Annotated in this window: 44 protein-coding genes and 1 tRNA gene (2 of these 45 cut by a window edge); 20 read left to right on the top strand and 25 right to left on the bottom strand. The window is 59.0% G+C overall.

Annotated elements, in window-relative coordinates; all coding sequences use genetic code 11:
- The 4 genes from KGA98_RS11030 to KGA98_RS11015 form a co-directional block, all read right to left on the bottom strand.
- On the bottom strand, positions 1-468 hold the 5' portion of the coding sequence (locus KGA98_RS11030) for a biotin/lipoate A/B protein ligase family protein (protein WP_223502336.1). 234 nt of this gene lie to the left of the window's left edge; 468 of the gene's 702 nt are visible here — the first part of the coding sequence; its start codon is at positions 466-468; the stop codon falls past the left edge of the window.
- Positions 469-614: 146 nt separating this feature from the next.
- On the bottom strand, positions 615-1,451 hold the full coding sequence (trpC, locus tag KGA98_RS11025) for an indole-3-glycerol phosphate synthase TrpC (RefSeq protein ID WP_223502335.1): 837 nt from the start codon (positions 1,449-1,451) through the stop codon (positions 615-617).
- Positions 1,448-2,497, bottom strand: coding sequence for an anthranilate phosphoribosyltransferase (gene trpD / locus KGA98_RS11020; RefSeq protein ID WP_090451730.1), 1,050 nt, complete (start codon positions 2,495-2,497; stop codon positions 1,448-1,450). Before trpD ends, trpC begins: the two co-directional genes overlap by 4 nt.
- Before the next feature lie 9 nt (positions 2,498-2,506).
- Complete coding sequence (locus KGA98_RS11015; RefSeq protein WP_007906885.1) at positions 2,507-3,100, bottom strand: aminodeoxychorismate/anthranilate synthase component II; 594 nt, start codon at positions 3,098-3,100, stop codon at positions 2,507-2,509.
- A gap of 408 nt (positions 3,101-3,508) precedes the next feature.
- Here KGA98_RS11015 and estP point away from each other — a divergent pair, with 408 nt between their 5' ends.
- A complete protein-coding gene (gene estP / locus KGA98_RS11010) occupies positions 3,509-5,419 on the top strand; it encodes an esterase EstP (RefSeq protein ID WP_223502334.1) in 1,911 nt (636 codons plus the stop codon).
- A 165-nt stretch (positions 5,420-5,584) separates the two neighbouring features.
- Here the strand turns inward: estP and trpE are convergent, their stop codons facing one another.
- The 10 genes from trpE to KGA98_RS10955 all read right to left on the bottom strand — a co-directional run bounded on the left by trpE (position 5,585) and on the right by KGA98_RS10955 (position 17,995).
- The gene (trpE, locus tag KGA98_RS11005) at positions 5,585-7,066 is read right to left on the bottom strand and encodes an anthranilate synthase component I (protein WP_223502333.1); all 1,482 of its coding nucleotides are present in this window, start codon (positions 7,064-7,066) and stop codon (positions 5,585-5,587) included.
- Between the two features lie 69 nt (positions 7,067-7,135).
- Entirely contained in the window at positions 7,136-7,954 is an 819-nt protein-coding gene (locus KGA98_RS11000; RefSeq protein ID WP_057713082.1) for a phosphoglycolate phosphatase, read from the bottom strand.
- On the bottom strand, positions 7,951-8,625 hold the full coding sequence (gene rpe / locus KGA98_RS10995) for a ribulose-phosphate 3-epimerase (protein ID WP_007980198.1): 675 nt from the start codon (positions 8,623-8,625) through the stop codon (positions 7,951-7,953). Before rpe ends, KGA98_RS11000 begins: the two co-directional genes overlap by 4 nt.
- Before the next feature lie 115 nt (positions 8,626-8,740).
- Positions 8,741-9,889 (bottom strand): iron-containing alcohol dehydrogenase, encoded by a 1,149-nt coding sequence (locus tag KGA98_RS10990; protein WP_223502332.1) that lies wholly within the window; start codon positions 9,887-9,889, stop codon positions 8,741-8,743.
- Positions 9,890-10,126: 237 nt separating this feature from the next.
- On the bottom strand, positions 10,127-10,951 hold the full coding sequence (locus KGA98_RS10980) for an ABC transporter permease (RefSeq protein WP_007980200.1): 825 nt from the start codon (positions 10,949-10,951) through the stop codon (positions 10,127-10,129).
- Between the two features lie 12 nt (positions 10,952-10,963).
- A complete protein-coding gene (locus tag KGA98_RS10975; RefSeq protein ID WP_007980201.1) occupies positions 10,964-12,211 on the bottom strand; it encodes an ABC transporter permease in 1,248 nt (415 codons plus the stop codon).
- A 180-nt stretch (positions 12,212-12,391) separates the two neighbouring features.
- Complete coding sequence (locus KGA98_RS10970) at positions 12,392-13,435, bottom strand: ABC transporter substrate-binding protein (protein ID WP_057713080.1); 1,044 nt, start codon at positions 13,433-13,435, stop codon at positions 12,392-12,394.
- A 48-nt stretch (positions 13,436-13,483) separates the two neighbouring features.
- On the bottom strand, positions 13,484-14,608 hold the full coding sequence (locus tag KGA98_RS10965; RefSeq protein ID WP_046039490.1) for an ABC transporter ATP-binding protein: 1,125 nt from the start codon (positions 14,606-14,608) through the stop codon (positions 13,484-13,486).
- Between the two features lie 253 nt (positions 14,609-14,861).
- A complete protein-coding gene (locus KGA98_RS10960) occupies positions 14,862-15,515 on the bottom strand; it encodes a response regulator transcription factor (protein WP_007993216.1) in 654 nt (217 codons plus the stop codon).
- Between the two features lie 83 nt (positions 15,516-15,598).
- The gene (locus KGA98_RS10955; RefSeq protein ID WP_223502331.1) at positions 15,599-17,995 is read right to left on the bottom strand and encodes a PAS domain S-box protein; all 2,397 of its coding nucleotides are present in this window, start codon (positions 17,993-17,995) and stop codon (positions 15,599-15,601) included.
- 73 nt (positions 17,996-18,068) lie between these two features.
- On the opposite strand from KGA98_RS10955, the gene KGA98_RS10950 reads away from it, so the two are divergent.
- On the top strand, positions 18,069-19,058 hold the full coding sequence (locus KGA98_RS10950) for an alpha/beta hydrolase family protein (RefSeq protein ID WP_223502330.1): 990 nt from the start codon (positions 18,069-18,071) through the stop codon (positions 19,056-19,058).
- Positions 19,059-19,187: 129 nt separating this feature from the next.
- Here the strand turns inward: KGA98_RS10950 and KGA98_RS10945 are convergent, their stop codons facing one another.
- Genes KGA98_RS10945 through KGA98_RS10935 form a run of 3 tightly spaced genes read right to left on the bottom strand, consistent with a single transcriptional unit; the run spans position 19,188 to position 21,644 of the window.
- Positions 19,188-19,955, bottom strand: coding sequence for a TerB family tellurite resistance protein (locus KGA98_RS10945; RefSeq protein WP_223502329.1), 768 nt, complete (start codon positions 19,953-19,955; stop codon positions 19,188-19,190).
- Between the two features lies 1 nt (position 19,956).
- On the bottom strand, positions 19,957-20,628 hold the full coding sequence (murU, locus tag KGA98_RS10940) for an N-acetylmuramate alpha-1-phosphate uridylyltransferase MurU (RefSeq protein ID WP_223502328.1): 672 nt from the start codon (positions 20,626-20,628) through the stop codon (positions 19,957-19,959).
- Positions 20,625-21,644, bottom strand: a complete 1,020-nt coding sequence (locus tag KGA98_RS10935; RefSeq protein ID WP_090451739.1) for an aminoglycoside phosphotransferase family protein — start codon at positions 21,642-21,644, stop codon at positions 20,625-20,627. Before KGA98_RS10935 ends, murU begins: the two co-directional genes overlap by 4 nt.
- 130 nt (positions 21,645-21,774) lie before the next feature.
- Here KGA98_RS10935 and KGA98_RS10930 point away from each other — a divergent pair, with 130 nt between their 5' ends.
- The 11 genes from KGA98_RS10930 (at position 21,775) to KGA98_RS10880 (ending at position 35,962) form a co-directional block, all read left to right on the top strand.
- A complete protein-coding gene (locus tag KGA98_RS10930; protein WP_223502327.1) occupies positions 21,775-24,585 on the top strand; it encodes an LPS-assembly protein LptD in 2,811 nt (936 codons plus the stop codon).
- The gene (gene surA, locus KGA98_RS10925; RefSeq protein WP_150813994.1) at positions 24,566-25,882 is read left to right on the top strand and encodes a peptidylprolyl isomerase SurA; all 1,317 of its coding nucleotides are present in this window, start codon (positions 24,566-24,568) and stop codon (positions 25,880-25,882) included. The genes KGA98_RS10930 and surA overlap by 20 nt, the downstream gene beginning before the upstream one ends.
- Positions 25,879-26,868, top strand: coding sequence for a 4-hydroxythreonine-4-phosphate dehydrogenase PdxA (gene pdxA / locus KGA98_RS10920; RefSeq protein ID WP_218494776.1), 990 nt, complete (start codon positions 25,879-25,881; stop codon positions 26,866-26,868). The genes surA and pdxA overlap by 4 nt, the downstream gene beginning before the upstream one ends.
- The gene (gene rsmA, locus KGA98_RS10915) at positions 26,865-27,674 is read left to right on the top strand and encodes a 16S rRNA (adenine(1518)-N(6)/adenine(1519)-N(6))-dimethyltransferase RsmA (RefSeq protein ID WP_223502326.1); all 810 of its coding nucleotides are present in this window, start codon (positions 26,865-26,867) and stop codon (positions 27,672-27,674) included. Before pdxA ends, rsmA begins: the two co-directional genes overlap by 4 nt.
- 115 nt (positions 27,675-27,789) lie before the next feature.
- Positions 27,790-28,170 (top strand): Co2+/Mg2+ efflux protein ApaG, encoded by a 381-nt coding sequence (gene apaG / locus KGA98_RS10910; protein ID WP_150813996.1) that lies wholly within the window; start codon positions 27,790-27,792, stop codon positions 28,168-28,170.
- On the top strand, positions 28,170-29,051 hold the full coding sequence (locus KGA98_RS10905) for a symmetrical bis(5'-nucleosyl)-tetraphosphatase (RefSeq protein WP_218494773.1): 882 nt from the start codon (positions 28,170-28,172) through the stop codon (positions 29,049-29,051). The genes apaG and KGA98_RS10905 overlap by 1 nt, the downstream gene beginning before the upstream one ends.
- A 33-nt stretch (positions 29,052-29,084) precedes the next feature.
- Positions 29,085-29,414: a thiosulfate sulfurtransferase GlpE gene (glpE, locus tag KGA98_RS10900; RefSeq protein ID WP_057713070.1), complete on the top strand. Its 330-nt coding sequence runs from the start codon at positions 29,085-29,087 to the stop codon at positions 29,412-29,414.
- Positions 29,415-29,711: 297 nt separating this feature from the next.
- Positions 29,712-31,634 (top strand): PrkA family serine protein kinase, encoded by a 1,923-nt coding sequence (locus tag KGA98_RS10895; RefSeq protein WP_057713069.1) that lies wholly within the window; start codon positions 29,712-29,714, stop codon positions 31,632-31,634.
- Positions 31,635-31,838: 204 nt separating this feature from the next.
- On the top strand, positions 31,839-33,110 hold the full coding sequence (locus KGA98_RS10890) for a YeaH/YhbH family protein (RefSeq protein ID WP_057713068.1): 1,272 nt from the start codon (positions 31,839-31,841) through the stop codon (positions 33,108-33,110).
- Positions 33,107-34,669 carry a SpoVR family protein gene (locus KGA98_RS10885; RefSeq protein ID WP_057713067.1) on the top strand — a complete coding sequence of 521 codons (1,563 nt, stop codon included), beginning with the start codon at positions 33,107-33,109 and terminating at the stop codon, positions 34,667-34,669. The genes KGA98_RS10890 and KGA98_RS10885 overlap by 4 nt, the downstream gene beginning before the upstream one ends.
- Positions 34,670-34,732: 63 nt before the next feature.
- The gene (locus KGA98_RS10880; RefSeq protein ID WP_223502325.1) at positions 34,733-35,962 is read left to right on the top strand and encodes a multifunctional CCA addition/repair protein; all 1,230 of its coding nucleotides are present in this window, start codon (positions 34,733-34,735) and stop codon (positions 35,960-35,962) included.
- 82 nt (positions 35,963-36,044) lie between these two features.
- On the opposite strand, the gene folK is transcribed toward KGA98_RS10880, so the two are convergent.
- Together folK and folB are read right to left on the bottom strand one after the other, a co-directional pair.
- Positions 36,045-36,563, bottom strand: coding sequence for a 2-amino-4-hydroxy-6-hydroxymethyldihydropteridine diphosphokinase (folK, locus tag KGA98_RS10875; protein ID WP_150813999.1), 519 nt, complete (start codon positions 36,561-36,563; stop codon positions 36,045-36,047).
- Positions 36,554-36,910, bottom strand: coding sequence for a dihydroneopterin aldolase (folB, locus tag KGA98_RS10870; protein WP_008051601.1), 357 nt, complete (start codon positions 36,908-36,910; stop codon positions 36,554-36,556). Before folB ends, folK begins: the two co-directional genes overlap by 10 nt.
- Positions 36,911-36,984: 74 nt before the next feature.
- Here folB and plsY point away from each other — a divergent pair, with 74 nt between their 5' ends.
- On the top strand, positions 36,985-37,554 hold the full coding sequence (plsY, locus tag KGA98_RS10865; RefSeq protein ID WP_057713064.1) for a glycerol-3-phosphate 1-O-acyltransferase PlsY: 570 nt from the start codon (positions 36,985-36,987) through the stop codon (positions 37,552-37,554).
- 23 nt (positions 37,555-37,577) lie between these two features.
- Here plsY and tsaD read toward each other — a convergent pair whose 3' ends face one another.
- Positions 37,578-38,603, bottom strand: coding sequence for a tRNA (adenosine(37)-N6)-threonylcarbamoyltransferase complex transferase subunit TsaD (gene tsaD / locus KGA98_RS10860; RefSeq protein ID WP_057713063.1), 1,026 nt, complete (start codon positions 38,601-38,603; stop codon positions 37,578-37,580).
- 199 nt (positions 38,604-38,802) lie between these two features.
- On the opposite strand from tsaD, the gene rpsU reads away from it, so the two are divergent.
- From rpsU to KGA98_RS10830, 6 genes are all read left to right on the top strand, one after another.
- Positions 38,803-39,018 (top strand): 30S ribosomal protein S21, encoded by a 216-nt coding sequence (gene rpsU, locus KGA98_RS10855; RefSeq protein ID WP_002551877.1) that lies wholly within the window; start codon positions 38,803-38,805, stop codon positions 39,016-39,018.
- Positions 39,019-39,499: 481 nt separating this feature from the next.
- A complete protein-coding gene (gene dnaG, locus KGA98_RS10850) occupies positions 39,500-41,467 on the top strand; it encodes a DNA primase (protein WP_008051597.1) in 1,968 nt (655 codons plus the stop codon).
- 67 nt (positions 41,468-41,534) lie between these two features.
- Positions 41,535-43,382: an RNA polymerase sigma factor RpoD gene (gene rpoD / locus KGA98_RS10845; protein WP_057713062.1), complete on the top strand. Its 1,848-nt coding sequence runs from the start codon at positions 41,535-41,537 to the stop codon at positions 43,380-43,382.
- A 122-nt stretch (positions 43,383-43,504) separates the two neighbouring features.
- Positions 43,505-47,251, top strand: a complete 3,747-nt coding sequence (locus tag KGA98_RS10840; protein ID WP_223502324.1) for a bifunctional diguanylate cyclase/phosphodiesterase — start codon at positions 43,505-43,507, stop codon at positions 47,249-47,251.
- Between the two features lie 15 nt (positions 47,252-47,266).
- A tRNA-Ile gene (locus KGA98_RS10835) sits at positions 47,267-47,343 on the top strand.
- Positions 47,344-47,949: 606 nt separating this feature from the next.
- Positions 47,950-49,437, top strand: a complete 1,488-nt coding sequence (locus KGA98_RS10830) for an ATP-dependent nuclease (protein ID WP_223502323.1) — start codon at positions 47,950-47,952, stop codon at positions 49,435-49,437.
- Between the two features lie 464 nt (positions 49,438-49,901).
- On the opposite strand, the gene KGA98_RS10825 is transcribed toward KGA98_RS10830, so the two are convergent.
- The 5 genes from KGA98_RS10825 to KGA98_RS10805 form a co-directional block, all read right to left on the bottom strand.
- The gene (locus KGA98_RS10825) at positions 49,902-53,099 is read right to left on the bottom strand and encodes a type I restriction endonuclease subunit R (protein ID WP_223502322.1); all 3,198 of its coding nucleotides are present in this window, start codon (positions 53,097-53,099) and stop codon (positions 49,902-49,904) included.
- On the bottom strand, positions 53,099-54,448 hold the full coding sequence (locus tag KGA98_RS10820; protein ID WP_223502321.1) for a hypothetical protein: 1,350 nt from the start codon (positions 54,446-54,448) through the stop codon (positions 53,099-53,101). Before KGA98_RS10820 ends, KGA98_RS10825 begins: the two co-directional genes overlap by 1 nt.
- Positions 54,445-56,421, bottom strand: a complete 1,977-nt coding sequence (locus KGA98_RS10815) for an N-6 DNA methylase (RefSeq protein WP_223502320.1) — start codon at positions 56,419-56,421, stop codon at positions 54,445-54,447. Before KGA98_RS10815 ends, KGA98_RS10820 begins: the two co-directional genes overlap by 4 nt.
- Before the next feature lie 216 nt (positions 56,422-56,637).
- A complete protein-coding gene (locus KGA98_RS10810) occupies positions 56,638-57,516 on the bottom strand; it encodes an HNH endonuclease (RefSeq protein WP_223502319.1) in 879 nt (292 codons plus the stop codon).
- Positions 57,513-57,671, bottom strand: partial view of an AAA family ATPase gene (locus tag KGA98_RS10805; protein WP_223502318.1) — the 3' portion only. 1,383 nt of this gene lie beyond the right edge of the window; only the last 159 of its 1,542 coding nucleotides appear in the window; its start codon lies off the right edge, out of view — the gene reads right to left on this strand; its stop codon occupies positions 57,513-57,515. The genes KGA98_RS10810 and KGA98_RS10805 overlap by 4 nt, the downstream gene beginning before the upstream one ends.

Genomic DNA, 57,671 nt, shown 5'->3' with positions numbered 1-57,671 from the left:
GCGCCAGCGCTGGGCGGTTCCGACCATTTTGCGCCCATCGAGGTTGACGTTGAAGCGACCGTCACAGAAAGCGCCTTCGATTTCACCCAGGGACGAAGTACCACCCAACTCATCCAGCAACTGACAAATCGGATCGCACAAACGGTGGTAACCGGTTTCGATGCGATTCAGATCCCCTTCGCTGCGCGGCGGCGCGTAAACCAGTGCGATGTTGATGGTCGAGGCCGATTGCGGCACCGGCTCGCCACCGGTTTCACGCAACAACACCGGCCAACCTGCCGCCGCCGACACTTCACATGCAGCCTCGAAACCGGGCAGGCGGTTCAAACGGCGCGGCATGACCAGCGCCCGATCGCTCGGCTGCCAGAACAGCACGCCGAACTCCGCGTCGCCAGCGCATACCGATGCCAGCAAGTCCTGTTCGGCTTGCAAGCCGGCTTCGATGGTCAGGGGGATAGGTGAGGTCATAAGCTATTCCGTAGGACATGAAGTCTGTGGTGCATCTTATGCCGCCTTCGCGAGCAAGCCCGCTCCCACTGTGGATTTCTGGTATTAGCAAATTCCTGTGTGGGAGCGGGCTTGCTCGCGAAGAGGTCAACTCGATCTGCGGGTCATCAGTCGAGGGTCGAACCGCTGACAGGCACACCGCGTTCAGGGAAGAACAAGCGCTGCAACTCGGTACCCGGGCTTTCGGCGCGCATGAACGCTTCGCCGACCAGGAACGCGTAGACGTCACTGATTTCCATCAGTTCGACATCGGCGCGGTTGAGAATGCCGCTCTCGGTGATGACCAGACGATCGCGCGGAATACGCGGCAACAGGTCGAGAGTGGTTTCCAAGCTGACATCGAAGGTGTGCAGGTTACGGTTGTTCACGCCAACCAGCGGAGTATCGAGGGTTTTCAAGGCCCGCTCCAATTCGTCGCCGTCGTGGACTTCCACCAGCACATCGAGGTTGACGCTTTTGGCCACGGCTGCCAGCTCGGCCATTTTCACGTCATCCAGCGCGGAAACGATCAAGAGCACGCAATCGGCCCCCAGGGCCCGGGCTTCGACGATCTGGTACGGATCGATCATGAAGTCCTTGCGGATCACCGGCAGGTTGCACGCGGCACGTGCCTGTTGCAGGTACGCATCGGCGCCCTGGAAATAATCGATGTCGGTCAGCACGGAAAGACAGGTCGCCCCGCCCTTCTCGTAACTCTTGGCAATGTCAGCGGGAACGAAGTTCTCGCGGATCACGCCTTTGCTCGGCGAGGCTTTCTTGATTTCTGCAATGACTGCCGGTTGCTTCAACTTGGCCTGGGCCAGCAACGCCTTGGCAAAACCGCGGGGTGCATCGGCCGCCTTGGCCAGGTTTTCCAGCTCGGCGAGGCTGACGCGAGCGCTACGCTCGGCGACTTCCTCAACCTTGCGCGCCAGAATCTTTTCCAGAACCGTCGGTACACTCATCCCTCATTCTCCACTTTGAATACCGCGGTAAATGCACCCAGCTCCTCAAGCTTTTCTCGAGCGAGGCCGGTGTGCAGCGCATCGTGCGCCAAGGCAACGCCTTCTTTCAGGCTGCTGGCAAGGTCGGCCGCGTACAGTGCGGCACCGGCATTGAGCACGATCATCTCGGCCGCTTTCTGACCGTTCTCGGTCTTGCGCTTGCCCAGGGCATCGCGAATCAGTTCCAGGGAAGCCGCCGGGCTTTCCACGGCCAGGCCATGCAGGCTCTGGCTCTTCATGCCCAGGTCTTCCGGTTCGACCCAATACTCGGTGACCTGGCCGTCCTTCAGTTCAGCGACAAAGGTCGGCGCGGCCAGGCTGAATTCGTCCAGGCCATCCTTCGAATGCACCACCAGCACATGCTTGCTGCCCAGACGCTGCAACACTTCCGCCAGCGGCCGGCACAAGGCCTGGGTAAATACGCCGACCACCTGATGCTTCACACCGGCCGGATTCGTAAGCGGGCCAAGCATGTTGAACAGCGTGCGCAGGCCAAGATCGCGGCGCGGACCGGCGGCGTACTTCATGGCCTTGTGGTGGGTCTGGGCAAACATGAAACCGATGCCAACGTTGTCGATGCAGCGCGCCACTTGCACCGGGGTCAGGTTCAGATAGATACCGGCGGCTTCCAGCAGATCGGCACTGCCGCTCTTGCCCGATACCGCACGGTTGCCGTGCTTGGCCACGGTGCAACCGGCCGCCGCGACGACAAAGGAAGAAGCCGTGGACACGTTGAAGATGTTCGCACCGTCACCGCCGGTGCCCACCACATCGACCACACCGTCGAGGGTCTTGAGTTCGACCTTGTCCGCCAGTTCGCGCATCACCGACACGGCACCGACGATTTCGTCGATGCTTTCGCTCTTCATGCGCATGGCCATCATGAACGCGCCAATTTGCGCATCCGAGCATTGCCCGGTCATGATCTCGCGCATGACATCGCGCATTTCATCGGTGCTGAGGTCGAGGTGATCGACGATACGGCTCAGGGCTGTCTTGATGTTCATGAAAAGTCCTTAGCGCGTGCCGCCGGTTTGTTTGAGGAAGTTGGCGAACAGTTCGTGGCCCTGCTCGGTGAGGATCGATTCCGGGTGAAACTGCACGCCCTCGATGTTCAGGGTCTTGTGACGCAGGCCCATGATCTCGTCGACCGAGCCGTCTTCGAGCTGGGTCCAGGCCGTCAGCTCCAGGCAATCGGGCAGGGTTTCGCGCTTGACGATCAACGAATGATAGCGGGTCACCGTCAGCGGACGATTCAGGCCTTCGAATACACCCTTGTCCTCGTGAAATACCGGGCTAGTCTTACCATGCATCACTTGGCGGGCGCGCACCACATCACCGCCAAAAGCCTGGCCGATGGATTGGTGGCCGAGGCAGACGCCAAGAATCGGTAGCTTGCCGGCGAAATGCTTGATCGCTTCGATCGAGATGCCGGCTTCGGTCGGGGTGCAAGGACCGGGGGACACAACGATGCGTTCAGGGTTGAGGGCTTCGATTTCAGCGATGGTCAGTTCATCGTTGCGCACGACTTTAACCTGGGAGCCGAGCTCGCCCAGGTACTGCACAACGTTGTAGGTAAAGGAGTCGTAGTTATCGATCATCAGCAACATGGCGTTAAGAACCTCTTGAATTCACTGACTTTAAAGATGGCCTTCGAATGATTTACCCGCAGAGCGCTGCACTTTGTCAGGTGCCGGTGTAGCGCCAGCAAAGCGGCATTTCAAACAGGTAAAGAAGGCAAAGCGGTACAGGTCCGGCGAAGCCGGCAAAAGAATTCAGGCGCGCCAACGCCAGCGGGCGTGTGCCTTGATGACTTGATCCAGGAGTTTACTGATGATCAACACGGGGAAGGTCTCGTTCGTACGTCCCGGCACAGTAACTTAGCTGGGCAGAGCGCGCAATATCGCCGGGGGTGCTGCCCGCGAAACTATCAAAGGCTTCGCGACAGATGGCAAAAGGCCGGAAGTTTTTGGTACTGTCGTTTCGTTCACTAAAACAATAAATAAACGGACTTGCTCATGATCAAACAGACGTTGTTTGTACCGCTCGCAGGATGCTTGCTCGCGATCGCATGCGCTCAGGCGAACGCTGCACCTAATCCTTATACAAATTTCGTTGTCTTCGGGGACAGCCTCAACGATGCAGGGACCTTTGCCGACACGGGCGGGCCTGCCGGGGCGACGCAGCGCTTCACCAACCGGACGGGGCCGGTGTACCTGGATGGCAGCGGCGAAGTCCGCTCGCTCAACTCCACACAGATTCTGGGCGGAAAACTGGGGTTCTCGGCGGACCAGACCGCGTCATCATCTTCGGCGGTACGCGCCAGCAACGGCCAGCCCGATGGTAACAACTGGGCTGTAGGCGGCTACCGTACCGACCAGATTCTTGATTCGATTACCAGCACCTCCGCCACCGGCGAACGCACCCGGGCCGGCTATCTTCCATCCAATAACTTCCGTGCCGACCCGAACGCACTGTATTACCTGTCAGGTGGCGGTAACGACTTCCTGCAAGGACGCGTCACCAGCCTGCCACAGGCCAGTGCCGCCGCCGACCGCCTGGCCGACAGCGTGCAGACGCTGCAAACCGCCGGCGCCAGATACGTCATGGTCTGGTTGCTACCCGATATCGGCTTTACCCCCGCATTCAACGGCACCCCGCTGCAAGCGTTCACGTCCCAGCTCAGCGCCCAGTTCAACACTGAACTGGTAAGCCGACTGCAAAACATCAATGCCGAAGTCATCCCGCTGAACATTCCGGTATTGCTCAAAGAGACGTTCGCCAACCCGGCACAGTTTGGCCTGGCCACCGACCAGAACCTCATCACCACCTGCTTCAGCGGCAACGGTTGCACCGAGAACGCCCGCTACGGCATCAACAGCGCCACGCCGGACCCGACCAAGCTGATCTACAACGACTCGGTGCACCCCACCGAAGCCGGGCAGCGCCTGATCGCCGATTACGCGTACTCCCTGCTGGCGGCGCCGTGGGAGCTGACCCTGTTGCCGGAAATGGCCCAGGGCACCGTGCGCGCGCATCAGGATGAATTGCGCAACCAGTGGCTGGCCGATTGGGAAAACTGGCAGGGTGTCGGCCAATGGCGAGCCATTGTTTCCGGCGGTGGACAGCATCAGGACTTTGACGGTCAGGACAGCGTGGCAAGCGCCGACGGCAACGGCGCCAACCTGAACATCGGTGGCAGCTATCGTCTCGACGATGCCTGGCGTGTTGGTCTGGTCGCCGGTTTCTATAACCAGGAACTCGAAGCCGGCAACAACGACTCCGACTACAAGCTCAACACTTACCTGGGCACGGCATTCGCCCAGTACCAGCAAAACCGTGTGTGGGCTGATGCGGCGTTGACGGCCGGGCATCTGGATTACGACAGCCTCAAGCGTAAATTCCAGCTGGGCGTCAACGAACGCGGCGAAAAAGGCGATACCAGCGGCTACGTCGAAGCCTTCAGCGCACGCGTGGGTTACGACATTGCGCAACAAGCCAGCAGCCCCTGGCACCTGTCGCCGTTTGTCAGCGCCGACTTCTCCAAGGTACAAGTCGATGGTTACTCGGAGGACGGCAACAATTCCACGGCGCTGACCTTTGCCGATCAGGAGCGTATTTCCCGGCGCCTGGGCGCTGGCCTGCAGGGCAAATACCAGATCACCCCGCAAACCCAGGTGTTCGGCGAAGCGGCAATCGAGCGTGAGTACAACGACGATACCCAGGACGTGGATATCAACCTCAACAGCCTGCCGAACAACCAGTTCACGCTGGAAGGCTACACCCCGCAAAGTCACTTGCAACGTGTGAACCTGGGGGTGAGCCACAACCTCACCAAGGACCTGGCACTGCGCGCCAGCTATAACATTCGCAAGGACGACGACTTCACCCAACAAGGCATCAACGTAGGTGTTGCGCTGGACTTCTGATGTGCAGGCAATAAAAAACGCGGCGCCCTCACAGGCGCCGCGTTTTTTTGGTGTCCGCAAATCCCCTGTAGGAGCTAGCTTGCTAGCGAAGGTGTGTCAGTCGACACTGTGTTGCTGACACTCCTTCGCTAGCAAGCTAGCTCCTACAGTAGGTTTTGCGTGGAGTCAGGTATTCGGGGTCTGTTCGGCCAGGGCAACGGCACGGAACATCGCGCGGCGCTTGTTCAGGGTCTCTTCCCATTCCAGCGCCGGCACCGAGTCGGCGACGATGCCGCCACCGGCCTGTACATGCAGCTCGCCGTTCTTGATCACCGCCGTGCGGATCGCAATGGCGGTGTCCATGTTGCCGTTCCAGGCAAAGTAACCGACCGCACCGCCGTAGACGCCACGCTTGACCGGCTCCAGTTCGTCGATGATTTCCATCGCGCGAATCTTCGGCGCACCGGACAAGGTGCCTGCCGGCAGAATCGCCCGCAGTGCATCCATCGCCGTCAGCCCGGACTTCAATTGCCCGGTGACGTTGGACACAATGTGCATCACGTTGGAATAACGCTCGATGACCATCTTCTCGGTGAGCTTCACCGAGCCGATTTCCGATACGCGACCGGTGTCGTTACGACCGAGGTCGATCAGCATCAAGTGTTCGGCGATTTCCTTGTCGTCCGACAGCAGGTCTTCTTCCAGCGCCAGGTCTGCCTCTTCATTGGCTCCCCGCGGACGGGTGCCGGCAATCGGGCGCACGGTGATCAGGTTGTCTTCGACCCGCACCAGTACTTCCGGCGAACTGCCGACGACGTGGAAGTCGCCGAAGTTGAAGAAGTACATGTAAGGCGTCGGGTTGAAGCAGCGTAGCGCGCGATACAGATCGATCGGCGCCGCCTTGAAATCGATCGACATGCGCTGGGACGGCACGACCTGCATGCAGTCACCGGCCAGGATGTATTCCTTGATGGTGTCGACGGCTTTTTCGTAATCGTCCTGGGTGAAACTGGAGCGGAACACCGGGTCAGCCGATTGTTGCTTGCTGAAGTCCAGGCCACGGCGTGGGGTGATTGGTTGACGGAGTCTTTCCAGCAACTCTTCCAGGCGTGCCTGACCTTGCTCGAAGGCGTCATCCTGGGACGGGTCGGCCAGGACGATGGCGTGCATCTTGCCGGCCAGGTTGTCGAACACCACCACGGCGTCGGACACCATCAGCAGAATATCCGGTACGCCCAGCGGGTCCGGGTTCGGGCACTTGCCCAAGCGCTTTTCCACATAACGCACGCAGTCATAGCCGAAGTAACCCACCAGGCCGCCGTTGAAACGCGGCAGGCCGGCAATGGTCGGCACGTTGTAACGAGCCTTGAAGGCTTCGACGAAGGCCAGCGGGTCTTCCACATCATGGCTTTCGGTCTCGACGCCATCGACGGTCACGCTGACGTGATGATCGTGAACCCGCAGCACGGTACGGCACGGCAGGCCGATGATCGAGTAACGGCCCCACTTCTCGCCGCCCTGTACGGACTCCAGCAAGTAGGAATTGGGCTCGTCGGCCAGCTTCAGGTAGATCGACAGCGGCGTGTCGAAGTCGGCCAGGGTTTCGCAGGCAAGCGGGATGCGGTTGTAGCCGGCAGCGGCCAAACGCAGGAATTCTTCGCGGATCATGAGGTGCCTCGTGGCTTGAGGATCGAACAGTCAGGTATGCAAACGCGCCGGAAACCGGCCAGGATCAAGTCAGGCGCGCCAACGCCAGCGGGCCAGGGCCTTGATGACTTTCATCCAGAGTTTGCGAGTGACCACCACGATGGCGTTTCCAGAAGGGGGTTTGACAGCGTCGGCCAACGTTATCTCAGCGGCCGGATCCAGGCAACCGGGAATTAGTTTGCGCAGGTCGTCGATCACCAGCGCCGGCGATTCTTCCGCGATCGGTCGGCCGTGGTTATAGCCGTAGCTCAGGGCTACGCACTTGACTCCCGCCGCTTTCGCCGCCAGCACGTCGCTACGCGAATCGCCGACGAACAACGATTGCGAAGCCGGAATATTGGCCATTTTCATCACGAAGAACAGCGCGGCCGGATCGGGTTTTTTCTGTGGCAGGGTGTCACCGCCGATGATCCAGCGGAAATAACGACCGATTTTCATCTGATCCAGCAGCGGCGCGACGAAACGCTCCGGCTTGTTGGTGATCAGCGCCATCTCGACGCCCTGCTTCTGCAGCCATTTGAGGGTGTCGCGAACGCCGGGGTAAACCACGGTCAACTCATGGCTCTCGCCATAAGCCTGCATGAAATACTCCAGCGCCCGTTCGGCCTCGTCGTTATCGACCGCAGCATGATCAAGACCGCCAGCCAGCGCCCGACGCACCAGCACCGGCGCGCCATTGCCGACCCATTCGCGCACCGCTTCCAGACCGGCGGATTGGCGACCGAGTTTGAGCAGCATCTTGTCCACAGCCACTGCCAGGTCCGGGACCGAGTCGATCAACGTACCGTCCAGATCGAACATCACCAGCCGCGGCAGTTGCCCCGGGAACAGCTGCTCAAAACCACTCATGGGCGAGCCAGCGCCAGTTCGGAGCGCATCTTGTCGATGACTTCCTGATAGTTCGGCGCATTGAAGATGGCCGAGCCGGCGACGAAGGTGTCAGCGCCAGCCGCAGCGATTTCGCGAATGTTGTTCACGTTCACGCCACCGTCGATTTCCAGGCGAATGTCACGGCCCGAAGCATCGATCAGCGCCCGCGCTTCGCGTAATTTGTCGAGGGTGCCAGGGATGAACTTCTGCCCGCCGAAGCCCGGGTTGACGCTCATCAGCAGGATCATGTCGACCTTGTCCATCACGTACTTGAGCACGTCCAGCGGGGTTGCCGGGTTGAACACCAGGCCCGACTTGCAGCCGCCTTCGCGGATCAGTTGCAGGGAACGGTCGACGTGTTGGGTGGCTTCCGGGTGGAAGGTGATGTAGGTCGCGCCGGCTTCGATGAAGTCGCCCACGATGCGGTCCACCGGGCTCACCATCAGGTGCGCGTCGATCGGCGCGGTCACGCCGTACTTGCGCAGTGCCGAGCAAACCATCGGGCCGATGGTCAGGTTCGGTACGTAGTGATTGTCCATGACATCGAAGTGCACGAAGTCGGCGCCGGCGGCCAGGACGTTGTCCACTTCTTCACCCAGGCGGGCGAAGTCGGCGGAGAGAATCGACGGAGCAATTACGAAGGGCTGCATGACGCACCTTTTCTGAGCAGAATCACGATGGCGCGCATTGTATACCTCATGCTTTGACGCGCGCACCGTGAGCGCGATGATTGGACCTTGCCATCATCCATCAACGGCAATGGCTCTAGTACGCCGCGCGATAGATCTTTTCGATATCGACGGCACTCAATTTGCGCGGATTGTTGCGCATCAAGCGCTCGATCCCCGCTGCTTCCACGGCCATGGACGGGATGGCGTCCTCGGGCACACCGAAACTGCGCAGGCCCTGGGGAATTTCCACGGCGGCACACAGTTCGGTCATGGCTTGCACGGCTTTGTCGGCCGCTTCGTTGAGACTCAAATGAGCGGTCTTCACGCCCATGGCCTCGGCGATATCCTGCATGCGTTCGATGCAGGCCATCTTGTTCCAGGTCATGACATAGGGCAGTAGCAAGGCATTGCTGACCCCATGGGCAATGTTGAAGCGCCCGCCCAGCGGATACGCCAGCGCATGCACCGCGCCAACGCCGGCGTTGCCGAACGCCATGCCGGCCATCAGGCTGGCAGTGGCCATGTCTTCCCGGGCTTGCAGGTTCGACGGATTGGCGTAGGCCTTGGGCAAAGCCTTGGCGATCAGCTTGATGGCGCCGATAGCCAGGGAATCGGTAATCGGCGAGGCGTTGACCGACAGATAGGACTCGATAGCGTGCACCAGTGCATCGACGCCGCTGGCCGCCGTGACGCTGCGTGGACAGGTCAGGGTCATTTGCGGACTGACCAGCGCCACATCCGGCAACAGGTAGTCACTGACAATGCCCTTCTTCAGTTGCGCGGCCTTGTCGGAAAGGATAGCGACGTTGGTCACTTCCGAGCCGGTGCCGGCGGTGGTCGGGATGGCGATCAGCGGCGGACCTTTGCGCGGGACCTGATCGATACCGAACAGGTCCTCCAGCGCACCGTGGTACCCGGCGTAGGCTGCCACGCTCTTGGCAATGTCGATGGCACTCCCGCCGCCCAGGCCGATCAGTCCATCATGCCCTCCGTCGCGGTAAACCTGCATGCAATCTTCGACGATGGCGATTTCCGGGTCCGGCAGCACACGGTCGAAGATTTCGTAGGAGCGGCCACCCAACTGCGCCAGTGCCAGTTCTACCGTGCCGGACTTGACCAGGGCGACGTCGGTGACGATCAGCGGATTGTCGATGTCCAGGCGTGTCAGCTCAGCGGCCAGCTGCTCGATGGCACCTGCGCCGGTGATCAGTTTGTGAGCGATTTTGAAAGAGGAAAGACTCATGTGCGCAGCCTCTTATAGATAGGGGAGCTGGGCACAATAGTAGCTGGGGATTTGGAGTTGGCTGGTATTCAGGTCATGAATGACCAAGGTTTCCGGGAACACCCAATAACACTGTAGGAGCGAGCTTGCTCGCGATGAACCTGAGAGCGACGCGGGCATTCAGCAGGCCCGCGTTATCGTTGGCGACCATCGCGAGCAAGCTCGCTCCTACAAGTTGCAGTGGGTCGGTGTGTGGCTTCAGACCTGAGCAGTACGCAGTTTCTCGCTACGCCCACGCAACCATTCCAGGGTCAGCAACAGGATCACCGAGAAGGCAATCAACAGCGTCGCGGCCGCGGCGATGGTCGGGCTGAGGTTTTCGCGGATGCCGCTGAACATCTGCCGTGGCAGGGTCGCTTGCTCTGGGCCGGCGAGGAACAGCGTCACCACCACTTCATCGAACGAAGTCGCAAAGGCAAACAGCGCCCCGGAGATCACGCCCGGCGCGATCAGTGGCAAGGTCACCCGGCGGAACGTGGTCAGCGGCGAAGCGCCCAGGCTCGCGGCGGCCCGTACCAGGTTGTGGTTGAACCCCTGCAAGGTAGCCGACACGGTAATGATCACGAACGGCACACCCAACACCGCATGCACCACGATCAGCGAGAAGAAGCTGTTACCCAATCCCAAAGGAGCAAAGAACAGATAACTGGCCACACCGATGATCACCACCGGCACCACCATCGGTGAAATCACCAGCGCCATCACCAGCGCCTTGCCGGGAAAGTCGCCACGGGTCAGGCCGATGGCCGCCAGCGTACCGAAGACCATGGCCAGCACCGTTGCCGCCGGGGCGACGATGATGCTGTTCTTCAGGGCGCGCATCCATTCCGCCGAGGCGAAGAAATCGTGATACCACTGCAATGAGAAGCCTTGCAGCGGGTACACCAGGAAACTGCCGGAGTTGAACGACAGCGGAATGATCACCAGCACCGGCAGGATCAGGAACAACAGAATCAAGCCGCAGAGAATCCGCAAGCTGTAGAACCACACCCGTTCGATGGGCGACATATAAGGACTCAGCATTTCGTTCTCCCCTTAGCTCAGGCGCAGGCGGCTTGCGCCTACCAGCCAGCTGTAAATCAGATAAAGCACGACCGTCGCGAGCAACAGCAGCCCACCAAGTGCGGTCGCCATGCCCCAGTTGATGCTGGTGTTGGTGTAGAAGGCGACGAAGTAGCTGACCATTTGGTCGTTCGGGCTGCCCAGCAATGCCGGGGTGATGTAGTAGCCGATGGCGAGGATGAACACCAACAGGCAACCGGCGCCGACACCGGCATAGGTCTGTGGGAAGTACACCCGCCAGAAGCTGGCGAACGGATGGCAGCCGAGGGAAATCGCGGCGCGCATGTAGGTCGGCGAGATGCCTTTCATCACGCTGTAGATCGGCAGGATCATGAACGGCAGCAGGATGTGCACCATCGAGATGTAGACACCGACGCGGTTGAACACCAACTCGATCGGCTTGTCGATGATGCCCATGGCCATCAGGCCGCTGTTGATCAGGCCACCCGATTGCAGCAACACGATCCACGCCGCGACTCGGACCAGGATCGAGGTCCAGAACGGCAACAGCACCAGAATCATCAGCAGGTTGCTCTGGCGCGACGGCAGGTTCGCCAGCAGGTAAGCCAGAGGATACGCCAGCACCAGGCAGATCACGGTGATGATCAGGCCCATCCAGAAGGTGCGGGCAAAGATGTCGAGGTAGATTGCCTGATCCGGGGTGGCCGGGGCGATTTCGCCGAGGTCGTCGATGCGGTGATCGACAGCCGCCAGCAGGTAATACGGGGTGATGCTGCTGGTGTTGCGGCGCACCGCTTGCCAGTAGGCCGGGTCGCCCCAACGCTCATCGAGGCCTTCCAGCGCTTCTTTATAGGAGGCCGGTTCAGTGGCAAGCGGCAAGGCGCGGGCCGTTTTGGTCAGCAGGCTGCGATAGCCGGCCAGTTCCATGTTCAGGCGCTTGGACAGATCGCCCAGGGTCTGATTTTTGCGAGCCTCGGCGAGGTCTTCGGCCGCAGCTTTGTAAACCGGTTCAGCGGGCAGGCCACGGCCGTCCCAACTGGCGATGGCAGTCACGGTGCGCGGCATGCCGCCGACCACTTCCGGGTTGCCAACGCTTTTGTAGAGCAGCGCCACGATCGGCACCAGGAACACCAGCAACAAAAACAGCACCAGCGGCGCGATCAACGCCTGGGCCTTCCAGCGGTTGACCCGCTCGGCGTGCTTGAGCCGCTGCTTCAAGGTGGGGCTGGTGCCCTCGTTCAGGGGAACGGCGATAGCCATGACGTACTCCGGGAATCTTTGATCGTTACAGAGATGGGAATGCCACCTCGATCGTTATTGTGGGAGCGGGCTTGCTCGCGAAGGCGGAGTGTCAGTCAACAATGATGCTGAATGTGCTGACGTCTTCGCGAGCAAGCCCGCTCCCACAGGTGGGGCAAGCCCACCATTACAAGGTTCTGCTTATTTCGCAGCCCAGGAATTGAAGCGCTGCTCCAGTTGCTCGCCGTTGTCAGCCCAGAAGCTGACGTCGATCTGCACCTGGTTGGCGATGTTTTCCGGGGTGGTCGGCATGTCTTTCAGGACATCCTTGGCCAGCAGCGGCACGGCTTGGGTGTTGGCCGGGCCGTAGGCGATGTTTTCCGAGTAGGTCTTCTGCTGCTGTGGCTGTACCGAGAAGGCGATGAATTTCTTCGCCGCTTCGGCGCGCTTGGCATCCAGACCTTTTGGAATGGCCCATGCGTCAAAGTCGTAGATGCCGCCGTTCCACACGACTTTCAGGTTGCTTTCTTTCTGCACGGCAGCGATACGACCGTTGTAGGCCGAACTCATGACCACGTCACCGGAAGCGAGGTATTGCGGCGGTTGTGCGCCAGCTTCCCACCACTGGATGTTCGGCTTGAGTTCATCGAGCTTCTTGAACGCGCGGTCCTGACCGTCCTTGCCAGCCAGCACTTTGTAGACGTCTTTCGGCGCAACGCCGTCGGCCATCAGTGCGAATTCCAGGGTGTACTTGGCGCCCTTACGCAGGCCACGCTTGCCCGGGAACTGCTTGGTGTCCCAGAAGTCCACCCAGCTGGTCGGTGCGGATTTCAGTTTGTCGGCGTTGTAGGCCAGCACGGTCGACCACACGAAGAAACCCACGCCGCAAGGCTGGATGGCGCCCTTGACGTAGTCTTCGGTCTTGCCGAACAGCGCCGGGTCCAGTTGCTCGAACATGTCTTCGTCGCAACCACGGGACAGTTCCGGCGATTCAACCTCTACCAGATCCCAGGACACGCTCTTGGTGTCGACCATGGCCTTGACCTTGGCCATTTCGCCGTTGTACTCGCCGGCCACGATCTTGCCGTTGCCTGCCGCTTCCCAAGGTGCATAGAAGGCTTTGACCTGAGCCGCCTTGTTCGCACCGCCAAAGGACACCACGGTCAGATCCGGGCCGGCCGCCATTGCGTGTGCCGCGCCCATCATGCCCAGTGCCAAAGCGGTGAATTTCAGGGATCTCAACATTTATTGTTCTCTCCACGTGCAGGGTTGGTGTTGGTGTTGCCGGGGCGATCAATGCGCCTCTAAAAGTGGATCGAGCGCGCGAACGTGCTCGACCTGCCAGCCAAGCGGTACCACATCGCCGACGGCGAGCGAGGGATCAAGCTCGGCAATTGGCTGTTTCACGAAGAAGTCGGTCTTGCCGCAGACTTCCATGCGAACCCGGACGTGGTCGCCCAGATAGATGAATTCCTCGACTCGCCCGGAGAAGCGGTTGACGCATTGGTCGCTGGAGCCGTTTAGGCTCACTCGCTCCGGACGAATGGACAGGGTCACCGGCTCGCCGGTCTGGCCAACGTTGACCGCCAAGGCTTCCACTTTCTCACCGCGCCCGAGTTCCACAATGCAACGGTCGCCGGTTTGGCTGTGCAGGCGGCCATTGAGGCGGTTGTTCTCGCCGATGAAGTTGGCGACGAAGGTGTTTTTCGGCTCTTCGTAGAGGGTGCGCGGCGGAGCGATCTGCTGGATTTCGCCCTGATGGAACACCGCCACGCGGTCGGACATGGTCAAGGCTTCGCCCTGATCGTGGGTCACGTAGACCACGGTCACGCCCAGGCGCTGGTGCAGGTGCTTGATCTCCATCTGCATGTGTTCACGCAGCTGCTTGTCGAGTGCGCCGAGGGGTTCGTCCATCAGCACCAGTTGCGGCTCGAACACCAGCGCGCGGGCCAATGCCACACGCTGTTGCTGACCACCGGAGAGCTGCGCCGGGTAGCGCTGGGCGAAGGCATCGAGCTGGACCATGCTCAGCACGCGCTTGACCCGTGCACTGACGTCGCTCTTGTTCATGCCACGCACGGTCAGCGGGAACGCCAGGTTCTCGGCCACCGTCATGTGCGGGAACAGCGCGTAGTTCTGGAACACCATGCCGATGTCACGCTTGTGCGGCGGCACGTTGTTGATGGCGCGCCCGGCCAACAGGATTTCGCCCGCGGTCGGCGTTTCGAAGCCGGCGAGCATCATCAGGCTGGTGGTCTTGCCGGAGCCGGACGGCCCGAGCAATGTGAGGAATTCGCCCTTGCGAATGTCCAGGTTGAGGTCCTTGACGATCAGGTTCTCGCCGTCGTAGCTCTTCTGCACTCCACGAAAGCTGACCAGAACATCATTGGCCCCTGCGCTTGAATCGACCTGGCTCATACCCACACCTTTGTTATTGATGACTGCTGTGGGGTTAAGCCTAGTGGACGCTGGGGACCGCGCAAATCGGGGCGCAAGAGAGATTCGCCTCAGCCGGATGGAAGGTTGGGGGTAGGGATTTCCCTACAAGGATGGCGCGTTTTGGCAAACGCAGTGGCAAGGGGTCAGCTATAAGCCACAAGAACAAGCCCACGCGGTATATGGATCTGTCGTAAATGGATATGCCACCACCGAATCTGAATTTCGGTGTGCTTTAGAGGAGCTTGTGTTCCATCGCGTACTTCACCAGTTCCGCCAGCGAGGTGATGTTGAGCTTCTGCATCAGCCGCGCCTTGTGGGTGCTGATGGTCTTGCTGCTCAACGCCAGTTGCTGGGCGATGTCGTTCACGTTGGCGCCCTGGGCCAGGCGTTCGAACACGGAAAATTCGCGCTCGGAGAGCAACGAGTGCAATGGACGCGAGTCGGTAAGACCGACCTCGAAAACCATGCGGTCGGCCAGTTCCGGGTCGATGTAACGCCCGCCTGACGCCACTTTGCGAATGGCCGTCAGCAACAGTGCCGGATCGCTGTCCTTGGTTGCATAACCGGCCGCCCCCACCTTCAGCGCCCGGGCGGCCATTTGCGCTTCATCGTGCATCGACAGCACCAGGATCGCCGGCGGATTGTTCAGGGCGCGAATCCGCGGAATCGCTTCCAGGCCATTGACGCCCGGCATGGAGATGTCCAGCAACACCACTTCGCAGGGCACATGACGCAAGGTGTCGAGCAACTGCTCGCCATTGCTCGCCTCCCCCACCACCAGCAAGTCCTTGGCCAGGCCGATCAACTGCTTGATGCCTTCGCGGACAATGGTGTGGTCTTCGGCTACCAGTACACGGATCACGTTCTTCTCCAGGTTCAAGATCATTCGCGAGCAGGCTCCCACATTTGGAATACGTTCTCCTGTGGGAGCCTGCTCGCGAAGGCGTCAGCACAGACACCACAAATTCTTCAGGCTTCGTCCAGAGGCACTCGCACTTCTAACGTCGTACCCTCACCCGGCTCACTCTCCAGCGACAACTCGCCGCCCAGGATCAACACCCGCTCACGCATGCCGACGATCCCAAAGGACGTTGGCCTGCCAGGCGCGGCGACAAATCCTACGCCATCATCGCTGACCGTCAGACACAATTCGTCGCCTTCAAGGGTCAGTGTCAGTTCAACAGTATGCGCCTGGGCGTGCCGCATGACATTGGTCAGCGCCTCCTGAAGGATTCGAAACAGGCCGATTGCCTTCGCATCGCTGAGCACTGGCAAATTGTCCGGCACCTGCACCAGACACGGAATCTGCGTGCGCGCCTCGAACCGGCGGGCCTGCCATTCAATGGCCGAGGCGATACCTGCGTCGAGAATCGGCGGTCGCAATGCCGTGGCCACATCACGGACCAGCTGAAACAACTGAGCGATCAAGCGCTTCATGCTGTTCAAGCGCTCGTTAAGGCCAGGGTCGAGCTGGGCGTACGCCAGTTCGCACATGGACGTTTCCAGCTTCAACACGGTGAGCATCTGCCCCAATTCGTCGTGAACTTCCCGGGCAATGCGCGCTTTTTCTTCTTCGCGCACGCTTTCCAGGTGCGCGGACAACTCACGCAGTTGTTCCCGGGAGCTGGCCAGTTCTATTTCGATGCGCTTGCTCTCGCTGATGTCCCAGACGATCCCGTCCCAAACATAGGCGCCGTCTTCCAGCCGGCGGGTGATGGCCTTGATTTCCGCCCAACGCTGCTCGCCCTGACGCGTGAGGATTCGCCCCTGCCACGACCAGTCGCTGTCGGTATCCAGCGCATGATCCTGGGTCTGGTGATAGCTGACCTTGTCATCCGGATGCACGAGGCTGCGCAGGCCTTTATCGCGATGCGCCAGCGTGGCCGGCGAGTAGCCCACAAGGCTTTCGCTGCCTTCGCTGATGTAGGCAAAGTCGATCTGACCGGTTACTGGCGCCCGCTCCAGCCGGAAAACCAGTCCCGGAACGTTGGCGGCGATGCCTTGCAGCCGCGCCTCGCTTTCCTGCAAGGCCGCCAGGGCGCGGCGCCGCTCGGTGACATCGTTGAGGTAAACCACCAGGTATTCGCCATCGCGAAAGCGCAGGAAACTCAACGAGACATCGGCCGGCAGGATGCTGCCATCAGCCCGCACGCAATTGGATTCGAAACTTTGCGGGCCCTCCTCACTGGCCCGGGCGCGCTTCCACAGGTTCAGCCAACGGTCCATGTGCAGGCCGGGCTCGAAATCGATCAGGGGCCGATCGATGATCCCTCCGGCCGGATAGCCCAGCATGCTTTCCGCCGCGCGGTTGGCGTAGCGCACATGGCTGTCCCAGTTGACCCAGAGGATGCCGACGGTGCTCTGGTCGATGGAAAACTGGGTGAGCCGCAAGGCCTCTTCGCTGGCGGCGCGCAAGGCAATGTCTTCCTGCGCGGCCAACAGGCGCTGCTCCAGGTTGTGCTGCTGGCGACGCTGCCAGACCACGATGGCCATGCAACTCATCGCCAGCACGGCCAGCAGCAGGCAGAGGTTCTGCCAAAACCCCGGCGACTCGGTGAGCCGCGGATACTTGGGCTGCAGCCATTGATTGTGCAGTTGCTCCAGATCCTTGGCCGGGATCGCCCGCAATGCACTTTCGACAATGCCCGCCAGTTCCGGTTTGTCACGGAGCGTGGCCACCCGCAGCAACTGCGGCAGACCGACATCCCCCACCACCACCAATCCGGCGAACTCCGGTTCGACCGACAAGCGTCCCAGCTGCGCCTCATCGACCACCGCATAAGCCGCCTGCTGGCCCGCCAATAATTGCAATGCCTGGCGTTCCATCGGCACGCCTTGCAGATTCAGGTGCGGGTAGTTGCTGCGCAGGTAATCGGCGATGGCACTGGGCATGCGTACGGCGACGCGGGTCTGGCTGTCGAGTTTTTCCAGCTCAACCGCGCCAGCGCTTTTCTGATCGCTGACCACCAATTGCGGCACCCGCATGTAGGGGTCGGAAAACTGCCAGAGGCGCAGCCCGCCAGGGGTCTGGGTCACCCCCGGAGCGATGTCGATTTCGCCATCGCGGGCCGCGGCTTCCAATTGCTCAAGATCGGGAAAATTGCGCCAGCTCAATTCGACATTGAGGTTTTTTGCGAGCCACTTCATCAACTCGACGTTCACCCCGGACAGGCGCTGCAAGCGGCGATCGTATTGCGCATAGGGCGCCTGCAACACCACGCCGACCCGCAACTCGCCCTGCTGCGCCAGCCAGTGCCGTTGTTCCGGGGACAGTTGGGCAGCGGGTGCCGGGGGCGCGGCGGCCGCCCAGCCCATCAAGGGAAACCACAAACAGCCGATAACCCACAGGCAGCGAAAAAGCATCATTGAACTCTCACACACTGACAAATACTGACCAACCCATTAGGCTGCCGGAACAACTTCTGGCCTGGAATACCCGATGCCCTCTGTCTACCGCCTGGCACTGCCAGCATTGTGCCTGTCGCTGATCCTGCCTTGCGCTTTTTCCGTCAAGGCGGCCGACCCGGCACCCGCCGCGGAGGAAAAAACCGCCGAAGAAAAACCACTCGAACGTCAGCCGCTGCCTGAGCGTAGTCAGGAAGAAGCGACTGCACTTGAGCGTAAAATCCCGGCTCAGGAACAGCAACAACTGCAAGCAGGCTCCGACACCTTTCTGGCCTTGTGGAAACCGGCCAATACCGCCGAACCTAAAGGCGCGGTGATTATCATCCCGGGCGCCGGTGAAACCGTTGACTGGCCGCAAGCGATCGGCCCTTTGCGGCGCAAATTGCCGGATGCCGAGTGGAGCAGCCTGAGTATCACCTTGCCGGACCTGCAAAGCGACGCCATTGCGCCACGAATCGTGGAAGCAGCGCCGGCTCCCAAGCCCGCCGAAACCGGCAGTAAAGACTCGACCACCGCAGCCCCTATCGAACAGGTGGCCGGAGGCGAGGCCGATGTGGCCGACAAGGCCGTCACCGAAACCACCGAAGAACAGTCCAAGGCAGATGCCGAGCGCATCTTCGCCCGGATCGACGCCGCGATTACATTCGCCGAACAGCAAAGCGCCCGCAGTATCGTGGTGTTGGGGCATGGCACCGGCGCTTATTGGGCGGCGCGCTATTTAAGCGAGAAGCAGCCTTCGCAAGTCGAGCGCTTCCTCATGGTCGCAGCGCAGACACCTGCTCAAGCGAAACCCGAGCTGGATGAGCTGGCGCCGAATCTGAAACTGCCGACCGCCGACATCTTCTACATGGACAAGCCGCTGGATCGCAATGCGGCGCTAGCCCGTCTGCAGGCCAACAAACGGGTGAAAACGTCGGCATTCAGCCAGGTCGCGCTCAAGGCGTTGCCGGATACCAAGGCCGAACAGGAGCAACTGTTCCGTCGGGTGCGGGGTTGGTTGAATCCGCAGAACCCGGCGGGCTGACAGACCGAGGCGCCTTCATCGCGGGCAAGCCACGCTCCCACGGGTTCTATGCCGATCACAAAATTGCGGACGACACAAACCTGTGGGAGCGAGCTTGCTCGCGATGGCGGTATCACTGGTGACGCAAGGCTAGCGAAAATCCCGCCGCTCCCGAATCAGCGTATAGGCGTTATGCAGTTCACGCGTTCGCTCGGTGGCCTCACGCACCTGCGTCGCCGTCGCGCCACTGCCGGCAATCTTGTCCGGATGATGACGACTGAGCAGGCGCCGATAAGCACGCTTGATCTGCGCCGGTTCAGTGGTGGCCGACACCCCCAAAAGCCTCAACGCGTCCTGATAACTTGGCACACTGTTGCCCAATGGCCGTTTCTGCGGCTCATAGTCGTGGGCCAACGCCTGCACCTGACGGGGCGTCCAGCCCAGCCATTTGCCCCATTGGCCAATCAATTGACGTTCACTGCTGCCGGCACGACCATCGGCCCAGACCATTCGCCAGCAGGCGCGCAACACACCTTCCGCCGCATGGGGCTGCGCACTCAGGCGACGCAGATAACCGCGCAGGCGGTCATTGCCCGATTTGCCACGATTGAACGCGGCAATCGCCCGACGCTGGGCCGGCTCGGACATTTCCAGCGAGCGCATTTCCGCCCGGGCCTGCTGGATGTGGCCATCCACCACCCGCCCGTCGCACTTCGCCAGACGTCCCAGTAGCACGAAGAGCAACTCATCGTTTCGCAGCACCGGACGACCACCAAGCTTTTCCAGCAAATGCCCCCAACTCTGCAGGTGCAAGCGCCGGTCCAGCGCCTGCCCCAACAACGCGCCGAGAATGGCCCCCGGAATGCTGGCTATGGCAAAGCCTGCTCCGGCTCCGATCAGAGTCCCTGGCCACAGCATCTCAGCGGCTCGCTTCTATTAATGTTTCAACTTCAGCCAGACGCTCGTGAGTGCCGACATCGACCCAGTGCCCCCTCAATTGCTCGCCGGTCACCTGCCCGTCAGCCATGGCCTTGCGCAACAGTGGAGCGAGCTTGAAGGCCCCCTCGGTGCAACCGTCGAACAACTGCGGATGCAACACGGCGATACCGCTGTAGGTCAAGGTGCCAGCCCCTGGTTGACCGTCGAGCACCTGCGTTTCTACCAGGCCAAAGTCCCCGGCCGGATGATGGGGCGGGTTGCTGACCAGCACCAGGTGCGCCAGGCCGTTGATGGGCTGATGCAGCACGCTGAAGTCGTAATCGGTCCAGATGTCGCCGTTGACCACGACAAACGCTTCATCCCCCAACAATGGCAACGCGCGGAAAATTCCGCCGCCGGTTTCCAGGGGTTCACCTTCGGCCGAGTACTGAATGCTCACGCCATAACGCGAACCATCACCCAGATAGTCTTCGATCTGCTGACCGAGCCAGGCGTGATTGATCACAATGTCGGTGAAGCCGGCGGCGGCCAGTGCTCGCAGGTGATACTCGATCAGCGGCACGCCGCCTGCACGAACCAGCGGTTTTGGCGTAGTCAGGGTCAGCGGGCGCATGCGCTCGCCTTTGCCCGCGGCCAGAATCATTGCCTTCATGCTTTCACTCCGGCACGCAGACTGGCCAGCAATACATCCAGCTCGGCCAGTTCAGGGCGGCGCGCGATCACCGCGTCTATGTACGCAAAGAAACGTGGCACATCACCCAGGTAACGCGGTTTGCCGTCGCGATGGCAGATGCGCGCGAAAATGCCGATGACTTTCAGGTGACGTTGCACGCCCATCAAGTCGCTGGCACGCAGGAAGTCCTCGAAGTCGGGCTGAACCGGAATCCCGAGGGCACCCGCTTGCTGCCAGTAGCTTTCGAGCCAGCCATGCACGCGCTCCTCGGGCCAGCTGAGGAATGCGTCCTTGAACAGGCAGGTCACGTCGTAAGTCACCGGGCCATACACCGCATCCTGGAAGTCCAGCACACCGGGATTGGGCTCGCTGAGCATCAGGTTGCGCGGCATGTAGTCGCGATGCACCAGGACTTTTGGCTGTGCCAGGGCGCTGTCGATCAACAGTTCGCTGACCTGCTGCCAGAGCACTTGCTGCGCCGCGTCCAGTTCGATGCCCAATTCGCGCTTCACGTACCACTCGGGGAACAGCTCCAGCTCGCGACGAAGCAAGGCCACGTCATAGCTCGGCAGAGGCGCAACCATCGGCAGCTGCTGGAAAGCCAGCAACGCTTGCAGGGCATCCTTGAACAAATCGTCGGCGTTTTCGCTTTCGATGACGTCCAGATAGGTCTTGTTGCCCAGGTCATTGAGCAAAAGAAAGCCGCGTTCGAGGTCTTCGGCATAAATTTTCGGCACGTTTATTCCGGATTTCGCCAGCAAAAAGGCAATATCCACGAAGGGTTTGCAGTTTTCCTGGGGCGGCGGCGCGTCCATCACGATGAAACTTTTGTCACCGCCTTCCCAGCGAAAATACCGCCGAAAACTCGCGTCGCTGCTGGCCGCAGTCAACGTGGCCGGGGGTACGACGCCCCAGCCCTGCTCGGCAAAAAGGGTCGCCAATTGTTCATCGAGCCAAACTTTCAGGTGTTGCAAGCGTACATCTTGATCAGGCATTGCAAGGGTCTCCGACGGCGCTAGCCGTCAAGCGGGTCATGCTTTATTATCCAGCATCTTTTTCAGACCATCGAGAGGCGTGCGGCCCACACCGCGGGCAGATGGCACGCAGGAAGCCCGGACTAATAAGATGGCATTGAAATCCCCCGCGTTTCGTAAAAAATTTCCGTTGTTGGTTACCGGCAGTTTGCTGGCGCTGCAACCCCTTGCCACTTCCTACGTGGTCGCCGCGGAACAGTTTGACTGCTCAGTCTCTGCTTCGGGTTCCTGGGACTGTGCGCCAAAGACGCCGGCGGCTGCATTGCCACCGCGTCCCGTCCATGACGGCAGCGCAGTCTCCGCTACCGGCGAAGCCCCGGCCGAGAGCGGTTCCAGCGAAGACACCGGCGCCAAGCCGGTGCTGGTCACCGAATCCGAAGGTCGTGGCCTGAAGTCGCGTAGCGCAGACTACAGTCACCTCGACTGGGTTCCCCGCGAGCAACTTACCGCCGCACAATTGGCCGAAACCGGTCCTTATTGCTCCGGTTCATATATCGAACCGATTCGTCCTGGCATGGATGACAAGACGGATAAAAGTGACGCTCCAACCTTTATCGGCGCAAAAGCCTCCCGCTATAAGCAGGATGAGCAGGTTGCGACCCTGGCCGGCGACGTTGTCATGCGTCAGGGCAGCATGCAGGTCGAAGCCGACGAAGCCAACCTGTACCAGGCCGAGAGCCGTGGCGATCTGAACGGCAACGTGCGCATTCGCGACAACGGCGCCCTGATCGTCGGCGACCACGCCGACGTGCAGCTCGACACTGGTGAAGCCAAGGTCGACAACGCCGAATACGTGATGCACAAATCCCGCATCCGCGGTAATGCGCTGTACGCCAAGCGTGCCGAGAACGCGATCATCCGCCTCAAGGATGGTACGTACACCACGTGCGAACCGAACAGCAACGCCTGGCAGCTCAAGGGCAACAACATCACCCTGAACCCGGCCACCGGCTTCGGTACGGCAACCAACGTGACGCTGCGGGTCAAGGACATTCCGGTCCTCTACACGCCGTACATCTATTTCCCGATCGACGACCGTCGCCAGTCGGGCTTCCTGCCGCCAACCATCGGCACCGGCAGCGATACCGGCTTCATGCTGGTCACCCCGTACTACTTCAACCTGGCGCCAAACTACGACGCCACGTTGTACCCGCGCTACATGGAAAAGCACGGCTTGTTGATGGAAGGCGAATTCCGCTACCTGACCAAATCCAGCGAAGGCCAGTTCGGTGCGGCGTACCTCAACGACGAAAGCGACGAGCGCGACAAGCAGACCGACGCCGAAAAAACCCGCTACATGTACAACTGGCAGCACAAGGGTGGTCTCGACTCGCGAGTACTCACGCAAGTCGACTACACCAAGATCAGCGATCCGTATTACTTCCAGGATCTGCAGTCCGACCAGATTGGCGTGAAAAGCAACGACTACGTGAACCAGCAGGGTTCTGTCACCTATCGCGGCGACAGCTATACCGCTCGCGCGAACGCCCAGGCATACCAACTGGCGAGCGTATCGAACATTACGCCGTACGACCGCCTGCCGCAGCTCACCCTCGACGGTATGCTGCCTTATCATCCGGAAGGCCTGGACTTCACGTACAGCACCGAACTCGTGCGGTTTGACCGGGATCTGAAGAACGGCACCTTCACCGACGAAGACGGTAATGTGTCTCCACGGCTAGATACCAACGTTGTCGGCCTGGCACGCGCCAATGGCGATCGCCTCAACCTGGCACCGGCTGTCAGCCTGCCACTGAACTGGACCTACGGATTCCTGAAGCCAACGCTTAAGTACCAGTACACGCAGTACCAACTGGATCTGGACGGTCTCGGCAAAACTCAGGTCGCGCAGCAGAATCAAGCCGCAGCTGCAGCCGGGACTAAAAATTTCAATGGTGATTTTGACAGCAACCAGAATCGCGGCGTACCGATCGCCAGCATCGACAGCGGTCTGTACTTCGATCGAAATACCCAATGGTTCGGCAAGAACTACCGCCAGACCCTCGAGCCGCGCCTGTTCTACCTGTACGTACCTGAGGTAGATCAGGAAGACATCCCGGTATTCGATACCAGCGAATACACATTCAACTATGCGTCGCTGTTCCGTGACAACCGCTTCTCCGGCTCCGACCGTGTCGGCGATGAAAACAAATTGTCCCTGGGCGTGACCAACCGCTGGATCGAAGACGACGGTTTCGAGCGTCAACGCATCAGTGTCGGCCAAGCCTTGTACTTCAAGGACCGCGAGGTTCAGTTGCCTGGCGTGAACTTCAACGACCGTGACGACGCCAAAGCCAGCGTCTCCCCATATGCGCTGGAATATGAGTATCGCTGGAACCGCGACTGGCGCACCACGGCCGATTACAACTGGGACCCGGACAGCCGCAGCCCTCGCTCGGGCAGCGCGATGTTCCATTACCAGCCTGAAGACAACCCGAACAAGGTCGTCAACCTCGGCTATCGCTATCGTAACGACCAGGTGATCTACAACCAGAACACCGGTAAATGGCAGTTCGGCGGTGACTACGGCACCCCTGGCACTCCTGGCTATGTGAAGGATTACTACAAGATCCAACAGCACGACTTCTCGGTAATCTGGCCGATCGTGCCGCAATGGAGCGCTATCAGCCGTTGGCAGTATGACTACAACCGCAACCGTACCCTGGAAGCCTTCGGTGGTTTCGAGTACGACAGTTGCTGCTGGAAACTGCGCCTGATCAACCGTTACTGGGTCTCCTATGACGAGTTCAGTCAGGAAGCACCGCAAAACGAAAAAGGCGACCATGGCGTCTTCCTCCAAATTGTTCTGAAGGGACTCGGCGGCCTCACCGGCTCCAAGGCAGAGAGCTTCCTCGACAAAGGCATTCAAGGTTATCGTGAACGTGAAGACCAAGCTTTCTGATTGTTTGCGCCCGCTGATGCTCGGCGCGCTGTTCCTGAGTACGGCCGCGAACGCCGCCGTACAGTCCATCGATAAAGTGGTGGCCATCGTCGACAACGACGTGGTCATGCAGAGCCAACTGGACCAACGGGTTCATGAAGTTCAGCAAACCATCGCCAAGCGTGGCTCTGCCGTGCCGCCGGCCAGCGTGCTGGAGCAGCAGGTACTTGAGCGCCTGATCGTCGAAAACCTGCAATTGCAGATCGGCGAGCGTTCCGGCATCCGCATTACCGATGAAGAGTTGAACCAGGCTGTCGGCACCATTGCCCAGCGCAACAACATGTCGGTCGAGCAGTTCCGCGCCGCCCTGACTCGCGACGGCCTGTCCTACGACGACGCACGTGAGCAGATTCGCCGCGAAATGGTCATCAGCCGTGTACGCCAGCGTCGGGTTGCCGAACGCATTCAGGTCTCCGAGCAGGAAGTGAAGAACTTCCTGGCGTCGGACCTGGGCAAAATGCAGCTGTCTGAAGAGTTCCACCTGGCCAACATCCTGATTCCTACGCCGGAAAGCGCCAACTCCGACGCGATTCAGAGTGCAGCCAAACAGGCCGATGCGATTTACCAGCAGCTCAAGCAAGGCGCTGACTTCAGTCAGTTGGCGATCGCCAAGTCCGCCAGCGAAACCGCACTGGAAGGTGGTGACATGGGCTGGCGTAAAGCCGCTCAATTGCCACCGCCGTTCGACCGCCTGCTGAGCACCATGCCGGTGGGCGATGTCACCCAGCCAATGCGCACCCCGGGCGGCTTCATCATCCTGAAGATCCTCGAAAAGCGTGGCGGCCAGACCCAGATGCGCGATGAAGTGCATGTGCGCCACATCCTGGTCAAACCGAGCCCGATCCGCGACGAAGCAAAAACCAAGGCCCTGGCTGACTCGCTCTACAGCCGTATCGAGGCTGGCGAAGACTTCGGCGAGCTGGCGAAAAGCTACTCGGAAGACCCGGGTTCCGCCCTCAACGGCGGCGATCTGAACTGGATCGACCCGAACGCACTGGTGCCCGAGTTCCGCGAAGTGATGGCCAGGACCCCGCAAGGTCAGCTGTCCAAGCCGTTCCAGACTCAATACGGCTGGCATGTCCTGGAAGTCCTTGGCCGTCGCGCCACCGACAGCACCACACAGGCTCGCGAGCAGCAAGCAATGACCGTTTTGCGTAACCGCAAATACGACGAAGAGCTGCAAACCTGGCTGCGTCAGATCCGTGACGAAGCGTACGTGGAAATCAAACTCCCTGGCGCCGACCAGGCAGCGCAGTGAAACCCCAACGTTTCGCGCTGACACCCGGCGAACCGGCCGGCATAGGTCCCGACCTGTGCCTGCTGCTCGCCTCGCAAGCCCAGCCTCACCCCCTGATTGCCATTACCAGCCGCGACCTGCTCATTGAGCGGGCCGCGCAACTGGGCGTGGCTGTCGATTTGCTGCCGGTCACACCGGACAGCTGGCCGGATGTACCCGCGCCAGCCAACAGCCTGTATGTCTGGGATACACCGCTCAACGCCAAGGTCGTCGCCGGGCAACTGGACAAGGCCAACGCTGCCTTCGTACTGGAAACCCTGACCCGCGCCGGCCAAGGCTGCCTGAGCGGAGATTTCGCCGGCATGATTACCGCGCCGGTGCACAAAGGCGTGATCAACGAATCCGGCATCGCCTTTTCCGGGCATACGGAATTCCTCGCCGACCTGACCCACACCGCGCAAGTGGTGATGATGCTGGCCACGCGCGGCTTGCGCGTAGCCCTGGTGACCACTCACCTGCCCCTTCGCGAGATTGCCGATGCGATCACGCCGGAGCGTCTGGAGCGCGTCACGCGAATCCTGCACGCCGACCTGCAAAACAAGTTCGGCATCGCCCGGCCACGCATCCTGGTTTGTGGGCTCAACCCCCATGCCGGCGAAGGCGGACACCTGGGCCATGAAGAAATCGATATCATCGAACCCACATTAGAGCGCCTGCGCGGCGAGGGCATGGACCTTCGAGGCCCCCTGCCCGCCGACACTCTGTTTACCCCCAAATATCTGGAGCACTGCGATGCGGTGCTGGCGATGTACCACGACCAGGGCCTGCCGGTGCTGAAGTACAAAGGCTTCGGCGCGGCAGTCAACGTGACCCTCGGCTTGCCGATCATCCGCACATCGGTCGACCACGGCACCGCCCTGGACCTGGCCGGCAGTGGCAAGATCGACACCGGCAGCCTGCAAGTCGCCCTGGAAACCGCCTACCAGATGGCCGAGACCCGTTTATGACCGAGCAATACCAACACAAGGCGCGCAAACGCTTTGGCCAGAACTTCCTGCACGATGCCGGCGTTATCGACCGCATCCTGCGCTCCATTCATGCCAAGGCAGAAGACCGCCTGCTGGAAATCGGCCCGGGCCAGGGCGCACTGACCCAAGGCCTGCTCAGCAGCGGCGCGCAACTCGACGTGGTGGAGCTGGACAAGGACCTGATTCCGATCCTCAACCAGCAGTTTGCCGGCAAGAACAACTTCAACCTGCATCAGGGCGATGCACTGAAGTTCGACTTCAACAGCCTCAATGCCGCGCCTGGCAGCCTGCGCGTGGTCGGCAACCTGCCGTACAACATCTCCACGCCGCTGATTTTTCACCTGCTGCACAACTCGCACCTGATTCGCGACATGCACTTCATGCTGCAAAAGGAAGTGGTCGAGCGCCTGGCTGCCGGCCCTGGTGGTGGTGACTGGGGCCGCTTGTCGATCATGGTTCAGTACCACTGCCGGGTCGAGCACCTGTTCAACGTCGGCCCGGGCGCGTTCAACCCGCCGCCGAAAGTCGATTCGGCCATCGTACGCCTGGTACCCCACGCGGTACTGCCACACCCGGCCAAGGATCACCGCCTGCTGGAACGCGTCGTGCGTGAAGCTTTCAACCAGCGCCGCAAAACCCTGCGCAACACTCTCAAGCTGCTGCTGAGCAATGCCGAAATCGAAGCAGCCGGCGTCGATGGCAGCCTGCGTCCCGAGCAACTCGACCTGGCCGCGTTCGTGCGCTTGGCCGACAAGCTCAGCGAACAAAAGCCTGCCGCTGACTGACAGGCGATGAGCGCTATCGGGTAGGACGCCACTCTGGTCTACTACCCGATACTTGGCCTAGACTGAACCCCAACAGCTACGCCCCGCGTCCCGCTTCGTTTTTAAGGCCCTTTGCATGTCCGATCCTCGCTATCAGGTCGACGTCAGCGTCGTCACCCGCTATCTGGCAGAACAATCGCAACCCGAGCACGACCGCTTTGCCTTCGCCTACACCATCACCGTGCAAAACAATGGCCTGATGCCCGCCAAACTGCTTTCACGGCACTGGGTCATCACCGATGGTGACGGGCATGTCGAAGAAGTGCGCGGCGCAGGCGTAGTCGGCCAGCAACCGTTGATCGACCCCGGCAAGAGCCACACCTACAGTAGCGGCACGGTCATGACCACCAAGGTCGGCACCATGCAAGGCACCTATCAGATGCTGTCCGACGACGGTAAACATTTCGATGCCATCATCGCGCCCTTCCGCCTGGCGGTGCCCGGAGCCCTGCACTGATGGCAACGTACGCTGTCGGTGACCTGCAAGGCTGTCTTCAGGCCCTGCAATGCCTGCTCAAACAAGTGGCGTTCGACCCGAAACGCGATCGTCTGTGGCTGGTGGGCGACCTGGTCAACCGCGGCCCGCAGTCGCTGGAAACCTTGCGCTTCCTCTACAGCATTCGCGAATCGCTGGTGTGCGTGCTCGGCAACCATGACCTGCACTTGCTGGCGGCCGGACGCAATATCGAACGCCTGAAGAAGGCCGACACCCTGCGCGAGATCATTGAAGCGCCCGATAGCGCTGAACTGCTCGAATGGCTGCGCCAGCAAAAACTCATGCATTACGACGAACAGCGCAACCTTGTACTGGTCCATGCCGGCATTCCACCGCAGTGGTCGCTGCGCAAGGCCTTGAAGTGTGCCGCCGAAGTCGAGGCTGCCTTGCGTGACGACAACCTGTTGCCGCCCTACCTCGATGGCATGTACGGCAACGATCCGGCGAAATGGGACAACGACCTCAAAGGCGTGACGCGCCTGCGGGTGATCACCAACTATTTCACCCGCATGCGTTTCTGCACCGCCGAAGGCAAACTCGACCTCAAGAGCAAGGAAGGCCTCGATACCGCACCACCTGGCTACAAACCCTGGTTCCAGCACAAGGAACGCAAGACCAAGAATCTGAAAATCATTTTCGGTCACTGGGCAGCGCTGGAAGGCAACGTCGAAGAGCCGGGTGTTTCGGCGCTCGATACAGGCTGTGTCTGGGGCGGCGCCCTGACCCTGATGAACGTCGACAGCTTTGAGCGCCTGTCCTGCAAATGCGATGAACACGGTCATGCCGTACCGCCAGTCGCCTCATCCATTCCCCAAACATCGCCAGCCAGCGCCCCGCGCTAGACTGCCCATTCAGCCGAGCCACAGGAGCCCGCCATGAGCGAATTCAAACGTATTCCCCCGGAACAGGCCCAGGCCCTGCGCGAACAAGGCGCAGTGGTGGTCGACGTCCGCGACCCGGCCACTTTTGCCGCCCTGCACATCGCAGGTTCCAAGCATCTGGACAACCATTCCCTGCACGCTTTCATCCAGGGTGCCGACCTCGATGCACCGACCGTGGTGGTCTGCTATCACGGCAATTCCAGCCAGGGCGCGGCCGCTTACCTGGTCAGCCAGGGCTTCTCCGACGTCTACAGCATGGATGGCGGATTCGAGTTGTGGCGTACGACGTATCCTGCGGAAACGGCGCAAGGCACCACTGAATAATTTTTTTGTAACGTTGCAGGCCCCGGCTCCCGCGGGCTAGCGCGGTGGCAGACGAACGGTCTGCCACAACTAATTACGTATCTCGCCTTTACCTCCCGAATTCCCAACTATCCTTAAGCCCAGGCCATCCAAAACAGGGGAGAGCCGGTACACCGGCGCACGGGTCATCGGGAGTAGCTTTCGGAGTAGTCAGCTCCGGGAGAGTTCTGGGGGGTAAACAGCAATCGCCTGTTCGGTTGCTGCCAGCATCGACTGAGTGATCCGGCGTCGGCTCCACGTATCGAGCGAGGTGACGTCATGAGTATCTTTAGCCACTTCCAACAACGCTTCGAGTCCACACGCCAGGAAGAACTCTCTCTGCAAGAGTATCTTGAGCTGTGCAAACAGGACCGCAGCGCCTACGCCTCCGCCGCCGAGCGTCTATTGCTGGCCATCGGTGAACCGGAACTGCTCGACACCTCGACCAACTCGAGACTGTCGCGCATCTTCTCCAACAAGGTCATCCGCCGCTATCCGGCCTTTGAAGACTTCCACGGGATGGAAGAATGCATCGACCAGATCGTGTCGTATTTCCGCCATGCCGCTCAGGGCCTGGAAGAGAAGAAACAGATCCTGTACCTGCTCGGCCCTGTCGGTGGCGGTAAATCGTCCCTGGCCGAGAAGCTCAAGCAACTGATAGAAAAAGTGCCCTTCTATGCAATCAAGGGCTCGCCGGTTTTCGAGTCGCCCCTGGGTCTTTTCAACGCCACCGAAGATGGCGCGATCCTCGAGGAAGACTTTGGCATTCCACGGCGCTACCTCAACACCATCATGTCGCCATGGGCGACCAAACGCCTGGCCGAATTCGGTGGCGACATCAGTCAGTTCCGCGTGGTCAAACTCTACCCGTCGATCCTCAACCAGGTCGCCGTGGCCAAGACCGAACCTGGCGACGAAAACAACCAGGACATCTCGGCGCTGGTGGGCAAGGTCGATATCCGCAAACTGGAGGAGTTCCCGCAAAACGACGCCGACGCCTACAGCTACTCGGGCGCCCTGTGCCGGGCCAACCAGGGCCTGATGGAATTCGTCGAAATGTTCAAGGCACCGATCAAGGTGCTGCACCCACTGCTGACCGCCACACAGGAAGGCAACTACAACAGTACCGAAGGCCTCGGCGCGATTCCGTTCACCGGGATCCTGCTGGCGCACTCCAACGAATCGGAGTGGCACACCTTCCGCAACAACAAGAACAACGAAGCCTTCATCGACCGGATCTACATCGTCAAAGTGCCGTACTGCCTGCGGGTCAGCGACGAAGTGAAGATCTACGACAAGCTGCTGTTCAACAGTTCGCTGGCCAAGGCGCATTGCGCGCCGGACACCCTGAAGATGCTGGCCCAGTTCACCGTGCTCTCGCGCCTCAAGGAGCCGGAAAACTCCAACATCTACTCGAAGATGCGCGTGTACGACGGCGAGAACCTAAAGGACACCGATCCGAAAGCCAAGTCGATCCAGGAATACCGCGACAATGCGGGCGTCGACGAAGGCATGAACGGTCTGTCGACCCGCTTCGCGTTCAAGATCCTGTCGAAGGTGTTCAACTTCGACCCGCACGAAATTGCCGCCAACCCGGTGCACCTGCTCTACGTGCTTGAACAACAGATCGAGCAGGAACAGTTCCAGGCCGAAACCCGCGAACGCTATCTGCGCTTCCTCAAGGAGTACCTGGCACCGCGCTACATCGAATTCATCGGCAAGGAGATCCAGACCGCCTACCTCGAGTCCTACAGCGAGTACGGCCAGAACATCTTCGATCGTTATGTGCTGTACGCCGACTTCTGGATCCAGGACCAGGAATACCGCGACCCGGAAACCGGCGAGATCCTCAACCGCGTAGCGTTGAACGAAGAACTGGAGAAAATCGAAAAACCGGCCGGCATCAGCAATCCGAAGGATTTCCGCAACGAAATCGTCAACTTCGTACTGCGCGCCCGGGCCAACAACAACGGCAAGAACCCGACCTGGCTCAGCTACGAAAAACTGCGGGTGGTCATCGAGAAGAAAATGTTCTCCAACACCGAGGACCTGCTGCCGGTCATCAGCTTCAATGCCAAGGCCAGCAAAGAGGACCAACAGAAACACAACGACTTCGTCACACGGATGGTCGAGCGGGGCTACACCGACAAACAGGTACGACTGCTGTCCGAGTGGTACCTGCGGGTCAGAAAATCACAGTAACCCGCTGCCGGTCAGACCGGTTGTCGTCAGCCAGAGGCCTGTGTACGCGTTTTCTGTTACACAGACCTCTGGAAGGTGTTCGAAAGTCGGTAGCGAGGTACAGGCAGCATCCAAAAGCGCTTGGGGGAGCGTGAACATCCCTTGGCACCGGTCCGATGCTGCATAACCGCTCGCCCCTTTCAGGACAGCTTCTAAGGAGCAGTCATGAGCTATGTGATCGACCGACGTCTCAATGGCAAGAACAAGAGCACGGTGAACCGCCAGCGTTTTCTGCGGCGCTACCGTGATCACATCAAGAAGGCTGTCGAAGAGGCGGTCAGCCGGCGCTCCATTACCGATATGGAACACGGCGAACAAATCAGCATTCCCGGCCGCGACATCGACGAGCCGGTGCTTCATCACGGTCGCGGTGGCAAGCAGACGGTCGTGCACCCGGGCAACAAGGAGTTCACCAGCGGCGAACATATCGCCCGGCCACCGGGAGGCGGTGGCGGTCGAGGCCCCGGCAAGGCGGGCAATTCCGGCGAGGGGATGGACGAATTCGTCTTCCAGATTACCCAGGAAGAGTTCCTCGAGTTCATGTTCGAGGACCTCGAGCTGCCCAACCTGGTCAAACGCAACCTGACCGGCACCGACACCTTCAAGACCGTGCGCGCCGGGATCAGCAACGAGGGCAACCCGTCGCGGATCAACATCATCCGCACCCTGCGCTCAGCCCACGCCCGGCGCATCGCCCTGTCCGGCAGCAGCCGCGCAAAACTGCGTGAAGCCAAGGAAGAACTTCTGCGACTCAAGCAAGAAGAACCGGACAACTTCGGCGATATCCAGGAAATCGAAGCAGAAATCGAAAAACTCAGCGCACGCATTCACCGTATACCGTTTCTCGACACCTTCGACCTCAAGTACAACCTGCTCATCAAACAGCCCAACCCCAGTTCCAAGGCCGTGATGTTCTGCCTGATGGACGTGTCCGGCTCGATGACCCAGGCGACCAAGGACATCGCCAAGCGCTTCTTCATTCTGCTGTACCTGTTTCTCAAACGTAACTACGACAAGATCGACGTCGTGTTCATCCGCCACCACACCAGCGCCCGCGAAGTGGATGAAGAGGAGTTTTTCTACTCCCGGGAAACCGGCGGCACCATCGTCTCCAGCGCCTTGAAACTGATGCAGGAGATCATGGCCGAGCGTTATCCGAGCAACGAGTGGAACATCTACGCCGCCCAGGCCTCAGACGGTGACAACTGGAACGACGACTCTCCGATCTGCCGCGACATCCTGATCAACCAGATCATGCCATTCGTGCAGTACTACACTTACGTTGAGATCACCCCGCGCGAACACCAGGCCCTGTGGTTCGAGTACGAGCGCATCGCCGAAGCCTTTTCCGATACATTTGCCCAGCAACAACTGGTCTCGGCCGGGGATATCTATCCGGTCTTCCGTGAACTCTTCCAGCGCAGGTTAGTGACATGACCGCCAAAGAGCAGAAACGCCAACCCATTTCCACCGGCTCCGAATGGACGTTCGAGCTGATCCAGGCCTACGACCGCGAAATCAGTCGTATTGCGGCCGGTTACGCACTCGATACGTATCCCAACCAGATCGAAGTGATCACCGCCGAACAGATGATGGACGCCTACGCCTCGGTCGGTATGCCGCTGGGTTATCACCACTGGTCCTATGGCAAGCACTTCCTCAGCACCGAAAAGTCCTACACCCGCGGCCAGATGGGGCTGGCGTACGAGATCGTGATCAACTCCGACCCATGCATCGCCTACCTGATGGAAGAAAACACCATCTGCATGCAGGCGCTGGTGGTGGCCCATGCCTGCTACGGGCACAACAGCTTTTTCAAAGGCAATTACCTGTTCCGCACCTGGACTGACGCCAGTTCGATCATCGATTACCTGGTGTTTGCCAAGCAGTACATCATGCAGTGCGAAGAACGCCACGGTATCGACGCGGTCGAGGATCTGCTCGACTCCTGCCATGCGCTGATGAACTATGGTGTCGATCGTTACAAACGCCCTTATCCGATCTCCGCGGAGGAAGAACGTCGCCGGCAAAAGGACCGGGAAGAGCATTTACAGAAACAGATCAACGATCTGTGGCGCACCATTCCCAAGGGCGCGGACAAGTACAGCGACAAGGACAACGCACGCTTCCCCGCCGAACCCCAGGAAAACATCCTGTACTTCATCGAAAAACATGCGCCGCTGCTGGAGCCATGGCAGCGGGAAATCGTGCGTATCGTGCGCAAGATCGCCCAGTATTTTTATCCACAGCGTCAGACCCAGGTCATGAACGAGGGTTGGGCCACGTTCTGGCACTACACACTGATGAACGACCTGTACGACGAAGGCCTGGTCACCGACGGCTTCATGATGGAGTTCCTGACGTCCCACACCAGCGTGGTATTCCAGCCTGGCTTCGATAGCCCCTACTACAGTGGCATCAACCCCTACGCCCTGGGGTTTGCCATGTACCGCGACATCCGCCGCATGTGCGAAGAGCCTACGGAAGAAGATCGCCGCTGGTTCCCTGACATTGCCGGTACCGACTGGCTGGCAGCCATCAAGTTCGCCATGAGCAGCTTCAAGGATGAGAGCTTCATCCTGCAGTACCTGTCGCCCAAGGTGATCCGCGACCTGAAGCTGTTCAGCATTCTCGATGACGACCAGAAGGACGACCTGCTGGTGCCCGCCATTCACGACGAAGGTGGCTACCGCATCATCAGGGAAACCCTCGCGGCACAGTACAACCTGGGCAATCGCGAGCCCAACGTGCAGATCTACAGCATCGACCGTCGCGGTGACCGCTCCCTGACCCTGCGTCACCAGCAGCACGACCGCAAACCGCTGGGGGACTCGACCGAAGAAGTGCTCAAACACCTGCACCGCCTCTGGGGCTTCGACATTCACCTGGAAACCCTGCAAGGCGATCAGGTCATGAAAACCCACCATGTGCCGCCCAGAAGCGAGCACAGCGAAGGTGATTACGGCCGCCTGGACCTGGCCGTCATCCATCTTTGATCCGGTTTGTGCCTCCGAAAGCTCGATGCAACGGTTATCCTGTCGAGCTAACGGAGGTTTTTTATGCGTATTTATAAAGTCGGCGGTGCGGTACGTGATCGCCTGCTGGGCAAACCGGTTACCGATATCGACTGGGTTGTGGTCGGCGCTACCACCGAAGAAATGCTCGCCAAGGGCTTTCGCCCGGTGGGCGCGGACTTCCCGGTGTTTCTTCATCCCAAAAGCGGTGAGGAATACGCCCTCGCCCGCACCGAGCGCAAAAGCGGACGCGGTTATGGCGGGTTCACTTTTCACGCCAGCCCTGAAGTCACCCTCGAAGAAGACCTGATCCGCCGCGACCTGACCATCAATGCCATGGCCGAGGACGATCAGCAGAACCTGACCGACCCGTACCACGGCCAGCGCGATCTTGAGGCACGCCTGCTTCGCCATGTTTCCCCGGCATTTGCCGAAGATCCACTCCGGGTCCTGCGTGTTGCCCGCTTCGCGGCTCGCTACGCGACGCTGGGTTTTACCGTTGCCCCCGAAACCCTGGCGCTGATGCGCCAACTCAGCGAGTCAGGCGAACTTGAAGCGCTGACCCCCGAGCGCAGCTGGAAGGAAATTTCCCGCGCCCTGCTGGAGGATCAGCCACAGGTATTTGTTGAGGTTCTGCGCGCATGCGGCGCACTCAAGGTTCTGATGCCCGAGGTCGACGCGCTGTTTGGCGTACCGCAACCACCCGCCCATCACCCGGAAATCGATACAGGTGTACATACCCTGAGCGTGTTGCAGCAAGCCGCACTACACAAACAGCCACTCACCGTGCGCTGGGCGTGCCTGCTGCACGACCTGGGCAAGGGACTGACGCCAGAGGATGAATGGCCGCGACACATTGCCCACGAGTTCAAGGGCCTGAAGTTGATCAAAGCGGTCAATGAACGTTTCAAGGTGCCGAGGGACTGCCAGGAACTGGCGCTGCTGGTGGGCGAGTACCACACCCATGGGCATCGCGCCCTTGAGCTGAAGCCATCGACATTGCTGGAGTTGTTGCAAAGCTTCGACATTTACCGTCGGCCACAGCGGTTCGAGGAGTTCATCGCCGCATGCGAGATGGATGCGCGTGGGCGCAAAGGGCTGGAAGAAAGAAGTTACCCACAGGCGGATTATTTGCGCGGTGCTGCAACTGCGGCGCGTAGCGTGGCGGTTCAGCCGTTGCTGGAGAAAGGCTTCAAGGGGCCGGAGTTGGGGGAGGAGATCAAGCGCGAGCGGCTCAAGGCGCTGAAGGCTTACAAAGAGGCGACGTCTGTCTGAAAAGCTTCGCGAGCAAGCCCGCTCCCACAGGAATTGCATCGTACCTGTGGGTGCGGGCTTGCTCGCGAAGGCGTCAGTAAGGTCACAACAAATCTGAAGGTGTCAGCTGTTCACCGTGCCATTCGAACGCTACTGGCGCCAACACCTGATCAATCTGCGCTTCAGCCCACAAAGTCGCAAAACTCTTGCCTGCGCCCGGGTGCACGCGATCCGGCGCTATCAACGACAACGGCCACAGAACGAACGCATTTTTCAGAATTTCTGCCCGCGGCAAGATCAAGCCATCGAAATTGCCCACCAGGTCACCGAACAACAATACGTCGATATCCAGCGGCAAACCTCGGCGATCCGGTGCGTAACGACCGTTATCCGCCTCAATGAACTTCAATCGACGATCAAGCTCCATCAGCGGCAGATCGGTATACGCCGACACCACGAAATTGAAGAACGGCCCGCTCTTGATGCCCACCGGCTGGCTTTCGAACACCGCCGAACAGCGGATATCGACAAGGAATGCCGCCAGAGCATCGAGTCCCGCCCGCAAATGGGTTTCACGCTCGATATTGCTACCGAGCCCGAGGTACACCTGAGTCAGCGACATCCGCGCTCGATCTCCACGCCCACACCGCCGGTGGCAGCCGGGACGGCCCCGGGCTTGGTCAACTTAAGGCGCATCCAGGTGATCTTGAATTCGCTCATCAGCACTTCAACCAGGCGCTCGGCAAAGGTTTCCACCAACTGGAATTGCGCCTGCTCGGCAAACGCCTGGATGCGCGAGGAAACACTGGCGTAGTCGAGCGCCAGGGTCAGGTCATCACCGGCTGCGGCCGGGCGATTATCCCAGGCGAAACTCAGGTCAAGACGCAAGCACTGTCGGATGCCTCGCTCCCAGTCGTAGGCACCAATCACCGTGTCGACTTCCAGGCCCTCGATAAACACTCTGTCCAAGCACTTCTCTCCGCTACACGACAAGGGCGCAATGCGCCGTTAGAATCAGGGCTTCCTCGCCCGGAATAGTTAGCATGTTTTGGTTATTGGCGATCCTCGCCTACCTGCTCGGCTCTCTGTCCTTTGCCATTTTGCTCAGCCGCATGACCGGTAACCCCGATCCGCGAATGAGTGGCTCGGGCAATGCCGGTGCCACCAACATGTTGCGCCTGGCCGGCAAGAAGCTCGCCATCCTGACCTTGCTCGGGGACCTTTGCAAAGGCCTGCTGCCGGTACTGATTGCGCGTCTTGCGGGTCTTTCGCAGCAGGAACAGGCCTGGATCGGCGTCTATGCCGTCATCGGCCATCTGTTTCCGTTGTACTTTCGCTTTCGCGGCGGCAAGGGCGTCGCCACCGCTGCCGGCATGTTGCTGGGACTGTACCCGCCCGCTGCCCTTCTGGCGGTCTGCACCTGGCTCTTGACGTTCTACCTGACCCGCACCAGCTCCCTGGCCGCCCTCATCGCCACACCGCTGACCTTGCCGTTGCTGGCCTGGCAAGAACCGGCCGCCCTGCTGCCCATGAGCACGCTCACCGGGCTGATCGTATGGCGTCATCGCGGCAATCTACGCGACCTGTTTGCCGGGCGCGAACGGCATTTCTAGCCGCCGGACATGAGCACCGCTCATCACAATGCGGTCAACTGCTCCATCGGCCAACGCGCCTGCACGCTGATCGCCAGGCTTTCCTGCTGACCGGCCTGCAAGCGCTGGCAGCCGGCAAAGGCAATCATCGCGCCGTTATCGGTGCAGAACTGCGCACGGGCATAAAACACATCGCCCTTCATGTCGCCGAGCATTTTCTCCAGGGAAGTGCGTAACGCCTTGTTGGCACTGACACCCCCTGCAATCACCAGGCGCTTCATGCCAGCGGCCTTCAGGGCACGCTTGCACTTGATGGTCAAAGTCTCCACCACGGCCTGCTGGAATGCCAGCGCGATGTCGCAACGGGCTTGCTCTCCGTCGTCCCCGGCGTTGACGCACTGTTGCCAGGTGTTCAGCGCAAAGGTTTTCAGGCCACTGAAGCTGAAATCCAGGCCCGGACGGTCGCACATCGGCCGCGGGAAGACGAAACGCCCTGCAACGCCTTGTTCTGCAAGGCGAGCGATCTCCGGTCCGCCCGGATAATTGAGCCCCATCATCTTGGCCGTCTTGTCGAAGGCCTCGCCGGCGGCGTCATCCAGGGTCTCGCCCAGAAGCGTGTACTGACCGATTCCGTCGACCTGAACCAGTTGCGTGTGACCACCCGACACCAACAAAGCGACGAACGGAAATTCCGGCGGTTGCGACTCCAGCATCGGCGCCAGCAAATGGCCTTCCATGTGATGCACACCAAGGGCCGGAATACCCCAGGCAAAGGCCAGCGCCTGAGCACAGGAAGCCCCTACCAGCAAGGCACCAACCAGGCCAGGACCCGCGGTGTAGGCGATCGCATCGATCTCGGTCGGCACGCAGTCGGCCTCGGCCAACACCTGACGAATCAAGGGCAGCATGCGTTTGACGTGATCGCGTGAAGCCAGCTCCGGCACCACGCCACCATAGGCACGGTGCAGGTCGATCTGACTGAACAACGCGTCGGCCAGCAGGCCGCGTTCACTGTCATACAATGCGACACCAGTTTCGTCGCAGGATGTTTCTAATCCCAGTACTAGCATGGGTTTGCGCCTTGTTTAGGCTGAATTCGAAGGCGCGCATAATAGTCGTCGCGTGATGCCCCTACCAGCGGTTTTCGATCAGAGGCTTTGCATTCCGAGCGTTGAGGGGTTAACATCCGCAACCCTTAAAAACCGACGTCTTCAAGTGCTCTTTTGCCGCGAGGATGTTGACCCCGGTAATGAATGAAGGTAGCTCTGGATGCCAGCCGTCAAAGTAAAAGAGAACGAACCCTTCGACGTAGCTCTGCGTCGTTTCAAGCGCTCCTGCGAAAAAGCCGGTGTACTGGCTGAAGTTCGTAGCCGCGAATTTTACGAGAAGCCAACTTCTGAGCGTAAGCGCAAAGCAGCAGCCGCTGTTAAGCGTCACGCCAAGAAAGTTCAGCGCGAACAGCGCCGCGCCGTTCGTCTGTACTAATACACAGACGATCGTAGCAAGCTTCTGCCAAGCCCGGCCCTCAGCCGGGCTTATGGCATTTGCGTAAAACGCTTGATGCTTCACTGTCAAAGCCGCAGACGCGACCGAGACAAATCTGCTTCACCGCGTCAGACCTGGCTCTTTTGCCAGCGGTGCACGTCTTTTCTGACGAGCCTTTCAAGGCTACTGACGAGCACACCCACTGATTCCTCTCACGACGATCAGCCCAAGGCACCTGCTTGCGTGCCAGATGATGAGCTATCCGGGGCCTATGATTGGCCACAGCGGATTCAGCGCAACACATTCAAACAGTCGAATACTGATTGGCATTAACGTCAGTGGATTTTCGGCAGATACACTTCCCGACAGCGATTACGCAGACGACACTGGTCGAGCCGCACACTTTGCGCGCCTCAAACAATGACCGCGTTCGGTCGCCGTACGTTTCGGGTTCCTTTTCAGCGCAGATGACGAGAACGCCATGGCCGGGCTAATTCCCCAGAGCTTCATTGACGACCTTCTGAACCGCACCGACATCGTCGATGTGGTCAGCTCGCGCCTGCAATTGAAAAAGGCCGGCAAAAATCACACTGCCTGCTGCCCGTTCCACAAGGAAAAGACTCCGTCGTTCAGCGTCAGCCCCGACAAGCAGTTCTATTACTGCTTCGGCTGCGGCGCCGGCGGCAACGCCCTCGGCTTCATCATGGACCACGACAACCTGGATTTCGTCCAGGCTGTCGAAGAACTGGCCAAAGCCGCCGGCATGGAAATCCCCCGCGAAGAAAGCGGCCGGCCGCACAAACCGCGACAGCCGACCGATTCGCCGCTGTATCCGCTACTGAGCGCCGCTGCCGACTTTTATCGCCAGGCCCTCAAAAGCCACCCATCGCGCAAGGCCGCCGTGGAATACCTGAAAGGTCGCGGGCTGACCGGCGAAATCGCCCGGGACTTCGGCCTGGGCTTTGCTCCGCCTGGCTGGGACAACCTGTTCAAGCACTTGAGCAGCGATACCCTGCAACAAAAAGCCATGATCGATGCCGGCCTGCTGATCGAAAACGCCGAAAGCGGTAAACGCTACGACCGCTTCCGCGACCGCGTGATGTTTCCGATCCGCGACAGTCGCGGGCGCGTCATCGCCTTCGGCGGCCGGGTATTGGGCGACGACAAGCCGAAATACCTGAACTCCCCGGAAACCCCGGTTTTCCATAAAGGCCAGGAACTCTACGGCCTGTATGAAGCGCGCAAGACCAACCGCAACCTCGACGAGATCATCGTCGTCGAGGGCTACATGGACGTCATTGCCCTGGCCCAGCAAGGCCTGCGCAATGCCGTCGCGACCCTGGGCACCGCCACCAGCGAGGAACACCTCAAGCGGCTGTTTCGCGTCGTGCCCAGCGTGCTGTTCTGCTTCGACGGCGACCAGGCCGGCCGCAATGCGGCATGGCGGGCGCTGGAGGCGACACTTTCGAGCCTGCAGGACGGTCGTCGCGCACGCTTTTTGTTCCTGCCCGAAGGCGAGGACCCGGACACTCTGGTCCGCTCCGAAGGCACCGACGCCTTTCGCGCACGGATCAACCAGCACGCGCAGCCACTGGCCGATTACTTCTTCCAGCAACTGACGGAAGAAGCCGACCCGCGCTCGCTTGAGGGCAAGGCCCATATGGCCACCCTCGCCGCGCCGTTGATCGACAAAGTTCCGGGCGCCAACCTGCGCACCCTGATGCGTCAGCGCCTGAGCGAAATCACCGGCCTGAGCGGTGAAGCGGTCAGTCAGCTGGCACAAAGCGCCCCGCAAGAAGCACCGCCGGCCTACGACCCGGGCATCGATTACGACGCGATGCCCGATTACAGCGACTATCATCAGCCGCAGGCACAGGAAATGTATGTGCCGCAGCAGGAATGGACGCCGAAGAAACCCGGTGCAGGAGGCAAGAAATGGGACAAGAAACCGTGGGACAAGAATGGCAAACGGGGCGGTGATCGTGATCAACCCCGCGCGCCACGGGTGCCCGCCGCCGTAGAACCGCCAACCCTCGCCGCCTTGCGCACGTTGTTGCATCACCCGCAACTGGCCGAAAAAGTCGAGGATGCCGGGCACTTCGCCGCCGAGGATCACACCAACACGCAATTGCTGGTGGCGCTGCTCGAAGCTGTACAGAAGAATCCCAAGCTAAACTCAATTCAACTGATTGCGCGTTGGCACGGCACAGAACAAGGCCGCTTGCTCAAGGCCTTGGCGGAAAAGGAATGGCTGATTGATGGAGATAACCTTGAACAACAGTTTTTCGACACCATTACTAGCTTGTCAGCCCGCCAACGCGAGCGAAACCTGGAACAACTTCTGCGAAAAGCGCGTCAAAGCGAATTGACCAGCGAAGAGAAAAATCAACTGCGCGACCTCTTGAGTCGCAATGTTTCCGCATCAAACCCGACCTCAACTGGCGCGTGAGGTCATAGCTCAGGTATAATCCTCGGCTTGTTTTTTGCCCGCCAAGACCTTCAGTGGATAGGGTGTTATGTCCGGAAAAGCGCAACAGCAGTCTCGTATCAAAGAGTTGATCACACTTGGTCGTGAGCAGGGCTACCTGACTTACGCGGAGGTCAACGACCACCTGCCGGAGGATATTTCAGATCCGGAACAGGTGGAAGACATCATCCGCATGATCAATGACATGGGGATCAACGTATTCGAGGTTGCGCCAGATAAGGATTCCCTTATGCTGGCCGACGCCGATACCGACGAAGCCGCAGCCGAAGAGGCCGCTGCAGCGTTGGCTGCGGTCGAGACCGACATTGGTCGCACTACCGACCCGGTGCGCATGTACATGCGCGAAATGGGTACGGTGGAGCTCCTCACGCGTGAAGGCGAAATCGAAATCGCCAAGCGTATTGAAGAGGGCATCCGTGAGGTGATGAGCGCAATCGCGCACTTCCCTGGCACGGTTGATCATATTCTCTCCGAGTACACCCGCGTCACCACCGAAGGTGGTCGCCTGTCCGACGTTCTGAGCGGTTATATCGACCCGGACGACGGCATTGCGCCGCCTGCGGCAGAAGTGCCGCCGCCGATTGACGCGAAAGCCGTCAAGGCGGATGACGATTCCGACGACGAAGAGGGTGAAGCCTCCGATGACGAGGAAGAAGCCGAAAGCGGTCCGGATCCGATCATCGCTGCACAGCGTTTTGGCGCTGTGGCCGATCAGATGGAAATCACCCGCAAGGCGCTGAAAAAGCACGGTCGCAACAACAAGGCAGCGATTGCCGAGCTGTTGGCCCTGGCCGAGCTGTTCATGCCGATCAAACTGGTGCCGAAGCAATTCGAAGGCCTGGTCGAGCGTGTTCGCAGCGCCCTGGATCGCCTGCGTCAGCAAGAGCGCGCAATCATGCAGCTCTGCGTTCGTGATGCGCGCATGCCGCGTGCCGACTTCCTGCGCCAGTTCCCGGGCAACGAAGTCGACGAAAGCTGGAGTGATGCCCTGGCCAAAGGCAAAGGCAAATACGCTGAAGCCATTGGTCGTCTGCAGCCGGACATCATCCGTTGCCAGCAGAAGCTGACCGCGCTGGAAACCGAAACCGGTTTGACCATCGCCGAGATCAAGGACATCAACCGTCGCATGTCGATCGGTGAGGCCAAGGCCCGCCGCGCGAAGAAAGAGATGGTTGAAGCCAACTTGCGTCTGGTGATCTCCATCGCCAAGAAGTACACCAACCGTGGCCTGCAATTCCTCGATCTGATCCAGGAAGGCAACATCGGCTTGATGAAAGCGGTAGACAAGTTCGAATACCGTCGCGGCTACAAATTCTCGACTTATGCCACCTGGTGGATCCGTCAGGCGATCACTCGCTCGATCGCCGACCAGGCCCGCACCATCCGTATTCCGGTGCACATGATCGAGACGATCAACAAGCTCAACCGCATTTCCCGCCAGATGTTGCAGGAAATGGGTCGCGAACCGACCCCGGAAGAGCTGGGCGAACGCATGGAAATGCCTGAGGACAAGATCCGCAAGGTATTGAAGATCGCTAAAGAGCCGATCTCCATGGAAACCCCGATCGGTGATGACGAAGACTCCCATCTGGGTGACTTCATCGAAGACTCGACCATGCAGTCGCCAATCGATGTTGCAACCGTTGAGAGCCTTAAAGAAGCGACTCGCGAAGTACTGTCCGGCCTCACTGCCCGTGAAGCCAAGGTATTGCGCATGCGTTTCGGTATCGACATGAATACCGACCACACCCTTGAGGAGGTTGGTAAGCAGTTCGACGTGACCCGTGAGCGGATTCGTCAGATCGAAGCCAAAGCGCTGCGCAAGCTGCGCCACCCGACGAGAAGCGAGCATCTGCGCTCTTTCCTCGACGAGTGATCACAGAACCCCCGGCCCAGGCCGGGGGTTTTGCTTTGTACAGATTAAATCCCCCTGCTTCCCCCCTCCGCCCTGTAGCCGTCTACACTCGAAACATTCCCCCGAGCCATAACGAGACCGTTATGCCCAGACTGCCGACCGTGCTTTTTTTGCTGTCGCTGATGACCTGGACCGCAACGGCTGGCGCGCTGACTCTCACTGACGAAGAACGTAGCTGGCTGGCGGCTCACCCGGAATTGCGTCTGGGTGTCGATGCGTCATGGCCGCCCTTCGAGTTTCGTGACGATGAGGGCCGCTACCAGGGACTTGCCGCGGATTACATTGAGGTCATCCGCAAAAGGCTGGCAACCCGGCTCACGCCCATCGAGCCGGTGAGCTGGACCGCCGTCCTGGAACAGGCCAAGAAGGGCAAGCTGGACCTGCTGCCGGGCATCATGTCGACCCCGGAACGCCAGAATTACCTGTCGTTCACCCGCCCCTATCTGGATTTTCCGATTGTCATCCTGGCCCATGTCGGGGGCCCTCAACCACATAACCTGAAAGACCTCTACGGCCTGAAAATCGCCGTGGTGGAAAACTACGCCCCCCACGAACTGCTGCGCACCCACCATCCCGACTTGAACCTTGTGGCGATGCCCAACGTCAGTTCGGCGCTGCAGGCGCTGGCCATCGACGAAGTAGACGCAGTGGTAGGCGATCTGGCTTCCAGCGTCTGGAGCCTGCGCCAACTCAAGCTCGATGGGTTGTATGTCAGCGGTGAAACGCCCTATCGCTATCAACTGGCCATGGGTGTACCCCGCAACAACAAGATGCTGGTCGGCATTCTCGACAAAGTCCTGGCGGACATGAGCCCGGCTGAAATCAGCGCCATTCAGGAGCATTGGGTCGGTAACGTCCTCGATCATCGAACTTTCTGGAGTGACTTGCTGGTGTACGGCCTGCCCGGATTGCTGCTGCTGACTACCGTGCTGGCGGTGGTTATCCGCATCAACCGCCGCTTGAGCTCGGAAATCGCCCGCCGGGTCGACCTTGAACAGGAACTGCGCAGCAGCGAATACCACTATCGCGGCCTGGTGGAGAGCCTGTCGGCCATCGCCTGGGAAGCAAAAGTCACGGACTTCACCTACAGCTATGTATCGCCCCACGCCGAAGACCTTCTCGGTTATCCCCTGTCCCATTGGCTGATTCCAGGCTTCTGGCGCAACATCATTCACCCTGCCGACCTGACACGCGCCCAGACCTTCTGCGATCACGAAGTACTGGCCGGGCGCGATCACCGCCTCGATTACCGGGTGATCACCGCCGACGGCCGCTGCCTGTGGGTGCGAGATATCGTCAGCCTGATCGAGCACGGGCATGAGCCGGTGCTGCGCGGCTTGATGATCGATATCACCGACGCCAAGCGCACTGAAGAAGCACTGCGCCTGTCGGAACAGAAATTTGCCTCCGTGTTCCAGCAATGTCCGGACATTCTGGTGATCGCGCGCCTGAGCGACGGTTGCCTGCTGGAGGTCAACGATGCGTTCGAGGAGCAAATCGGCCTCAAGGCCGAGGACGTCATTGGCCAGACCGCCACCAACCTGAACATCTGGGGGATTCCCGGTGTCGGGCCGGGCCTGCTGCAACGCTTGCAGGCCGGCAGCATCCGCAACCTGGAAATGCCCTTTCGCCGCAGCAACGGCCATGTGTTTACCGGCCTGATCTCCGCCGAGCCGTTCGACCTCGACATGACACCGGCGCTGGTGGTCGTGGTGCGGGACATCACCCAACTCAAGGAAACCCAGCAACAGCTGCAAACATCCGAAGAAAAATTCGCCAAGGCCTTCCATGCCTCCCCCGACGGTTTGCTGCTGTCGCGGCAAAGCGATGGCTTGCTGTTGGAGGTCAACGACGGTTTTAGCCGCATCACCGGGTTCAACAGCGCCATGTCGGTGGATCGTTCGGCGCTGGACCTGGGGATCTGGGTCAACCTCAATGAACGCAAGCAAATGCTCGATCTGCTGCGCCGCGATGGCTTTGTCCGCGACTTCAGCTGCCATATCCGCCGCAGCGACGGGCAGATCCGACTCTGTGAAGTATCCAGCCGTCCACTGCCGATTGGCGATGACGACTGCATGCTGACCATCGCCCGGGACATCACCGAGCGGCACCTGATGCAGGAAAAACTGCAACAGGCCGCCACCGTGTTCGAAAGCACCGCCGAAGGCGTGTTGATCACCGATACCCAACAGCACATCAGCGCGGTCAACCGTGCTTTCACCGAAATCACCGGTTACAGCGAAAGCGAAGCCCTGGGCCACACGCCACGCCTGCTCGCCTCGGGCCTGCATGACAGCGCGTTCTACGCGGCCATGTGGCATCAATTGACCGCCGAAGGCCACTGGCAAGGCGAGATTTCCAACCGACGCAAGAATGGCGAGCTGTATCCAAGCTGGCTGACCATCAGTGCCGTGCGCAACCGGGAGAACTTCATCACCCACTTTGTCGCGGTGTTCGCCGACATTTCCAGCCTCAAGCACGCCCAGGCCAAACTCGACTACCAGGCACACCACGACCCGCTGACCGGCCTGCCGAACCGTACGCTGTTCGAAAGCCGCCTGCTGACGGCGCTCAACAGCCAGCAGGAAAACGGCGGCCAGGGCGCGGTGCTGTTCCTCGACCTCGACCGCTTCAAACACATCAACGACAGCCTCGGCCACCCGGTCGGCGACCTGCTGCTCAAGGGCATTGCCGTGCGCCTCAAGGAGCAGTTGCGTGACATCGATACCGTGGCGCGCCTGGGGGGTGACGAATTCATTATCCTGCTGCCGGGCCTGCAACAATCCAGCGATGCCGACCACATCGCCACCAAACTGCTCAACTGTTTCGCCGCGCCGTTCCAGGCCGGTGAACACGAGTTCTTCATCAGCGCCAGCATCGGCACCAGCCTCTATCCGAAGGATGGCTGCGACGTTGCCACACTGATCAAGAACGCCGACGCCGCGATGTACCGCTCCAAGGCCAAGGGCCGCAACCGTGTCGAAAGCTACACCCGCGACCTCACCGCCCAGGCCAGCGAACGCGTGGCGCTGGAACACGAACTGCGCCGTGCCATCGAGCGCAACGAGTTGCGCCTGTGCTACCAACCGAAAATCAGCCTCGAAGACTACAGCCTGGTCGGCGCCGAAGCCCTGATCCGCTGGCACCATCCGACCTTTGGCGACGTGCCCCGGGAACACTTCATCCCGCTGGCCGAAGAAAACGGCATGATCCTGCAAATCGGCGACTGGGTCCTGGAAACCGCCTGCCGGCAGATGGCCGAATGGCACCGGCTGTACGAAAATCCCGGCCCGCTGTCGGTCAACCTGGCCGGCGCCCAACTGCGCCAACCCAACCTGCTGGGCCGCATCGAACAGTTGCTCAAGGACAACGGTCTCAACCCCGGTTTCCTGCAACTGGAAATCACCGAAAACTTCATCATGAGCCAGGCCGAAGAAGCGCTGGCGGTATTGCATCAACTCAAACAACTGGGCGTGCAACTGGCCATCGATGACTTCGGCACCGGCTACTCGTCCTTGAGTTACCTCAAGCGCCTGCCGCTGGACATCCTCAAGATCGACCAGTCCTTCGTCCGCGGCCTGCCGGACGATCCCCACGACGCGGCGATCGTCCGCGCCATCATCGCCCTCGGACGCAGCATGCAGTTCACCGTGATTGCCGAAGGGGTCGAGACCCACGCGCAACAGCAATTCCTCGCTGCCGAAGGCTGTGAACAAATCCAGGGCTACATCGTCAGCCTGCCCCTCCCCCCCGACGAATTTGCCGCAACGTTTCTTCGTACAGCAGTAAAGGCTTTTTCGGATAGCACAGTCGCAAAACCGTCGCTATAATCCGCGACCTACTGAGGGCCTATAGCTCAGTTGGTTAGAGCAGAGGACTCATAATCCTTTGGTCCACGGTTCAAGTCCGTGTGGGCCCACCAAACAAATCAATGGGTTAGGTAGATTCTGCCTAGCCCATTTTTGTTGAACCCGGAAAATATTCCCCGTTCGCTCCCCGTTTTATCCAACACTACCCTCAGCAGCACGACTCTCAGCAGTACCGCCAAGCAGACGGCGACTGCGCTGCGAGAGTCTGCGTTTCGTGTTATTCGGCTGGTGCTGACAAGGACAATCAGGAGCATTCTTTGCCGCGAGCTCCTCAGACGCTTAGTTCGCCCCGAACAAGCCAGTAGCTGGCGCAACGATAGTCAGCGGGGCCGCCGACGCGGGCTACAGACCACTTGTCTCATTTAGACAAAAAATCTACGAATTAATGCGAGAAGGTTTTCCGGAGCGGTCTTTGAAGCGAAGGCTCCAGACTTTTGCCCTGCCCCCTCCCTAGGGCCTCTGTCAAGCAGCACCAGTGAATCGCCCCGTTTCGTAGGCAGCCTTGATCGTCAGCTCAGGCTGCTCAGTATCGATCGTGACCGACACAAATCGGCCAAAAGCGGGCCTACGCTGACGGCCCCCAAGAGGCTAAGTGGCGACACTGGTAGTATAGTGGCGCTTTGGCATAATCATCTGAAAGTAGACAATGAGGCTGTACGATGGAACGTAGTGAAATCAGAGAGTCGAGAAAACTCGCCTTGCTCAAGAAAGTCCGTGAGCACGACTATGGAAAGTACTTGTATAAAGCAAGTATCCAGCGGATTAGAGGGTTTGCTGGTGAGGACATTACTTTTGAATTTCCAGTTACGGCACTCATCGGGCCTAACGGTAGCGGAAAGTCTTCCGTTTTAGGTGTCGCAGGTTGTGCATACAAACCCATCAAGCCTGGATACTTTTTTCCTAAAAGTGCCGTTGGTGATGAGTCTATGTCTGGATGGCGAGTCGAGTATGAACTCGTAGACAAAGCACTCAACCCCCGCCAACTGGTCAAAAGAAGCAGCAATTTCAGACAAGCGAAATGGGTTCGGGGGGAAGTAGCGGACCGAGTTGTTCTTTTCTTCGGAATTGAGCGCACCGTACCTGCGGGAGAAAAAACCCGGTTCAAAAAGCTGACTAAGTCGTCTTATGTACACCAGGGTGCACTTTTGTCTCTTGACGCGGAAGTCGCGACTCAAGTCGAACACGTTCTTGGAAAAGCCGTAACTGAATTTCGTGTTACCGATGTGGGCCAAGACGAACTGTTCTTAATCGGAAAAAATGGCGACCAGCAGTACTCGGAATTTCATTTTGGAGCTGGCGAGTCCTCCATCATCAGAATGATCAGTGAGATCGAGCAAGCTCCCCCAAACTCCCTCATCATCATTGAGGAAATTGAGAACGGTCTCCATCCAATCGCTACACGCCGCATGGTCGAGTACCTCATTGATGTTGCTGAGCGGAAATCCGTGCAAACAGTGTTCACAACGCACAGTGACTATGCTCTTTCCCCTTTGCCTAATGAGGCAATCTGGGCGTGCATCTCAGGCAAGCTTAAGCAGGGAAAACTATCGGTTCAGGCTTTGAGAGCTGTATCAGGCCGTGTTGATAGAAAGCTCGCCGTTTTTGTTGAGGATGATTTTGCAAAAAACTGGGTCGAGGCGATCCTTCGAGAAAAGCTTGGCGCTGAATTTGAGCAAGTGGAAATTCATGCGGTTGCTGGGGACGGTACAGCCGTCAGTACGCACAGAAGCCATGTCCGTAACCCTGCAATTTCTTTCAAGTCACTTTGCATTATCGATGGCGACTCTGAGCAGCAAGGTGATGACGACCCCGAAAGTGGCATTATCCGGCTACCTGGCGATCAACCTGAGATAAGTGTTTACGACGATATTTTGTCTAACATCGAACGAGATATCGCGGTCTTGACAGTGTCCTGCCAGCGCCCTCCGGAAGCGCAAGCGGAAGTCAGGTCAGCCATGGAAGAGATTGTGAGAACCAATAGAGACCCACACTTACTCTACGTCCAATTGGGACTGAAAATTGGCTTCGTATCTGAAGTGATTGTCCGAGGGGCGTTCTTCGCCCTTTGGGTGAGAAATAATCCTGATTTTTGCAACGCGTTAGCGACACGAATCCATGCGCTAGTTCAAGAGCCGGAAGCCGCATAACACCTCTTTTAAACTTTGATTAAAAGCCAACCCGTACCACGCCGCCCATGATGGCGGCGTGTGTATTTCTGGCGGCCGAACAGCGCGCCATTAGACGTCTTGAACGACCGTTTTTACATTGGTGGAGGCGCTGAAATACAGAAGCTGAGAGCTCGGCATTCGATGCGCGGCAACGTCTGTTATGGATCGCTTTCTGCCTGTCGCGAGGGGCTGCTTGCGACCGAGGATGTGTGAAAACGTTTTGGAGCAGGTTTGACAGTCAGGACTGAAACGAAAATCGCGTTCCTACGCAAATTTTCGGTCTGCTGATTAACCAAAGCTGGCAGATTTTACGTAGCAACGCAGACTTCAAAACGACGCATGCGTTTTCACACAGCCTGGACCCATTGCGGCCGGTGACTACGGGCAGAAATCGGCAAAAAGCAGATGTTGGTGCGTATTTCGTTGATGCGACTTATACGGTTTCAGGCATTGCGCAAGCCGGATTCATCGAGGGTGGCTGCCGATTTCAGTATTTTCAAAATCACCAAGGCAAAAGCACGGCTCTTGGTCTCGTTATCCAGCACTTCTAGCGACAGCTTCTCGTGGTCGGTCATGGCGTCCAGAACGGTGTCTAGTACCCGCTTGGGGAAAAGTCCGTGCATCACCTGTTCGGTCGTGTGGTTGTTTACCTGGGCCATCACATCCTCCTGGCGACTGATGCGCTGGGCAATGCCAGTGAGGAAGTGCAGCTGGTCATCGTCGCTCGTTTCGGCGCCGAAGATATCGTTCAGCGCTTCGATAATCTCTGATAGACGCTTCTTCTCTGGGTCATGCGCCTTTCCGCTGCCCACGGCTGTAGCCGGGTCAAGCCCGTAGCCGCCACTCTCTTCGCTCAGACGTAGCTGATGTTCGGCACGCTTGCTCAGGCGGTAATGAGTCAGTTGCAGCTCGCTCACATCTACATCTTCTTCTTGCAGGCGATCTACCCGCAGCAACGGGTACAGATGTTTTGCATACACGCACAACTGCTCCAGCTCGCGGTCCTCATAGGGCACGATCTGCGATAGGAACTCGTATAGACGCACGAAGCTCTGCAGGTTCTTCTTGAACAGGTCGAGCTGATCGACCTGCTCGCCAGCTTCCTTCAGCGCATGCTCTGCCTTTTTCAGACCAGCGCTATCGCCATTAGCCTCAGCCGTGCGTTTGTAATCCAGAGCTTGCTGGCGTGACCCCACGCAGAAGGCATAACGCTTGGCAAAGCGCTCCTTGGCCGGCTGGCAGTAGTAACTCAGCTTACTGGCTGCCGCCTTGGGGTCGAAGAAGGCCATGGCGAAGGCCTCGACCTCAGCCCAGTGGTAAATCCCCTCGGCATCCAGCTTTTTCTGCAGGTCATAGATGATCTGCGGATCGGTCACATCGGTCAGCTCGGCCTTGGTGTAGTAGGGCAGGAAGGCGTCGAGGATGTCCTGAGGCTCGTTGAAGAAGTCGAGGATGAATGTTTCCTTGGCATCGAAGGTGCGGTTCAGCCGCGACAGGGTCTGCACGCAGTCCACGCCCTGCAGCTTCTTGTCCACATACATGGCGCACAGCTTGGGTTGGTCGAAGCCGGTCTGGTACTTGTTGGCCGCGATCATCACGTTGAAGTCCTGGGTGTCGAAGGCCTTAGCCAGATCACGGCCATTTAAGCCAGTGTTGAGCAGGCTGCTGTTTTCCGTGACCTCCTCGGGGATCACCTCATCCGGCAATACACTGCCCGAGAAGGCCACCAGTGGATACACGTCTGCGTAGCCCATCTGTTGCACATAAGCTTTGACCGCCAACTGGTAACGCACCGCCTCCTGGCGACTACTGGTCACCACCATAGCCTTAGCCTGGCCATTGAGCAGATGGCGGATGTTGGTGCGGAAGTGCTCGACGATCACTTCGACCTTCTGATTGATGTTGTACGGATGTAGCCGCACCCAACGCGCCAGTTTCATGCGCGCTTTCTTCGAGTCCACCTCGTCGTCAGCACCGCACTGATGGGCGATCTTCCAAGCGGTGCTGTAGGTGGTGTAGTTGCGTAGAACATCGAGGATGAAACCCTCCTCGATGGCCTGGCGCATGGAATACAGGTGGAAGGCTTCCGGCTTGTTACTGGAGCTGGCCGGCAGCGTCGGGTCAGCCGGGCGCCCGAACAGCTCCAGGGTCTTGGCCTTGGGCGTGGCGGTAAAGGCGTAGTAGCTGATGCGCTCGTTCGGTTGGCGTGCCTGCACGGCGGCGTCCAGCAACTCTTCGGCGCTGATTTCGTCCCCGTCCGGCGCGTCGCTGCCAAGGATGCTTTTGAGCTTGCTGGCTGCGGAGCCGGTTTGTGAGGAATGCGCCTCGTCGGCGATCACTGCATAGCGCCCACTGGCGAGCTTAGGGTACTTGTCCAGAGCATCGAACAGTGCCGGAAAGGTCTGGATGGTGACGATGATGATGCGCGTCTGCTCGGCCAGCGCCTCGGCCAGTTGTTCGGATTTACTCTGGTTGCCAATATCACGGGTAATCGGCTTCACAACACCCTGGGCGTGTTCGAACTGGTAGATGGTGCTCTGCAACTGGCTGTCCAGCACCGTGCGGTCGGTGACTACGATCACCGAGTTGAACAACCGCTGGCCGTCATCGTCATACAGCGAGGCGAGCTGGTGAGCGGTCCAGGCGATGGAGTTGGACTTACCCGAACCGGCGCTGTGCTGGATCAAGTAACGTTTGCCCGGTCCTTCGACGCGGGTGGTGTTGATCAGCGTGTTGACCACTTCCCACTGGTGATGGCGCGGGAAAATCATGGATTCTTTGGTGGTTAACTGGCCATCGAAGCCTTCGCTAGTTTCCTTGTCCAGATGCAGGAAGCGCCCCAGCACCTTGAGCCAGGCATCGGGCTGGAACAGCCGCTGCCACAGGTAACTGGTGGCGTATTGGCTGTCATCCATAGGCTGCGGGTTGCCGGCGCCGCCTTCCTCGCTGCCGAGGTTGAACGGCAGGAAGAAGGTGTCCTTGCCCGCCAGCTTCGTGGTCATGGCCACTTCGTGTTGGCTCACGGCGAAGTGCACCAAGGCGCCGCGCTTGAACGTCAGCAGCGGCTCGGGCTTGCGCGTCAGCGGGTCTTTGATCGGGCGGTCATAGCGATATTGACGTTTGGCATTTTCCACCGACTGCTTGAATTCGCTTTTCAACTCCAGCGTGGCGGCAGGGATGCCGTTGACGAACAGTACCAGGTCCAAGCGCGGGTTATAGCTTTGCCCGGCAACACCACCCTCGCGGAAATGCGGCGAGTAGGACACCTCCGGCACCACGCGCAGGCGATTGCAATGGTAGCGCTTCAAGGTATCCGGGTTCATGCCGTGGTCGGGCTGAAAGCTGCACAGCTCGACCTTCACCGCCGGCAGTTTGAAACCATGGCGCAAAACATCCAGGGTGCCGCTCTGCTCCAGCTCACGCACCAGCTTCTGCACCAGCACATCTTCCGGCGCATTCGGGTTGGCCTTACTGAACTTGTCCCAGCGCTCCGGCCAGGCCTCTCTGAAGTAACCCAGCACATCTTCGGTATACAGCGCCGTGCGCCGGTCGTAGCCACTGGCTGTGCCCACCAACCAGCCCTGGGCGGCCATCGCGGCAATAATGTCCTGCTGGAACTGTGCTTCCTTGCTGTCAGCCATTACACGGCCTCTTGTTCTAGTGTGGGGGCTTGCGCGCTGACCGGTGGCTGCCAGCCGCGTACATCGATTTTGCCGGTAACGGCGGCGGAGATTAGGGCGGATCGGCGCTCAGATAGGAGTCTGACTTGCTCTGAAGCTGCATAACTCAGAGATTCAAATTTGGCTTCCATCGTCTCAATAAAATCGACAATCTTTTCCTGCTCACCTATCGGTGGGAATGGCATTGATATCCGACCAAGTTCATCAAAGTAAAGACGGAGACGCATCTCCATAATTCCACGAGACCAGCGCTTGAACTCTTGCTGCGCAGGCTTTCCTCTGAAAATGTAGTGATAAAACTTGGGGGAGAGTTGCCGGCTAGGCCTGAGAATATCGTACGCTGGGCTAGTCACTCCGTCGTAATCTGAATATCCAACAGCGCCCATCCAAGCCAATAATTTATTAACAATTAGGTCGCCCCTTTTAACCCGCCAATAACCATCAGTCGTAGAAGCTTTATTTCCTTTTTGCTCCAACTCCTTACGCGGGCGCACCCCAATCTCGGTATAAACAGACAGCAACTCATAGTCATTGTCGTTAGGCGCGGGGTCAGTAACCATCCTAAAAAACCGCTTAGTAGCTAGCACCTCCCAATGTGCAGGCACCTCGCCCAGCCACTCAACCCCGGAGTCTTTCATCGGCACCGTCGGGTCGAGGCCTTTGGTGACGGTGTGGGAGATCACAGCCTGACGCTTTTCCTTGAGCAGTTCGATCAGGCGCTGTTGCTCTTCGATCAGGGCATTAATGCGGGCGGTTTCGTGGTCGAGGAAGCGGGCGATTTGGGTTTGCTCGAATATCTCAGGCGCCGCGACCTTGAAATTATTTATCACATCAGTAGGCACCCGCTTGAGACCTCCAGCACCGATCATGCTGGAAGTGCAAAAATTCATATAACTGTCTTCTTGAACACGGTAATAAAGGTACTCTGCATTAACACCCGGATAGGGTCTGAGCACATTGATTTCACTGGAGCCAAACCCAATGCCATTAGTCAGCCCCTTGGCAATAGCGATATTCTTATTCTCGAAACACGGCGTGACCTTGGCTTGTAATACATCCCCGTCCTCAAAGTAGGTGTAGCCGCCAATAACCTCTTCGATAGGTCGCTCTTCGTCAAGTTGCACGACACCAGTTTTCAACTTCTCCATCGGTAGGAAGCTACATAGTTGCTCCGTGTCACCGGAAAAACCTGATTTCCTCGGATTGAGTAATGCCATGTACTTGATAGGTGTCAACGTCCAGTGCGCGGGTACCTCCTCTGACCACTCTCCCTCTGAGTCTTTATACTCCGGGTATTTTGGAAAACTCATGCCGACAACCCCTCAATCATCCGCTTGATACGGTCGGTGCAGGCTTTCAGGTCGCGATCGATATCGGCCAGCGGACGCGGCGGCTGGAACACATAGAAGTGGCGGTTAAACGGAATCTCGAAACCAACCACGCCAACTTCACCATCCTGCTCATCGGTCTTGCTGGCGTCGATCCAGGCGTCCGGCACATGGGGTTTTACTTCGCGCTCGAAGTAGTCATAGACCGACTCGCCCAGCGGTACGTTCTCGTTGTCGCGCAGACCGGAATCAGCTTCCGGCTCGCCTTTGGTTTTACAGATATCCGCTTCGGGGTCGCGCTCGCTCAGGGCATTGAGCAGGGCTTTCAGTTCTGGCGTGCTGGGGAATACCTCGTGATCGGTAAGCACCTTTTTCAGCAGCTTGCCGAACTGTTCACGGTTACGATGCTGCACCTTGGCGTCCATGGTCTGCAGGGCATTGATCAGGCGCTCTTGTGCGGTGCTGTCGAGCTTCTGGATAGTTTTTTCGTCCAGTACTTTTTCGATGCGCTCGGCGCTGGTTTGGAAGTTCAGGCGCAGCGGGCGCTCAACGGTGATGCGCCGGTAACCGAAGGCATCAATCGGGAATATCTTGCTCTGCGGCGTTTCTTCGAAGCTGCCATACAGGCGCACCAGCTCGCTGATCTGCTCGTCGGTGATGAATTGGCGCTTGCTGCCCAGCGACTTGCGCATCTTGCTGAAGTGCTGGCTGCCGTCGATCAGCTGCACCTTACCCTTGCGCCTGGCCACCTTGTGGTTGGAGAGAATCCACACGTAGGTGGCGATGCCGGTGTTGTAGAACATATCGGTGGGCAGCGCGACGATGGCCTCGACCAAGTCATTTTGCAGCAGGTAGCGTCGAATCTCCGACTCGCCAGAGCCGGCGCCACCAGTAAACAGCGGTGAGCCGTTCAGGATGATACCGATGCGCGAGCCACCGTCGCGCGGATCACGCATCTTGCTCACCAAGTGCAAGAGGAACAGCAGCGAGCCGTCGGACACCCGTGGCAGGCCTGGCCCGAAGCGGCCGTCGAAGCCCTTTTGGCTGTGCTCGTCAGTGATCGGCTTCTGTACTTTCTTCCATTCCACGCCGAATGGCGGGTTACTTAGCATGAAGTCGAAGTGCGTGCCGGCCAGTTGGTCATCTGACAGAGTGTTGCCAAGCTTGATGCTGGCCACATCCTGGCCCTTGATCAGCATGTCGGCTTTGCAGATGGCGTAGGACTCAGGGTTCAGCTCCTGGCCGTGCAGGGACACGGAAACCTTGTCGCTGATCGACTGAATGTACTCATCGCCTTCGGAAAGGAAGCCGCCGGTGCCAGCGGTCGGGTCGTAGATGGTGACGATGCTATTAGGTGCGAGTTTGCCGTCCTGCCCGGTAATCACCAGCGACGTGGTCAGGTGCACGATATCGCGCGGGGTGAAGTGTTCCCCGGCAGTTTCGTTGGAGCTTTCCGCGAATTTGCGAATCAATTCCTCGAAGATGATGCCCATGCCGAAGTTGCTGATGTACTCGGGGCTCAAGTCGGTGGCAGCAAAGCGCTGCACCACCTGATACAGCAGGTTAGCTGTGGCCAGCTGCTGGACGAAGTCCTCAAAGTGGAAGTGCTCGAAGATTTCACGGGCGTCCTTACTGAAGGACTGCACGTAGCTCATGAGGTCAGCAGCGGTCTGGGTATCGGACAGGGTACCCAAGGTTAGCGGTGAGGCATTGAAGAACTGCTGGCCGGCGGCGCGCAGCAGAATCATCTCGCGTACGGTATCTGGGCGTCCTTCTTGGGCGAAGGTCTGCTTGACGACTTCAGCCTTGGTCGGCGCCAACACGCACTCCATGCGCCTCAGCAGGGTGAATGGCAGGATGATGCGACCGTACTGAGACTGCTTGAAGTCACCGCGTAGCAGATCGGCAATCGACCAGAGAAAAGCGGCCGTCTGGGAATGATTTTCCGTATTCACGCAACAACTCCTTGGAGTAGGGGTAAAAGCGCGAGTCTAGCACCCGAGGGTGCCTATCAGGAGCGTCCATCGGTTAGATCTACAGGTGTGAGCAGCCGCTAAGCGGGGACCGCTTTTGGCCGACTTCTGCCCGACAATGGGGGCTAAAGCTAACTAAGCTAGCCACTCACGGTGTCTACCGAACCTGGGGCGACTCTAGAGCGCCCCAAGTACGAGTTACGCAACCAATGGAGATTTGACAAATTTTTTGTATCCGCCCTCCTGAAACCAAGCGCTTTCCGCAAGCGCTTCATACATTGGTGCTTTCCAAGTATTCGTCCTTTTTTTCCTCTCTATAGTGGCATATCGTTCAAGATGTTGCTTTCGATCCTTGAGCGTGCCGATGTCATCTAATATGTCGGCCATACTAGAAAGTTCTGCCGCAGCCTCAATTCCAAATCTGCGTGCAAGGTTTAAATCGTTGAAATGGTTTTCTGCACGCAACTTCAAAGCGTCAGGCCAATCTGCGGGAGGAGAAGTATAGTAGCGAATATTTGGTGGAGTTGTTTGTATAAGCTCTGCAAACACCCAAGGCTCTGTTTCGAGTTTAGAGCTTTCAAAGTAAAGATGAGGTTGTTGGCTGGCTTCGGTGACTGCGGATGCCCCCTTGCTCTTGTTGCAGTCTGTGCATGCGGGAATTAAGTTGCAAGGAAAAACAGAATAAGTCGGGTATCTTGATTTAGAAAGAAAATGGTCTAGTGTGCTCGCTTGCCCGAAGCCGCACAACGGGCATTTCTCCAATGGTGCAGAGATAATAAGCTTGTCATAATATTTACGTGCGGTTTTTCCTTTTTGTAATAATTGATTCGAGTAGAGGGAAACAAGCTCTTTTTTGGTGAGCCCAGCTACTACATGCTGTTCTGGTTTGGATCGAGCACTGAGCGGCAATGTATATAGTTCGTTTTTTTCTGCTTTTTCTGTGTAAGTTAAGAAAAGATTAATGATTGCACGGCGTGCCGCTTTAAATTTTGAAGCTAAGGCAGGATCATCGATACTATTTACGCAAGCATCAAATACTTCAACAGGATCAATGGCTGGAATGATTAACCTTTTCAAGGCTCGCTCCTACTTGCTACCATTTTTCGCAAAATCGCCTGCGCTTCAAATCCAAGTTGTTCTTGGTAATCACTTAAAATACTTTCAAATGTCCCGCCGCGATTTACCGCGGCTTGTAAAACCTCATGATATCCAGACTTAGACACTTCAAGCCC

Source organism: Pseudomonas sp. BF-R-24, from assembly GCF_019947335.1.
Lineage (GTDB): Bacteria > Pseudomonadota > Gammaproteobacteria > Pseudomonadales > Pseudomonadaceae > Aquipseudomonas > Aquipseudomonas jessenii.
Note: the sequence above shows the minus strand (reverse complement) of the source record. Positions and strands in the feature narration are given on the sequence as shown.

Coding starts and splice junctions, on each gene's coding strand:
- trpC (WP_223502335.1), bottom strand. CDS start 1,451: ATGAGTGTACCGACGGTTCTGGAAAAGATTCTGGCGCGCAAGGTTGAG.
- trpD (WP_090451730.1), bottom strand. CDS start 2,497: ATGAACATCAAGACAGCCCTGAGCCGTATCGTCGATCACCTCGACCTC.
- KGA98_RS11015 (WP_007906885.1), bottom strand. CDS start 3,100: ATGTTGCTGATGATCGATAACTACGACTCCTTTACCTACAACGTTGTG.
- estP (WP_223502334.1), top strand. CDS start 3,509: ATGATCAAACAGACGTTGTTTGTACCGCTCGCAGGATGCTTGCTCGCG.
- trpE (WP_223502333.1), bottom strand. CDS start 7,066: ATGATCCGCGAAGAATTCCTGCGTTTGGCCGCTGCCGGCTACAACCGC.
- KGA98_RS11000 (WP_057713082.1), bottom strand. CDS start 7,954: ATGAGTGGTTTTGAGCAGCTGTTCCCGGGGCAACTGCCGCGGCTGGTG.
- rpe (WP_007980198.1), bottom strand. CDS start 8,625: ATGCAGCCCTTCGTAATTGCTCCGTCGATTCTCTCCGCCGACTTCGCC.
- KGA98_RS10990 (WP_223502332.1), bottom strand. CDS start 9,889: ATGAGTCTTTCCTCTTTCAAAATCGCTCACAAACTGATCACCGGCGCA.
- KGA98_RS10980 (WP_007980200.1), bottom strand. CDS start 10,951: ATGCTGAGTCCTTATATGTCGCCCATCGAACGGGTGTGGTTCTACAGC.
- KGA98_RS10975 (WP_007980201.1), bottom strand. CDS start 12,211: ATGGCTATCGCCGTTCCCCTGAACGAGGGCACCAGCCCCACCTTGAAG.
- KGA98_RS10970 (WP_057713080.1), bottom strand. CDS start 13,435: ATGTTGAGATCCCTGAAATTCACCGCTTTGGCACTGGGCATGATGGGC.
- KGA98_RS10965 (WP_046039490.1), bottom strand. CDS start 14,608: ATGAGCCAGGTCGATTCAAGCGCAGGGGCCAATGATGTTCTGGTCAGC.
- KGA98_RS10960 (WP_007993216.1), bottom strand. CDS start 15,515: ATGATCTTGAACCTGGAGAAGAACGTGATCCGTGTACTGGTAGCCGAA.
- KGA98_RS10955 (WP_223502331.1), bottom strand. CDS start 17,995: ATGATGCTTTTTCGCTGCCTGTGGGTTATCGGCTGTTTGTGGTTTCCC.
- KGA98_RS10950 (WP_223502330.1), top strand. CDS start 18,069: ATGCCCTCTGTCTACCGCCTGGCACTGCCAGCATTGTGCCTGTCGCTG.
- KGA98_RS10945 (WP_223502329.1), bottom strand. CDS start 19,955: ATGCTGTGGCCAGGGACTCTGATCGGAGCCGGAGCAGGCTTTGCCATA.
- murU (WP_223502328.1), bottom strand. CDS start 20,628: ATGAAGGCAATGATTCTGGCCGCGGGCAAAGGCGAGCGCATGCGCCCG.
- KGA98_RS10935 (WP_090451739.1), bottom strand. CDS start 21,644: ATGCCTGATCAAGATGTACGCTTGCAACACCTGAAAGTTTGGCTCGAT.
- KGA98_RS10930 (WP_223502327.1), top strand. CDS start 21,775: ATGGCATTGAAATCCCCCGCGTTTCGTAAAAAATTTCCGTTGTTGGTT.
- rsmA (WP_223502326.1), top strand. CDS start 26,865: ATGACCGAGCAATACCAACACAAGGCGCGCAAACGCTTTGGCCAGAAC.
- apaG (WP_150813996.1), top strand. CDS start 27,790: ATGTCCGATCCTCGCTATCAGGTCGACGTCAGCGTCGTCACCCGCTAT.
- KGA98_RS10905 (WP_218494773.1), top strand. CDS start 28,170: ATGGCAACGTACGCTGTCGGTGACCTGCAAGGCTGTCTTCAGGCCCTG.
- glpE (WP_057713070.1), top strand. CDS start 29,085: ATGAGCGAATTCAAACGTATTCCCCCGGAACAGGCCCAGGCCCTGCGC.
- KGA98_RS10895 (WP_057713069.1), top strand. CDS start 29,712: ATGAGTATCTTTAGCCACTTCCAACAACGCTTCGAGTCCACACGCCAG.
- KGA98_RS10890 (WP_057713068.1), top strand. CDS start 31,839: ATGAGCTATGTGATCGACCGACGTCTCAATGGCAAGAACAAGAGCACG.
- KGA98_RS10885 (WP_057713067.1), top strand. CDS start 33,107: ATGACCGCCAAAGAGCAGAAACGCCAACCCATTTCCACCGGCTCCGAA.
- KGA98_RS10880 (WP_223502325.1), top strand. CDS start 34,733: ATGCGTATTTATAAAGTCGGCGGTGCGGTACGTGATCGCCTGCTGGGC.
- folK (WP_150813999.1), bottom strand. CDS start 36,563: ATGTCGCTGACTCAGGTGTACCTCGGGCTCGGTAGCAATATCGAGCGT.
- plsY (WP_057713064.1), top strand. CDS start 36,985: ATGTTTTGGTTATTGGCGATCCTCGCCTACCTGCTCGGCTCTCTGTCC.
- tsaD (WP_057713063.1), bottom strand. CDS start 38,603: ATGCTAGTACTGGGATTAGAAACATCCTGCGACGAAACTGGTGTCGCA.
- rpsU (WP_002551877.1), top strand. CDS start 38,803: ATGCCAGCCGTCAAAGTAAAAGAGAACGAACCCTTCGACGTAGCTCTG.
- dnaG (WP_008051597.1), top strand. CDS start 39,500: ATGGCCGGGCTAATTCCCCAGAGCTTCATTGACGACCTTCTGAACCGC.
- rpoD (WP_057713062.1), top strand. CDS start 41,535: ATGTCCGGAAAAGCGCAACAGCAGTCTCGTATCAAAGAGTTGATCACA.
- KGA98_RS10840 (WP_223502324.1), top strand. CDS start 43,505: ATGCCCAGACTGCCGACCGTGCTTTTTTTGCTGTCGCTGATGACCTGG.
- KGA98_RS10830 (WP_223502323.1), top strand. CDS start 47,950: ATGGAACGTAGTGAAATCAGAGAGTCGAGAAAACTCGCCTTGCTCAAG.
- KGA98_RS10825 (WP_223502322.1), bottom strand. CDS start 53,099: ATGGCTGACAGCAAGGAAGCACAGTTCCAGCAGGACATTATTGCCGCG.
- KGA98_RS10820 (WP_223502321.1), bottom strand. CDS start 54,448: ATGAGTTTTCCAAAATACCCGGAGTATAAAGACTCAGAGGGAGAGTGG.